General features: G+C 68.3%; 40 protein-coding genes and 1 pseudogene. 25 read left to right on the top strand and 16 right to left on the bottom strand.

Annotation, left to right across the window (positions count from 1 at the left end):
- The 5 genes and pseudogenes from H5J31_RS29465 to H5J31_RS29485 form a co-directional block, all read left to right on the top strand.
- A pseudogene (locus H5J31_RS29465) lies at nt 1–1,360 on the top strand (serine/threonine protein kinase); the annotation flags it as partial.
- Nucleotides 1,357–3,636, top strand: a complete 2,280-nt coding sequence (locus tag H5J31_RS29470; RefSeq protein WP_328701645.1) for a serine/threonine-protein kinase — start codon at nt 1,357–1,359, stop codon at nt 3,634–3,636. The pseudogene H5J31_RS29465 and the gene H5J31_RS29470, both read left to right, overlap by 4 nt.
- A 366-nt stretch (nt 3,637–4,002) precedes the next feature.
- Nucleotides 4,003–4,653: a hypothetical protein gene (locus H5J31_RS29475; RefSeq protein ID WP_181775924.1), complete on the top strand. Its 651-nt coding sequence runs from the start codon at nt 4,003–4,005 to the stop codon at nt 4,651–4,653.
- Nucleotides 4,654–4,672: 19 nt separating this feature from the next.
- A complete protein-coding gene (locus H5J31_RS29480; protein ID WP_181775925.1) occupies nt 4,673–5,323 on the top strand; it encodes an SDR family oxidoreductase in 651 nt (216 codons plus the stop codon).
- A gap of 101 nt (nt 5,324–5,424) precedes the next feature.
- Complete coding sequence (locus H5J31_RS29485; protein ID WP_181775926.1) at nt 5,425–6,372, top strand: ribose-phosphate diphosphokinase; 948 nt, start codon at nt 5,425–5,427, stop codon at nt 6,370–6,372.
- Here the strand turns inward: H5J31_RS29485 and H5J31_RS29490 are convergent.
- Entirely contained in the window at nt 6,369–7,673 is a 1,305-nt protein-coding gene (locus H5J31_RS29490; RefSeq protein ID WP_181775927.1) for a D-arabinono-1,4-lactone oxidase, read from the bottom strand. The genes H5J31_RS29485 and H5J31_RS29490 overlap by 4 nt on opposite strands.
- 91 nt (nt 7,674–7,764) lie before the next feature.
- Between H5J31_RS29490 and H5J31_RS29495 the strand changes: the two genes are divergently transcribed.
- Complete coding sequence (locus tag H5J31_RS29495) at nt 7,765–8,949, top strand: amino acid deaminase/aldolase (protein ID WP_181775928.1); 1,185 nt, start codon at nt 7,765–7,767, stop codon at nt 8,947–8,949.
- Between the two features lie 374 nt (nt 8,950–9,323).
- On the opposite strand, the gene H5J31_RS29500 is transcribed toward H5J31_RS29495, so the two are convergent.
- Nucleotides 9,324–9,968: a TetR family transcriptional regulator gene (locus H5J31_RS29500; protein WP_181775929.1), complete on the bottom strand. Its 645-nt coding sequence runs from the start codon at nt 9,966–9,968 to the stop codon at nt 9,324–9,326.
- A gap of 125 nt (nt 9,969–10,093) precedes the next feature.
- Between H5J31_RS29500 and H5J31_RS29505 the strand changes: the two genes are divergently transcribed.
- Together H5J31_RS29505 and H5J31_RS29510 are read left to right on the top strand one after the other, a co-directional pair.
- Nucleotides 10,094–11,416, top strand: coding sequence for a GH1 family beta-glucosidase (locus tag H5J31_RS29505; RefSeq protein WP_181775930.1), 1,323 nt, complete (start codon nt 10,094–10,096; stop codon nt 11,414–11,416).
- Nucleotides 11,409–12,665 carry an MFS transporter gene (locus H5J31_RS29510; protein WP_181775931.1) on the top strand — a complete coding sequence of 419 codons (1,257 nt, stop codon included), beginning with the start codon at nt 11,409–11,411 and terminating at the stop codon, nt 12,663–12,665. The genes H5J31_RS29505 and H5J31_RS29510 overlap by 8 nt, the downstream gene beginning before the upstream one ends.
- Before the next feature lie 311 nt (nt 12,666–12,976).
- Here the strand turns inward: H5J31_RS29510 and H5J31_RS29515 are convergent, their stop codons facing one another.
- Together H5J31_RS29515 and H5J31_RS29520 are read right to left on the bottom strand one after the other, a co-directional pair.
- The gene (locus H5J31_RS29515; RefSeq protein WP_181775932.1) at nt 12,977–13,402 is read right to left on the bottom strand and encodes a hypothetical protein; all 426 of its coding nucleotides are present in this window, start codon (nt 13,400–13,402) and stop codon (nt 12,977–12,979) included.
- A gap of 13 nt (nt 13,403–13,415) precedes the next feature.
- Nucleotides 13,416–13,790: a hypothetical protein gene (locus H5J31_RS29520; RefSeq protein WP_181775933.1), complete on the bottom strand. Its 375-nt coding sequence runs from the start codon at nt 13,788–13,790 to the stop codon at nt 13,416–13,418.
- Nucleotides 13,791–14,108: 318 nt separating this feature from the next.
- On the opposite strand from H5J31_RS29520, the gene H5J31_RS29525 reads away from it, so the two are divergent.
- A complete protein-coding gene (locus H5J31_RS29525; RefSeq protein WP_181775934.1) occupies nt 14,109–15,509 on the top strand; it encodes a helix-turn-helix transcriptional regulator in 1,401 nt (466 codons plus the stop codon).
- Nucleotides 15,510–15,594: 85 nt separating this feature from the next.
- Nucleotides 15,595–16,422 (top strand): phosphotransferase family protein, encoded by an 828-nt coding sequence (locus H5J31_RS29530; RefSeq protein ID WP_268880908.1) that lies wholly within the window; start codon nt 15,595–15,597, stop codon nt 16,420–16,422.
- A 215-nt stretch (nt 16,423–16,637) separates the two neighbouring features.
- On the opposite strand, the gene H5J31_RS29535 is transcribed toward H5J31_RS29530, so the two are convergent.
- The 5 genes from H5J31_RS29535 to H5J31_RS29555 form a co-directional block, all read right to left on the bottom strand.
- A complete protein-coding gene (locus tag H5J31_RS29535; RefSeq protein ID WP_181775935.1) occupies nt 16,638–18,719 on the bottom strand; it encodes an ATP-binding protein in 2,082 nt (693 codons plus the stop codon).
- A gap of 357 nt (nt 18,720–19,076) precedes the next feature.
- Nucleotides 19,077–20,108 (bottom strand): copper resistance D family protein, encoded by a 1,032-nt coding sequence (locus H5J31_RS29540; RefSeq protein ID WP_181775936.1) that lies wholly within the window; start codon nt 20,106–20,108, stop codon nt 19,077–19,079.
- Entirely contained in the window at nt 20,105–20,668 is a 564-nt protein-coding gene (locus H5J31_RS29545; protein ID WP_181775937.1) for a copper resistance CopC family protein, read from the bottom strand. The genes H5J31_RS29540 and H5J31_RS29545 overlap by 4 nt, the downstream gene beginning before the upstream one ends.
- Complete coding sequence (locus tag H5J31_RS29550; protein ID WP_181775938.1) at nt 20,669–21,445, bottom strand: YcnI family copper-binding membrane protein; 777 nt, start codon at nt 21,443–21,445, stop codon at nt 20,669–20,671. It abuts the gene before it with no gap.
- A 71-nt stretch (nt 21,446–21,516) separates the two neighbouring features.
- Nucleotides 21,517–22,008, bottom strand: coding sequence for a hypothetical protein (locus H5J31_RS29555; RefSeq protein WP_181775961.1), 492 nt, complete (start codon nt 22,006–22,008; stop codon nt 21,517–21,519).
- Between the two features lie 303 nt (nt 22,009–22,311).
- On the opposite strand from H5J31_RS29555, the gene H5J31_RS29560 reads away from it, so the two are divergent.
- The 4 genes from H5J31_RS29560 to H5J31_RS29575 are packed head-to-tail and all read left to right on the top strand — an operon-like array spanning nt 22,312 to nt 25,879.
- Nucleotides 22,312–22,959 carry an ABC transporter permease gene (locus H5J31_RS29560; protein ID WP_181775962.1) on the top strand — a complete coding sequence of 216 codons (648 nt, stop codon included), beginning with the start codon at nt 22,312–22,314 and terminating at the stop codon, nt 22,957–22,959.
- Nucleotides 22,946–24,130, top strand: coding sequence for an ABC transporter ATP-binding protein (locus tag H5J31_RS29565; RefSeq protein WP_407925072.1), 1,185 nt, complete (start codon nt 22,946–22,948; stop codon nt 24,128–24,130). Before H5J31_RS29560 ends, H5J31_RS29565 begins: the two co-directional genes overlap by 14 nt.
- Nucleotides 24,127–24,903 carry an ABC transporter permease gene (locus H5J31_RS29570; RefSeq protein ID WP_181775940.1) on the top strand — a complete coding sequence of 259 codons (777 nt, stop codon included), beginning with the start codon at nt 24,127–24,129 and terminating at the stop codon, nt 24,901–24,903. The genes H5J31_RS29565 and H5J31_RS29570 overlap by 4 nt, the downstream gene beginning before the upstream one ends.
- Nucleotide 24,904: 1 nt before the next feature.
- Entirely contained in the window at nt 24,905–25,879 is a 975-nt protein-coding gene (locus H5J31_RS29575; protein WP_181775941.1) for a glycine betaine ABC transporter substrate-binding protein, read from the top strand.
- Between the two features lie 117 nt (nt 25,880–25,996).
- On the opposite strand, the gene H5J31_RS29580 is transcribed toward H5J31_RS29575, so the two are convergent.
- Nucleotides 25,997–26,461 carry a DUF6474 family protein gene (locus H5J31_RS29580; RefSeq protein ID WP_181775942.1) on the bottom strand — a complete coding sequence of 155 codons (465 nt, stop codon included), beginning with the start codon at nt 26,459–26,461 and terminating at the stop codon, nt 25,997–25,999.
- A gap of 90 nt (nt 26,462–26,551) precedes the next feature.
- Here H5J31_RS29580 and H5J31_RS29585 point away from each other — a divergent pair, with 90 nt between their 5' ends.
- The 3 genes from H5J31_RS29585 to H5J31_RS29595 all read left to right on the top strand — a co-directional run bounded on the left by H5J31_RS29585 (nt 26,552) and on the right by H5J31_RS29595 (nt 29,717).
- Entirely contained in the window at nt 26,552–28,198 is a 1,647-nt protein-coding gene (locus H5J31_RS29585; RefSeq protein WP_181775943.1) for a TM0106 family RecB-like putative nuclease, read from the top strand.
- Between the two features lie 81 nt (nt 28,199–28,279).
- The gene (locus tag H5J31_RS29590; protein WP_181775944.1) at nt 28,280–28,924 is read left to right on the top strand and encodes a PadR family transcriptional regulator; all 645 of its coding nucleotides are present in this window, start codon (nt 28,280–28,282) and stop codon (nt 28,922–28,924) included.
- 118 nt (nt 28,925–29,042) lie between these two features.
- The gene (locus H5J31_RS29595) at nt 29,043–29,717 is read left to right on the top strand and encodes a class I SAM-dependent methyltransferase (protein WP_181775945.1); all 675 of its coding nucleotides are present in this window, start codon (nt 29,043–29,045) and stop codon (nt 29,715–29,717) included.
- Nucleotides 29,718–29,785: 68 nt separating this feature from the next.
- Here the strand turns inward: H5J31_RS29595 and H5J31_RS29600 are convergent, their stop codons facing one another.
- Complete coding sequence (locus tag H5J31_RS29600) at nt 29,786–30,544, bottom strand: SDR family NAD(P)-dependent oxidoreductase (RefSeq protein ID WP_181775946.1); 759 nt, start codon at nt 30,542–30,544, stop codon at nt 29,786–29,788.
- A gap of 160 nt (nt 30,545–30,704) precedes the next feature.
- Here H5J31_RS29600 and H5J31_RS29605 point away from each other — a divergent pair, with 160 nt between their 5' ends.
- Nucleotides 30,705–32,015, top strand: a complete 1,311-nt coding sequence (locus H5J31_RS29605) for a UDP-glucose dehydrogenase family protein (protein WP_181775947.1) — start codon at nt 30,705–30,707, stop codon at nt 32,013–32,015.
- A 10-nt stretch (nt 32,016–32,025) separates the two neighbouring features.
- On the opposite strand, the gene H5J31_RS29610 is transcribed toward H5J31_RS29605, so the two are convergent.
- Complete coding sequence (locus H5J31_RS29610) at nt 32,026–32,604, bottom strand: TetR/AcrR family transcriptional regulator (protein ID WP_181775948.1); 579 nt, start codon at nt 32,602–32,604, stop codon at nt 32,026–32,028.
- 114 nt (nt 32,605–32,718) lie between these two features.
- On the opposite strand from H5J31_RS29610, the gene H5J31_RS29615 reads away from it, so the two are divergent.
- The 3 genes from H5J31_RS29615 to H5J31_RS29625 are packed head-to-tail and all read left to right on the top strand — an operon-like array spanning nt 32,719 to nt 36,128.
- Complete coding sequence (locus tag H5J31_RS29615; RefSeq protein WP_181775949.1) at nt 32,719–33,912, top strand: FAD-dependent monooxygenase; 1,194 nt, start codon at nt 32,719–32,721, stop codon at nt 33,910–33,912.
- A 9-nt stretch (nt 33,913–33,921) separates the two neighbouring features.
- Nucleotides 33,922–34,332, top strand: a complete 411-nt coding sequence (locus H5J31_RS29620) for a hypothetical protein (RefSeq protein ID WP_181775950.1) — start codon at nt 33,922–33,924, stop codon at nt 34,330–34,332.
- A 32-nt stretch (nt 34,333–34,364) separates the two neighbouring features.
- Nucleotides 34,365–36,128, top strand: a complete 1,764-nt coding sequence (locus H5J31_RS29625; protein ID WP_181775951.1) for a gamma-glutamyltransferase family protein — start codon at nt 34,365–34,367, stop codon at nt 36,126–36,128.
- 212 nt (nt 36,129–36,340) lie between these two features.
- On the opposite strand, the gene H5J31_RS29630 is transcribed toward H5J31_RS29625, so the two are convergent.
- From H5J31_RS29630 to H5J31_RS29640, 3 genes are read right to left on the bottom strand one after another with little or no spacing between them, the layout of a single operon-like run.
- A complete protein-coding gene (locus H5J31_RS29630; RefSeq protein WP_181775952.1) occupies nt 36,341–37,249 on the bottom strand; it encodes a VOC family protein in 909 nt (302 codons plus the stop codon).
- Nucleotides 37,242–37,760 (bottom strand): RNA polymerase sigma factor, encoded by a 519-nt coding sequence (locus H5J31_RS29635; protein ID WP_181775953.1) that lies wholly within the window; start codon nt 37,758–37,760, stop codon nt 37,242–37,244. Before H5J31_RS29635 ends, H5J31_RS29630 begins: the two co-directional genes overlap by 8 nt.
- A 53-nt stretch (nt 37,761–37,813) precedes the next feature.
- Entirely contained in the window at nt 37,814–39,244 is a 1,431-nt protein-coding gene (locus H5J31_RS29640) for an MFS transporter (protein ID WP_181775954.1), read from the bottom strand.
- Nucleotides 39,245–39,352: 108 nt separating this feature from the next.
- Between H5J31_RS29640 and H5J31_RS29645 the strand changes: the two genes are divergently transcribed.
- The 4 genes from H5J31_RS29645 (at nt 39,353) to H5J31_RS29660 (ending at nt 42,952) form a co-directional block, all read left to right on the top strand.
- On the top strand, nt 39,353–40,186 hold the full coding sequence (locus H5J31_RS29645) for a helix-turn-helix transcriptional regulator (RefSeq protein ID WP_181775955.1): 834 nt from the start codon (nt 39,353–39,355) through the stop codon (nt 40,184–40,186).
- A gap of 63 nt (nt 40,187–40,249) precedes the next feature.
- Nucleotides 40,250–41,104: a hypothetical protein gene (locus H5J31_RS29650; protein WP_181775956.1), complete on the top strand. Its 855-nt coding sequence runs from the start codon at nt 40,250–40,252 to the stop codon at nt 41,102–41,104.
- Nucleotides 41,105–41,162: 58 nt separating this feature from the next.
- A complete protein-coding gene (locus tag H5J31_RS29655) occupies nt 41,163–42,287 on the top strand; it encodes a sensor histidine kinase (protein WP_181775957.1) in 1,125 nt (374 codons plus the stop codon).
- Nucleotides 42,284–42,952 (top strand): response regulator, encoded by a 669-nt coding sequence (locus tag H5J31_RS29660; protein WP_181775958.1) that lies wholly within the window; start codon nt 42,284–42,286, stop codon nt 42,950–42,952. Before H5J31_RS29655 ends, H5J31_RS29660 begins: the two co-directional genes overlap by 4 nt.
- A 372-nt stretch (nt 42,953–43,324) precedes the next feature.
- On the opposite strand, the gene H5J31_RS29665 is transcribed toward H5J31_RS29660, so the two are convergent.
- On the bottom strand, nt 43,325–43,938 hold a 614-nt coding region (locus H5J31_RS29665), incomplete at its 5' end, for a glycosyltransferase family A protein (protein WP_181775959.1).

Genomic DNA, 43,938 nt, shown 5'->3' on the forward strand with positions numbered 1-43,938 from the left:
TAGTGAGCTCATGCCGAACCTCGACTTCTACGCCGTTGACGACGATTGGACCACCGGCGGCGGGATCGCGCTGGGGCTCAAGATCACCGCCGCGGCGGCGGCCGTCACCGCGGCCGCCGTCGGCACGGTCGTGGTGGTCAACTCGAACAGCGACGAGGCGCCACCGCAGACGACGACGGTGGCCGCGATGCAGGTCGACCTCCTCACCCGCACCGAGAAGTTCGATGGCTACGACTACGACGGCAAGTACGTCCGGATCAGCGGGCTCAAGGACAAGGCCGCGGAGGAACGGGCCAACAAGGCCCTCATGGCGCCCATCGACGCCTGGCTGGAGAACTTCTGGCCCGACAGCCATCCACGCACCCGCGAACCCGACGGCGACATCCCGCATATGAAGACCGAGGCCGAGATCCTGCGCAAGGACGACAAGCTCGTGTCGGTCGTCTACAAACGCTCGGTCGACACCGTGCAGTTCGGCAACCACGGCGGCTTCAGCATCCGCCCGGTAGTCATCGATCTGACGACCGGCGAGCAGGTCTCCACCGCGCACCTGTTCGACAACGTCGACGGCACGGCCGCGCGGATGCGGATGGTGGAAGACCGGATCCTGGAGGCGGCGAAGCCGGGCGACTGCCTTACAGGGGCGCGGAACGACGTCGAACACCTTCCGGCGACCGCGATGTCGGCGCGCTACACCTTCGACTACGACTCCATCGTGCAGGCGGCGCCCACGGCGAACGGGATGCGGTTCTTCGTCTACGGCTCCGCGCTCGGCTACCCCCGAGTCTGCGATCCGACGGAGGTCACCGTCGCGTACGACCGGCTGTCCGGCCTGATGAGCCCCACGACCAAGGGCCTGCTCGGCCTCGCCTCCGGAGGCACGCAGGGGCAACGGACCAAAGAGGACGACGTCGGCGCGTTCACCATCACCACACCGGAGAAATGGTCGCTGCTGACCAACGCGTACAGCGAGCGCTACCTGGTGACGGCCGACCAGTGCGCGAGCGGCGGGGCCCAGCCGGCCCAGTGCGCAAGCGTCGTCTTCAGCGACAACTCGCGAGTGGACCCGAGCACTCCGGCGTACGAACCGGGCAAGCCGTACAACCGGTCGACCGGTCCGCGTCCGTGTCATTCCATCGGGATGGCAACCGAAACGCAGGGCTCGCCCGTCTTGCAGGTGAAGGAGCTTCGGCCGATCGGGACGAAGAAGGCCGCCTACGAGGAATGGCGGCTGACGTGTTCGGGCGGCGGGACGGTCACTCAGCGGGTGTGGTTCCTGCCGAAAACGCAGCTCGTGATCGTCGACGAATGGAACACTCCGGGTCTCGACAAGATTCTGGAAGAGGCGCGCTGGCCGTGAGCACCGGGGAACTGAACGACGAGTGGAGACTTTCCGGCTTCACCGAGCTGGAACAGCTGGGGGCGGGCACCTTCGGCCGGGTGGTCCTGGCACGCCAGGAGAACACCGGCCACGTCGTCGCGATCAAGTACCTCTTCTCCCGGTTCGCCGCGGATCCGGCGCAGCTGGCCGCGTTCCGGCAGGAGGCGCTGGCACTGCACCGGGTTTCGAGTCCGCACGTCGTCCGGCTGTACGAGTTCTTCGAGACGCCGCAGGGCGCGGCGATCGTGATGGAGGCGATCAACGGCGTCTCGCTGCGCTCCGTTCTCCAGGCCCAAGGCGTCCTCGAACCCGAAGCGGCTCTCGCGGTGTTGAAGGGCTCGCTGCTCGGGCTGGCCGCGGCGCACGCCGCCCACGTCGTCCATCGCGACTACAAACCGGGCAACGTCCTGGTCGCCGACACCGGTGAGAGCAAGCTGGTCGACTTCGGCACGGCCGTGCTGGCCGGTGAGCGGGGCCCGACCGTCGGCACCCCGGCGTACATGGCGCCCGAGCAGTGGGCGGGCGGACAGTCCACTCCGGCCACCGACGTCTACGCCGCGACCTGCGTGTTCTTCCAATGCGTCGCCGGGCACCGGCCGTATCAGGCCGAAGACACCGAAGTGCTCCGCACACTGCACGAACACGCGCCCATCCCGTTCGGCGAAGCGCCCGATCCGGTGCACGAGATCGTCGCGCTCGGGATGGCGAAGGACCCGTCGAAACGACCGGCCGACGCGCTGACCTTCGTCGGCGAACTGGAGCGCGTCGCCCGTGCGGGTTACGGCGAGGACTGGGAGCGCAAGGGCTGGTCCCGGCTCGCGAAGGCGACGGGTCTGCTCGCCGCGATGACGCCGCTCGCCCTGCTCGGCGCCGGGACGGCCGCCGCTCCCGGTGTCGCCGCCGCCGGAACGGGCGCGGTGGCCGCGTCGACCGGCGGCATCGCGGCCGGCCTGAAGATCGCCATCGGGGTCGCCGCGGCGACGGCCGCCGTGGTCGGTTCCGTCGTGATCTTCTCCGAACCGAGCACTCCGCCGCAGGCACCGCCGACGACGACGCAGCAGGCCGTCGCGCTCAAGGTCGCCATGAAGACCCGGACCGGAGCCGTCCCCGGCACGAATCTCCAGTTCCGCGGGCAGTACCCGGAGGTGACCGGCGGACCGGATCAGGCCTGGTCGAAACGGGTCAACGACGCGCTGATGGCGCCGATCGACGCCTGGAACCGCGAGACCGGGCCGGGCGCCGCGAAGCTCGAACCCGAACGCGGCCCGTATGTCCTCAACACCGTGGTCGACGTGCGGATGCAGAACGAGCGCTACCTCTCGGTCCGCTACGAACACGGCCTCGACAACGCTCCACATTCGACTTGGAACATGGGCCGTTCCGTCGTGCTGATCGACCTCGTCGGCGGTCACCCGGTCGCGCCCGCGGATCTCTTCCGTCCCGGGAAGTTCTCGGACGAGGGAATGCTGGAGCTCAGCGATCGTCTCTGGCCCGATCACAACCAGGGCTGCGCGCTCACGACCTGGACCCCGATCAAGGCCGCCGACCTCGCCGGACCCGGAGAACTGAAGGTTTTCCCCAGCTTCACGCCCGCCGAGGTCGAGCTCACGATCAACTTCAACCGGCTCGGTTTCGAGACCGCCTGCGGCGTCCAGACCATGAAACTGCCGTACGACAAGATGTCCGACCTGCTCAAGCCCGAACTCGTCGCGGGCCTGACCGGCGGCAAGACCGTCAAGGGATCGGCGTCCAGCGCTCCGCCGCCGCAGGGCTACACCGACGTCTCGGCGGGCGCGCTCACCCTGCATCTGCCGCCGGGCTGGACGGCGGTGTCGCAGGGGCTGGAGAAGGTGATCGTCGACTCGAGCTGCCCCGACCCCAAGAAGTACTTCAACTGCAAGTACTTCCTCCTGACGGACAACACCGAGCAGTCGGCCGAACAACCGCCCTACCGGCCGGGCGGTTTCTATCGCCGCAGCGCCGGAGGCCGTGCCTGCAACGCCGCCGGGCGTAAGGACCTGCGCCAAGAGGGTGACGCGAGGCAGACGACTTCCGCCACCGCGCCGGTCGGCACCGCCACGGCGACCTATGAGGAGTGGACGATCCAGTGTGTTCCTCGTGGACAGACCGGTGGCGTGGGCGACGCGCAGGTGACCCAGCGGATCTGGTTCCTTGCGGACAGGCAGATCGTCGTGATGGACGAGTGGCGCACCCCGGGCGTCGAAGATCTCCTCCGGAATGCGACGGTCGGATGACCTTGACCTGCGGGAAGTCCCCCATGAACGTCCACAGTGGAATGGATATTCACTGGGCTGAATGGAGCAATGCCCTACTTCCGTTGCCGCGCCGGTGTTCGGTGGCGGCCAGTTCGTACCCGTGACCGTTCGGAGACGCCCGGTAACACCACTTACCTCGCTCTCACTCGGTTGGCGGCACGGTCGGACTGAAGTCCGATGACCGCCTACCGACCGGTCACCGATGACAAGGTGCCGCCGATCGCAGCCACTCCCGTTGTCCGGCGCCCCCGCCTCCCGGCCCTGTTAGACAGGTCATGTGCCGCTTCCACCGAGGTGGCACGGGATGAAGAGCCTTAGGGAAACCAGGTTCGAAGGAGGCGGAACGTGGCGGCTACACCGAACATGGAGAGCTCGACGGTCGCCGGTGGCGCGAAGCGCAGCCGGTCACTGCCGAGCCGGGTGGTGCCGCCGATCGAACTGCCCGCGAGCGTCGAGGAGCTTTCACGCAAGGCCGCCGCCCTGCTCGGCTGGAACGGCATCGTGTTGCCGGAGACCACCGTGCTCGGCCGCAAGATCTGCGTGGTCGCCCGGCTCCGTACCGACGTGCACGCGGAGCGCATCGCGATGGGCATGGGTCCCGTCGTCGATCGCGCCACCGTCGACACCTGGACATGGCCAGAGCTGGCCGCGACCGCACCCGCGCCGGCCACCGAGATCATCGGTGTCCTCGCGGTCGCCCGGCACTGGCGCACCGCGATGGCCTCCGCGGTCCCGTTCGCACGTTACGGCGAGGCCGCGATGGTGCTCCCATCGCCAGCCGTACTGACCGAAGACTATGTCGGCAACTGCCTGCCGCGGGCCCGTGCCTACGGCCTCGGCATCGTCTCCGCCGACCCCAACGCGGTGACCGACCTCGACCTCGAAGGTCACAACGAGCGCATGATCCTGGACGAGGACCCGGTTTCGCGCCTGGTCAACGAGATCGTCTACGACCAGCTGCTGCGCACCACCGAGGCCCCTGCCGAAGTCGAGTAGACGCATTACTGTCGGGTCCATGCGAGTAGTCATTGCGGGTGGACACGGTCAGATCGCGCTGAAGCTGGAGAAACTCCTCGCCGAGCGCGGTGATCAGGCGGTGGGGATCGTGCGCAATCCCGATCACGTCGCCGATCTCGAAGCGATCGGTGCCGAAGCCGTCGTCCTCGACCTCGAAAAGTCCGATGTGGACGCCGTGGCCAAGGTGCTCGAAGGCGCCGACGCCGCCATCTTCTCGGCGGGCGCCGGCCCCGGCAGCGGCACGGATCGCAAAGACACTGTGGACAGAGCGGCCGCGGAACTCTTCGCGGCCGCCTCCGAGCAGGCGGGTGTCCGGCGGCATATCCAGGTCGGCTCCATGGGTGCCGACAAATGGGAGACCGCGGACGTATCGCCCGATTTCCGGATCTACCTCAAAGCCAAGAAAGCGGCGGAGGACGATCTGCGCGCCCGCGATCTCGAATGGACGATCCTGCGGCCGGGTCAGCTCACCAACGACGAAGGCACCGGCTCGATCCGGATCGAGGAAGCGACCGGACGCGGGCCGATCCCGCGCCAGGACGTCGCCGCGACGCTGGTCGCGCTGCTCGACAACCCGTCGACGGCGGGCCGCGTCCTCGAAGCGATCTCGGGTGATACTGCTATCTCTCAGGCCGTTTCCGCGCTCTGACACCCAGGGCTCTGGGCTCTGTCGGATGAAGCCTCGGCGGAAAAAAGTACCTCGACTAGTGTGTGGACGTAATCCGTCTTTTAAGTGAACGGAGTAGGTCCTTGCGCGAGGACATCGCGGTTTTCAGCGGTAGCGCACATCCCGGGCTCGCCGAAGAGATTTGCACCCATCTCGGTGTCCCGCTGCATCCCGTGCGGGTGCAGCGGTTCGCCAACGACTGCCTCGAAGTCCAGCTTCAGGCAAACTGCCGCGAACGTGACGTCTTCCTGATCCAGCCGCTGGTGCGGCCGGTGCAGGAGAACCTCGTCGAACTGCTGCTGATGCTGGACGCCGCGCGCGGTGCGTCGGCGAAGCGGATCACCGTCGTCATGCCTCACTACTCTTACGCCCGTTCGGACAAGAAGGACGCGCCGCGCATTTCGATCGGCGGCCGTCTCGTCGCCGACCTGATGGCGACCGCCGGCGCGGACCGAGTCCTCGCGATGACCCTGCACTCGCCGCAGGTGCACGGGTTCTTCAGCGTTCCGGTCGACCACCTGCACGCCTTGCAGGAACTGGCGAAACACTTCCGCCAGTACGACCTCTCCCGGACCACCGTGGTGTCGCCGGATCTCGGCAACGCCAAGGAGGCCGCGCATTTCGCCCGGCTGCTCGGCGTCCAGGTCGCGGCCGGCGCGAAGCAGCGCTTCGCCGACGACAGGGTCGAGATCAGTTCGGTGATCGGTGAGATCACCGGCCGCGACGTGATCGTCCTCGACGACGAGATCGCCAAGGGCAGCACGGTGATCGAATTGCTCGACAAGCTGCGGGAACTGAAGCCGCGTTCGATCCGTGTCGCGTGTACGCACGGCCTCTTCTCCAGCGGCGCGCTCGATCGGATCGGCAGCCAGCCGGACGTGCTGGAGGTCGTCTGCACGAACACGGTGCCGATCGCGCCGGAGGAGCAGAGCCCGAAGCTGCGGGTCCTGTCGATCGCGCCCGCGTTGGCGGAGGCGATGCGGCGCATCCACAACGGGGAGTCGGTCAGCGCACTCTTCGAGACCGCCTAGACGGTTCCGAGGACCCGGTCGAGGTACGTGTTCGCGAAGACCCCGGCCGGGTCCACCTCCTTGCGCACCCGCTGGAAGTCGTCGAAGCGCGGGTAGCACGAGCGGAGGGCCGCGGCGTCGAGGTCGTGCATCTTGCCCCAATGCGGACGGCCGCCGACCTCGCGGACGATCGCCGCGAAACTCGCGAAGTACTCGCGGTACGGCATGCCGAGGAACTGGTGGATCGCGATGTAGGCGGAGTCGCGGCCGTTCGCGGTCGAGAGCCAGATGTCGTCCGCGGCGGCGACGCGCACCTCCACCGGGAACGCGACCGGGTTCTCCAGCTTCGGCACCAGCGCGCGAAGCTCGGCGAAGACGTCGAGGAGTGCTTCGCGGGGGATCGCGAACTCCGACTCGACGAACCGCACACCGCGATGGGTCACGAAGACGCGATGCGAGGTGTCGCTGTACTCGCGGGCGGAGAGGATGTTCGACGCGAACCTGCCGAGCGGCTGGACGAGTTTCGGCATCGCGCGGCCGAGACGGCAGAGGCCGCCGAACGCGATGTTCTCCGTGATCTCGTAGTCGACGAATTCCTTCACCCTGCCGAGCGGTTTGCGCTCGGTGCCCGCCGGGAGCCGGTTGTTGCGCTTGACCAGCGCGTTCTTGCCGTAAGGGAACCAGTAGAACTCGAAGTGATCGTTCTCGTCGGCGAACTGGTCGAAGCCTTCGAGGACCTGTTCGAGCGGTTCCGGCCGCTCCTGCGCGGAAAGCAGGAAGGACGGTTCACACTGGAGAGTGACCGTGCTGATGACGCCGAGTGCGCCGAGACCGACCCTCGCGGCGGCGAACAGGTCGGGGCGTTCGTCGGTCGAACAGGTGACCACGGTGCCGTCGGCGAGGACGAGTTCGAGTGCGGCGATCTGCGTGGCGATGCCGCCGAGCCGCGCGCCGGTGCCGTGGGTGCCGGTCGAGATCGCGCCCGCGACGGTCTGCGCGTCGATGTCGCCGAGGTTGGTCATCGCCAGCCCGAGCGCGTCGAGTTCGGCGTTGAGCTGTTTGAGCGTGGTGCCCGAACGAACGGTGACCAGGCCTTTCGCGACGTCCGCCGACGCGATGCCGGTCCAGCCGGTGAGGTCCATGGCGTCGGAGTCGGCCGCGGCGATGGCCGTGAACGAGTGGCCGCTGCCCCAGGGGCGCAGACGACGTCCGTCCGCGACGGACCGGCCGATCGCGTCGGCGATCCCGTCCGTGTCGCGCGGCCGATGTACGCGCAGCGGCGACGCCGTCGCGGTCCCGGCCCAGTTGCTCCACCGTGTCATGCGCCCACCTGTCAGGTGTGAGTATGTGAGTGCCGAAACAGTAAGTGAATAGTATTCGCGTTTCAAGCCCTTCTGTCGTACCTTAGTTCGGGTGACCAGTGCGACGGTGTACGACTTGGCGACGAAGGACCTGGATCCTCCGTTCGCGGTTGTCGACTTGGATGCGTTCGACGCCAACGGCGCCGACCTGCTGCGGCGGGCCGCCGGCAAGCCGATCCGCGTGGTCAGCAAGTCGGTGCGCTGCCGCTACCTGCTGGAACGGGTGCTCGCGCGGCCCGGTTTCGAAGGCCTCATGTGCTACTCGCTCGCCGAAGCGGTCTGGCACGCGGAGCAGGGGACGACCGACGACATCGTGGTCGCGTACCCGACCGCCGATCACGGCGCGCTGCGACGACTGGCCGCGAACGACCGGGCGCGGGCGGCGATTTCGATCATGGTCGACTCACCCGAACACCTCGATCTGGTCGACGCCGCGCTCGGCCAGGATCACCCCGAGATCCGCGTCTGCCTCGAACTCGATGCCTCGTGGCGGCCGCTGCCCGGTATCCACGTCGGCACTCGGCGCTCGCCGGTGTTCAGTCCCCGCCAGGCCGCCGATCTGGCGCGAACCATCCTGTCCCGCAAGGGTTTCCGGCTCGTCGGGATGATGGCGTACGAGGGCCAGATCGCCGGGCTCGGCGACGCGGCGGGCAACGGTGTCAAGAACGCCGTCATCGGCTGGATGCAGCGGAAGTCCATTGTGGAAATCGCGAAGCGTCGTGCCGCCGCCGTTCGCGCGGTGCGAAAACTGGCGGACCTCGAGTTCGTCAACGGCGGCGGCAGCGGCAGCGTCGAATCGACCGGTGCCGAGGAAGCCGTCACCGAGATCGCGGCGGGCTCCGGCCTGATCGGGCCGACCCTCTTCGACGGCTACGCGCACTTCTCGCCGCGTCCGGCCGCGTTCTTCGCGCTCCCCGTCGTCCGGCGTCCCGCGCCGAAGGTCGCGACGCTCTTCTCCGGCGGCTACATCGCTTCAGGCCCCGCGGAATCTTCGCGCCTCCCGACGCCTTACCTGCCCGAAGGTCTCTCGCTACTCGGGTTCGAAGGCGCCGGCGAAGTCCAAACGCCCGTAACCGGCGAAGCGGCCCGCCACCTGAGACTCGGCGACCGCGTCTGGCTCCGGCACGCGAAAGCCGGCGAACTCGCCGAACGCTTCACGCACTACCACGTCGTCATCGGCGACCGCGTCGACCGGACCGTCCCCACCTACCGAGGCGAGTCCCAAAACTTCGGCTGACCCGCGCGACCCCACCCCCCACCCGTCCCTGGGGGGCGGCCCCGCACCAGCGTATCGGGAGGGGGTGTCGGGAACGGGGTATCGGAGGGGTGAGCGGGGAGGTTGTCCACAACTGTGAGTGGGTGTGGACAACTTTTGTGGACAAGTGGATAAAGCCAGGTCAGGGCGCATCTGAGCGTGGCTGATGGGGGCTGTGTGACTGGTGAGGTGTCTAGTCCGGTCGCCGATGGGCACGAATGGCGTAGGGGGATCCATCGGTGACGGGAAGGCCACCTTCGGGACGATCAACGTCCGGAAGGTGGCCTTTGTGGCATGGGGGACAAGGCCTCAGTGCAGGAAGGCCCGCTTCCTGTACTGAGGCGCAAGGAAGAACCTCAGGCCTCGCCGAACTTGCTCGCCAAGTAGCCCTTCACCACGGACTTCGCCTCCGCCACGATCCGCTCGTCCCCGCGCGGATCCCGCCGGAAGGCCAGCTTCAGCAACGCGTCGGCCGTCTCGTTCGCGATCGTCAGCGCGAACCGGATGTCGTCCAGCGGCGAAGAGATCCGCGCCGAAAGGATGTCGGTGAGCGCGTCGACGATGACGGCGTTGTTGTCGCGCGTCTCGTCGAGGAGCTGCCGGTCCACGACGTCACCGAAGTGGACCTTCGAGAACCCGGGGACCTGACGGTGCATGTCGAGGTAGATGTCGAGGATCGAGTCGACGACGTCCCACCAGTGCTCGGGTGCGAGTTCGTTCAAGGTCGCGGACACCGAGCTGACGAACCGTTCGAGGTTCCGCTGCGTCAGTGCCTGCACCACGGCCCGCTTGTCCGGGAAGAACTGGTACAGCGACCCGACCGCCACCCCGGCGCGCTTCGCGATCAACGTGGTGGTCAGGGCTTCGTAACCGAGTTCGTCGATCAGCTGGGCGCTGGCGTCGAGCATCTGCTCCACCCGCTTGGCGCTGCGCTGCTGGACGGGCTGCCGCCGGAGCGGAGTCGTCTCCGTCTGCGGTTTCGCGGCCTGGATGTCGGACACTCGGGCTCCTCCTTCGCTGATCTGCGACTTTATCGTGCCGACAGGGTTCCCCACGGTCGAGTGAAGGCATAGTATCTGAGAACTTTTCATGTTCGGCCCTGTCTCCGAGGAAAGGTGCGCCGCCGGTGGAGAATCCGATCTTCCCGTCCGAATTCCTGTGGGGTGTCTCGACCTCCGCCTTCCAGATCGAGGGGGCGACCGGAGAGGGCGGCCGGGGACAGTCCATTTGGGACACGTTCACCGAAACGGAGGGAAAGATCGCGCGGGCGGAGGACGCCAAGGTAGCGGCCGATCACTTCCACCGCTACCCGGAGGACATCGCGCTGATGGCCGATCTCGGCGTCGGTGCCTACCGGATGTCCTTCGCCTGGCCCAGGATCCAGCCCGACGGTGACGGGAAGCCCAACGCCGAAGGGCTCGCCTTCTACGACGAGCTCATCGACGAGGTCTGCGCCGCCGGGATAGCGCCGGCCGGGACGCTCTTCCACTGGGACCTCCCGCAGGCTCTCGAAGACAAAGGCGGCTGGCTCTCCCGTGATACCGCCGAGAGGTTCGCGGAGTATGCCGCCATCGTGGGCGAGCGGTTCTCCGATCGGGTGAAAATGTGGATTCCGCTCAACGAGCCCATGGTCATGTCGATCTTCGGGTACGCGATCGGCGAGTACGCCCCGGGCAAGACGCTCCTGCTCGACGCCCTTCCCACCGCGCACTACCAGAATCTGGCCCACGGTCTCGCGGTCCAAGCGCTGCGCGCGGCCGGCGCCCGCAGTGTCGGCACCGCCAACAACCACTCGCCGATCTGGCCCGCCTCCGATTCGCCGGAGGACAAGGCCGCGGGCGAATGGATCGACGCCCTCATCAATCGCACTTACGCGGATCCGGTGCTACTGGGCCGATATCCCGAACAAGTCATCGACCATCTCCCTGCCGGATTCGCCGAAGATCTGCCCACCATCGCGCAGCCGCTCGACTTCTACGGCGTCAATTACTACGAGCCACAAGGCGTCGCGGCGCCCGGCGAAGGCAATCCCCTTCCCTTCGAGCTTCGCGCGATCGAGGGATTTCCGATGACCACCAACGATTCGCCGATCGTCCCGCACGGGCTGCGTGATCTCCTCGTCGGTTTCCAGGAGCGCTACCGCGAGCACCTCCCGCCCGTCTACATCACCGAAAACGGCTGCAGCTTCGAGGACGTCGTCGCCGAAGACGGGCACGTCCACGATCAGGAACGCGTCGACTTCCTCGAAAGTCACCTCACCGCGGTGCGGCAGGCGATGGACGCCGGCGTCGACGTCCGCGGGTACTTCGTCTGGTCGCTGATGGACAACTTCGAATGGTCGAAGGGCTACCAGCCGAGGTTCGGCCTGGTGCACATCGACTACGAGACGCAGAAGCGGACGCCGAAGGATTCCTACGGCTGGTACCGGAAACTGGTTCGCCATGAGTGAGGTCAGGGCACTGCCGGAGGCGCTCGCCGAGCCGGTCGCCAAGGTTCGCGCGGGCTGGATGAGCCTGCTGTTCTTCGCGAACATCGCACTGTGGCTCGGGGTCTACGCGCCCATCCAGGTCCTCCTGCCGAAGCAGGCCGAAATCCTGGACGCCGCCAACAAGGAAGCGGTGTTCAGCCTGGTCACCGGGATCGGCGCGCTCGTCGCGCTGATCGCCAACCCGGCCGTCGGCCTGCTTTCGGACCGGACGTGTTCCGCGCGCGGACGTCGTCATCCGTGGACGGCGGTGGGCGCCGTCGTCGCCGCGTCCGGGCTGCTCGTGCTCGCTTTCGCGCCGAACATCGCGGTCATGGTGCTCGGCTGGTGCCTGGTCCAGGCCGGTCTGAACGGCATGCTCGCGATGCTGGTCTCGGCGATCGCGGACCGGGTGCCGGTGCCCCAGCGCGCGCAGGTCGGCGGGCTGGTCGGGATCGCCCAGATGCTCGGAACCGTGCTCGGCGCGGTGGTGGTCGTGGTGATGCTCGACCTCGCCGGACTTCCCCTGGGTTACGCGGTCTGCGCGGTCATCGTGCTGGCGGGTGCGGCGGCTTTCGTGCTGCGCACACCGGACGCGCGTCTGCCGGTCGAGTACCGGCCGTCGGTCCGGACCCGGGACGTGCTGGCGAATCTGTGGATCTCGCCGCGACGGCACCCGGATTTCGCCTGGGCGTGGGGCTGTCACTTCATGATCAACCTCGGCAACGCCTTCGGGACGCTGTATCTGCTGTTCTTCCTCAAGGACGCCGTGCACTACGAGGACCCGGACACCGGGTTGCTGATCATGATGGGGCTCTACGGGGCCGCGCTCATCGTCGGCGCGCTCATCGCCGGTCACTTCTCCGACAGGTCCGGACGGCGTAAGCCGTACGTCCTCTCGGCGGCCGCGGTGATGGCGGTCGCGGCGCTGCTGCTCGTCGTCTGGCAGAACTGGACGGCCGCGCTCGCGGCCTCTCCGTTGCTGGGCGTCGGTTTCGGTGCGTACATGGCCGTCGCGCTGGCGATGCTCACGCAGGTGCTGCCCGCCGCTCAGGACCGGGCGAAGGACCTCGGCGTCATCAACATCGCGAACTCGCTGCCGCAGGTGGTCGCGCCGATGCTGACCGCACCGATCCTGGCGTACTTGGGCGGTTATCCGAGCCTCTTCGCGGCTTCGGCGCTGTCCACCGTCCTCGCCGCGGTGCTGGTCACGCGGGTGAAGGGCGTCAGCTGAGGAGGTTGGAGACCGCGGACCGGTGCCGGTCGGGGGAGGGGAGTGCAACGGCACCGGCCCGCGGGGTTCGGGGGATGACAACGCGGATCCGAACGGATCTCGCGTTGCGTTTGTGATCATCAACCTAGCGACCGATTACTACGTTCGCTAGGTGTTCTGCCGAAAATTTTCGATTAATCGCGGTGGGGACCGGAGTGATTACCGAGAGCGGCTCGTGACGTTCGGGGGTACGCGCGAACCGCTTCCCGGCGTAGGCGGGTTACGACGTCGTTCCGAGGGGGCGCTCGGAGCTTCGTCCACCCGCCGGCTTACTAGGCGTGGACGCCGCCGATGGCGGGACGGCGCGGGTTGACCAGCGCGTGCCTGCCGGTGGTCTCGGCGGGGCTCACCCCGCGGGTCTGACCAGGGACGCGGCGACGGCTTTCCCGCCGGTGGTCCTGGGTGGCCGCGGTCTGCTGGGGCGCGAGACCGCCGGCGACGAGGTGCTCGTGCGCGACCTGCCAGACCGAGCAGGGGGCCTTGCACTTGTGCCAGCGGGTCGAGCAGGTGGGGCAATCCCCGCGCTCGTCGGGCTCGTGCGCCTGGAGCATGGCGCGCCAGCCCTCGGTCAGCCGGGGGAGTTCCGAGCGGGCGACCGAGACGAGCGACTGCGCGTCGGCCCTGGTCGCGAGATCGGAGAGCATGTCGAGGCGTTCCCAAACCGCGTTGCGGAGGACTTGCCCTAGGACCTGATCCACGGAGAACTCACCGTTACCTTTCCGCCATCTTGGCGGCTTCGTTGAGCGCGGCCCTGAGCTGTCCGAGCTGGCCGGACGTCAGGCGCGCGGTCTCTCCGGGCGGCGAGACGAGAACCACCTGGTTGTCTTCGACGAACACGGTGACGGCGCGCTCGCGGCTGATGAGATCGCCGCACTGCACACGCCAGATCAACTGTCCGCCTTCATAACGGCGCACACTCGCGGTACGGGGGTCGACCGGGGCGGAAGGGGAGACCGGACGGTTGGCACCGGGGGCGACGGCGACCGCCTGCTGACCGGCGGGGCCTGCCGGACGCAGGTGGCGCGTGGCCATACCGGCCCGTCCCGCGGTGATGGAGCCTGTTGCGATCGAGTCCACGAACTCCACTGGCTCTTCTCCGCTCTCTCGTTCCACGTCGTCTTCGTGACCGCGTTTCCGCACCTGTAGGGGGTTCGGAGACTTGGTAGCTCTCTGTGATCGTGGCCGGTGGCCGGTCGGTCACGGAGATCTGACAACTACAGTGATGTGAAACCGAGTGCGATAGAAGGTCGAACCGCCGTCATAGCGGTGACCGGACGAGGTTTCACGGTAAGCGGTCAAACGACTTCTGCCGGGCCGATCACGACGGGCATTCCGGTGTTTCACACGGTTGAATAGGTGTGCCTACGCTGTTTCTCGACCCCAACGGAACTGTGAGGGGGCGCAATGGACGCCAGTATCGGTGGCGGCGCTGTCGCCGGCTCGGACTCGAGCCGCCAGAGTCACCCCGTGCCGCCGGATGCCTGGGAGCAGCCGGAGATGCGAGCCGCACTGGCCACACGGGAGATCTCCGCCGTGTACCGCCTATTGCGCAAGCACGGTGTTTCGCAGCGCCAGATCGCCGCGATGACCGGCCAGTCGCAGTCCGAGGTGTCCGAGATCCTCAAAGGTCGCCAGGTGATGGCGTACGACGTGCTCACCCGCATCGCTGACGGCCTTGGTGTCCCACGGGGATACATGGGTCTCGCCTATGACGAGGCGACAGCGATCAAGGTCGTCGGCGCTGCCGACGGCCAGCAGGCGGAGGAGGACGAGTCCGTGAAGCGACGGAGGTTCCTCGCGCACGCCGCCCAGGTCACGATGGGTGCGGCGGTGTTCGGTCCGGAATCGGGTACGTGGTCGGCGGGGCCGGCGAAGACGCCCGCTCCCGGGCGGATCGGCATGACCGACGTCCGCCAGGTCGAGGCCGCCACCAGAGCCCTGCGGTCCCTCGACTACCAGTACGGCGGCGGTTTCTGCCGGGACGCCGTGGTCGCGCAGCTGTCCTGGGGACAGCAGATGCTCGAATCCAACGGCACCGAGATGGTCAAGAACCGGCTGTTCGTCGCGCTGGCCGACCTGCACAGCCTGGCGGGCTGGACGTCGTTCGACACCGGCCTCATGGACTCCGCCCGCGGTCATTTCGCGAACGCCCTCGACCTGGCCAAACAGGGGGACAACCACCCGCTCGTGGCCAACGTCCTCTACCGGATGGGCCGCGTCTACCTGCACCAGGACGCCCCGAACGACGCGCTGAAACTGTTCCAGCTCGGCCAGATCGCCGCCCAGGAATCGGGCTCCGAACTGGCGGTCGCCGTGCTCTGCGCCAACGAGGCGTGGGCCTACGCGATGATGGGCAACGAGGAGCAGGCCGTGAAGCTGCTCGGCCGGAGCAAGGACGAGTTCGCCCGCGCCGACATCGCCGCCGCCGAATCCTGGGTCAAGTTCTTCACCGAGACCGACGTCTACGCCATGATCGGCACCGTGCACACGGTGCTCGCGTCGAAGAACGCCGAGCACACCAAGTACGCGATCCCGGCGCTGACCAAGGCCGTCGAGTCCTACGACGACGACATGGCCCGCAGCAAGACGTTCATGCTCAGCGCGCTGGCGACGAATCACCTGCTCGAAGGCGATCTCGATCATGGCGCCAAGGTGGGTTCCAAGGCCGTCGACTGCGCCGAGGGCATCAAGTCGGAGCGGGTGAAGGACCGCATGCGGCCGCTTCAGGTCGAGGCGGAGCGCCGCCGGAACAACGCCGACGCCCGTGACCTCGCCGAACGCCTCAACGCCTTCTACGCCGCCTGAGCCGACCGGGTCCGGGGCGCCCGGGCCGGACGGCCGGTTCACGCCGGACAAGCTGCATGACGCCCTCGGGCGTACTTGCGCGCTGCTGGGGGTGGATCCGGCAGGCGCCCGGCTGCTGAGGTTCACCAACAACGCCGTCTACGAGCTGGCGAGCGCGCCGTTCGTCGTCCGGATCGTCGGCTCCACCCTGCTGCGGCATCGCGTCGGCACGGTCGTGCGGGTCGCGCGGCATTTCGAACGGCACGACGTGCCGGCGATCCGGCTCCTTCCCGGCTTCGAGCAGCCCCTGCGGGTCGGCGATCATCTCGTCACGGTCTGGTGGAAAGTGCCGCCGACCGGCCGGAAGGCGAAGTCCGCGGACCTCGCCGCGCTCCTGCGCCGCGTCCACTCCCTCCCGCCGCCCGACGGGCTCGCCGAATGGGCGCCGTTCGCCGCGGTCCGCGCCCGGGTTTCGGACGCGGAGGAGCTGTCCCAGGGCGACCGGCGGTTCCTGCTGGAGCGCTGCGCCGAGGTCGAGGAAGGGCTCGCGGCGCTGGACTTCCCGCTCCCCAGGGGCCTGGTCCACGGCGACGCGCACACCGGGAATGTGATCCCCGGGCCCGACGGGCCGGTGCTGTGCGATTTCGATTCGTCCTGTGTCGGGCCGCCGGAATGGGACCTCACGCCGCTCGCCGTCGGCCGTGAACGGTTCGGTGATCCACCGGCCCGCTATCGCGTCTTCGCCGAGCGGTACGGATTCGACGTCACCACGTGGTCCGGCTTCTCGGTACTGCGCGCTATCCGTGAACTGAAGCTCACCACGAGTGTTCTCCCGATTCTCCGGAGTCACCCCAGCGTGCGTGATGAGCTGCGAAAACGGTTGGATGATCTCCGGAACGGGCATACCGGCGCCCGCTGGAACCGGTATCGGTGAGTCACCCGGGAACGGTAACTTGCACGTGCATTCGCCGACGCCGAATGACCGTTCGTCGCTTGCCCGAAATCACCGATCAAACGGTGACGAATTCGGCTGGGCTAATCACTTCTATTGGATCAATGCTCCCCCAAATGTGCAACTTGCAGCTACGCTCAGTTATTTAGCGCGCTGAGTTCACCTGGGGGTTGTTCACCGATCGGTGTCTTCGAAGATCAGAGACGGGCCAAGCGAGCACGCAGTGCGTCCGCCTCCGGGCGACCGAGGCCGACGAAGATGGGCAACGCCTGGTCGTAGTACCGCCGGGCCTCCTCGGTTTCGCCTTCCGCCTCGGCGATCTCACCGAAGGCGTGGAGCGTCCTGGCGACCTCGAACCGCGATCCGGCGGACTCCATGGTGGCGCGCGCCGGTTCGAGTTCGGCCCGTGCGGCCGCGAGGTCCCCGGTGACGGTGAGGGCGCGGCCGAGTTCGATCCGCGCCCGGGCCACGTTGTAGTCGTCGCCTTCGAGGATGTCGCGAGCGCCGGCGAGGTCGCGGATCCCGGCTTCGGGCTGCCCGGCCCGGACGCGGGTGGCGCCCAGGTTGATCAGCGCGAGCCCGACGTCGTGCGAGCGCTGCTGCCGTTCGCTGAGCCGGTGGTCCTCCTCGAACCACTTCACCGCGTCATCGAGCCTGCCCTGTTGCAGGGCGACCAGGCCGAGACCTTCCACCGAGCGGATCTCGACGACGTGGTCGTCGCCGGACTGGGCGGCTTCGCGGCCCGCCTGGTAGTGCCCGACGGCTTCGTCGTAGCGGCCGGTACCGCGGCTCGCGGCGCCGCTGCGGTTGTGCATCAGCGCCAGCGCGGACGAGTTGCCCCACGCCCGCGCGCAGCGCACACCGAGCTCGCTGACCCGCAGGAAGTCGGGATAGTGCTTGCGCAGCAGGAAAAGCGGCCACATCGCGGCGGCGAGCTGCCAGCCGAGTTCGGGCAGCTCCCCGTCCGCGGCCGTCTCGACGGCGGCGATGAGGTTCTCGCGTTCCAGCTCCAGCCAGTCGAGCGCCTCGTCGGAGGAGCCGAAGGTGACCGGCGCCGACGGCCGGTACTCGTAGCGGTACGGGATCGCGTCCTGATCGGGCGTGGTCAGGACGGCGGTCGCCGACGCCGCGGCCAGGTACCACTCGAGCATCCGGCGGACGGCGATGTCGCGGTCGTACTCGTTACCCGCCGTCTTCTCCTTGGCGTGCAGGCGCGCGAGGTCGTGGAACGTGTACCGGTCGTCGCCGCGGTCGATCAACAGTCCGACGTCGACGAGCTGGTCCAAGAGGTCGTCGGCGACCTCGGGACGGACGGCGATCGACGCCGCCGCGACGCCGACGCCGAAGTCGGGGCCGGGGTGCAGGCCGAGCGCCGCGTACAGGGCGGCCGCGTCCGACGGGAGCTCGTCATACGACAGGTTGAAGCTGGCTTCCACCGATTGAGCCTCTTTCGTCGACAGCGTGGCCAGTCGACGATATTCCTTCCGCAGCTCCGTGGCGATCTTCTCCAGCGACATCTTCGGCCGGGCGGCCAGTTTGGAACTGATCGTGGTGAGCGCGATCGGCAGACCGCCGCACAGCTCGGTGATCTTCCCCGCGTGTTCGGCTTCGGCGCCGACCCGGTCGGTGCCCACGGCGCGGCGCAGCAGTTCGGCACTGTGCGCGGAACCGAAGGGGTTCAGTTCGACCAGCTTCGCGCGGTGTTCGGTCTGGAGCCTGCCGAGACGGCGCCTCGACGTCACGATCACGAGGCTGTCCGCGCAGGCGGGCAGCAGTGGCAGCACCTGCTCGGTCGAACCCGCGTTGTCGAGCAGCAGGAGCAGTGGCCGGTCGGCGGTCGTCGTCCGGTAGAGGGCGGCGAGTTCCTCGACGTCCGCGGGCAGCCCCGCCGGCGGGACACCCAGCGCGCGCAGGAACCGGCCGAGCGCCTCGCTCGCGGTGAGCGGGCCGTTGGTGCTGAACCCGCCCAGATCCGCCCAGAGGTGTCCGTCGGGGAACCGGTCGCCGAGACGATGTCCCCACGCCGTCGCCAGCGCCGTCTTCCCGATCCCGCCCTGACCGCTGATCAGTTGCACCGTCGGGCTGCCACCGCCGTCTTCTTCTTGGGACAGCAGCTTTTCGAGCAGACCCAGCTCGGCCGTGCGGTTGGTGAAATGCGCGGGGGCGTTCGGCAGCTGACGCGGTCCCGAACTCACCTGCCGGGTGAGTTTGCCCGCCGACCGCTGGCGCGGTACCTCCGGTGCGCGGACTTCACCTTCACCCGGGATCGGGCTGCCCATCGATCATCCCCTCTGTGGGTTACCCCAGCGACGCGTAGAGCATCGCGGGCATGATCCGGAGAGGACAGCGAAACCGGCCAAATGCGGCCGGATGGAGCAAAGCCGGTAACAGCTTTACGTCGTGGGGCAAGGCAAAGATCCTGTAGCACTTACGCTCTAGTTGGGTTACCCGCTAGCACCGCTCAGCGGTCGCGAAAGGCCTCGCGGTCAGTGTCCCCAATGTCGCATTAGAGACGCTCAGTGTCTCTAATGCGACATTGGGGACACTGGTCGTGGGCCACTCCCGCCCGCCCGCCCGCGAAGACGCCATGTTCACGATGTTGAGGGTTGTGAAAGTGCCCTTCGCAACACCGAGGCCTAGGACGTCGGGACGACCGGGGCACGCGTGAGGACGACCGCGAAACCGAACGCCAGCCCCATGACGGTCAGTTCCAGCGTCGCCCAGGCGGCCAGCGCCGTGCGGTTGTGCCGGACGATCTGGGGCATCAGCTTCCACCGCGTGTACGCGCCGAGTCCCGCGATCACCCCGGTGCACAACAGTTTCAGCAGCACCAATTGTCCGTAAGGCGTGGTGAACACGCCTTCCCAGAACCCGAGCGACGGGTTGAGCGAGATCTCGATCAGTCCGTTGAACAACCCGGTCGCCGCACCGAGGATCAGGCACAGGGTCGCCAGTTTGGAGAACCGCGGCAGCGCGTGCGCCAGCAGCGTCCGGTTCCCGACGAGCAGCACCGCCATCGCGCCGAGCCCGCCGGTCCAGGCGACGGCGCTCATCACGTGCAGTTCCATCGAGATCATCGTGTAGTCGTGGTAGTTCCAGTTCGACGCGTGCCCGGTGACCGGCAACGGAAGCAGCGCGAACAGCCCGAGTCCCACGCGGACCTCGGCGGGCACCTTTTCCCCGTGCTTCAACGCGAGCACGCCGAGTCCCGCGTGCAGCAGCGCCAGTACCGCGACGATCAGCAGCGCCTTCCCGGCGCCGACGTCGGCGATGTAGCCGCCGACGTCCGAAATGGACAGTGTGCTGGATCCGGGCCGGTACTCGGCGGTCTGCAGGATCAGCGCGACGAGCGCGGTCGTCGCCCACACCAGCGCCGCCGCGACACTCGCGGGCCGCGCGATGCGCATGATCGGCTCGGAAAGCTTCGGCCGGTCGTAGCCGACCAGCACCGAAAGCAGCGCGAGCCCGATCGTCGCGACCGCGGAGATGTCCAGCAGTACCCGCACGATCGGGATGGAGACCGAGACCGCCTCGCTGACCTGCGCCACTCCGGGCACCGGCGCGGTGGCCGTCAGCGCGACGCCGATCAGCGCGCCGACGATCGCGGCCGTCACCACACAGAACAGGACGGCGACGCGGGCGCGCGAGGTGGTCTCGGCCTGTGTCATGACCCGCTCTTCTCCTTGTCACCGGCGCCGGTGCGCAGGGCGACGGTCAGTCCGACGGCGAGCAGTACGACGGCGCCCGCGATCCACACCCAGATCGGTACCCCGGACGAGCTTTCTCCGCCGGTCGCCGGAGTGGTCGTCGCTTCGCCGCCGCCGCTCCTGGCCGCGTCGACGGACGCCGGTGTCCCGGTGCCCGCGGCGGTGAGGGTGAACGGCACCTCACCGGTGACGGCGTGGCCGTCGGCCGAAAGGATCCGGTAGCCGATCTTGTACTCGCCCGCCGGGCCGAGTGGCCGCAGCGGCACTGACACGACGCTGTCCCGGACCTCGACCTGGCCTTCGGCCCACTGTCCGCCGCCCGGTCCGATGACCGCGATCTGGTTGACGTTCGCGGCCTGGACGTACTGGTCGAACGTGAGCGTGATCTTCGCGGGCCCGGCGGCGACCGAAGCGCCCTTCGCCGGGTCGGACGAGATCAGCACGTTGTGCGCCAGCGCAGGGGTGGCGGTGGCGAGCCACGCCACCCCTGCGACTGCCAGCGCGATGAGCGCTTTCCGCATTTATTCGGTTCCCTCGGTGTTGCTGTTCTTGCTGGAAGCGGCGGCCGTCGCGCGACGGGCGCGCAGGGTGGCACCGGCGCCGACGCCGAGACCGAGCGCGCCGACGACCAGCCCGGCGCCGCCGAGCCAGCGGGCGGTGTTGTCGGACGACGAAGAAGCCTCGTGCGAGTCTTCGGCCTTCGCGTCGCCGCCGTGCGCGCCGCCGTGTCCGTCCGCGGACTTCTCGGCGAGCTTCACGCTCGGCGCGGGGTGCTCCGGCTCCTCACCGTTGGCCGGGGTCGGCTGGTTCCACTCGACGACCTTGCCGTTCTCATACGTCTGGGTGGCCGGGAACTCCACCGCGTCGAGGTTCGTCGGGAACGCGCCGGCGCTGATCTGGAACTCCTGGAACTCGGTCGAACCGGCGGCGATCTTGGTGCCGGGCTGCGCGGTCCACGAGACCTTGGTGACGGCTTCGGTGATCTGCGTGCCGGACGGCGTGGTCACCGGGCTGGGCAGCTTGGACTTGACCACTTCGGCGGTCCAGCCGGGGATCGGCTTGGTGCGCACGGACCCGAAGGCGTACTCGGGCTTGATGGTGATCTCGACCTTGACCGTGCCGGCGTCCTTCTCCTCGTTGGGGACACGGAAGAAGATCGAGCCGTAGCCGCCCTTCGACGGCTGGGGGCCGTAGACGTTGGCGGTGACGTGGGCCGAAGCGACCCCGGCCGACAGCAGACCGGTGATACCGACGGTGGCGGCCAGGAAACCGGCGCGCTTGAAGACGTGCTTGGACACGAAAACTCCTGAACATGAGTGAAAAGGCGGGTTCGGGGACCTCGCCGGAGTAAGGGGGGATGAGCTGCGGTTCAGGAGAACAGTGGCGGGCCGCGCCTGCCGTGGACCCGGCGCAGGTCGACCCCGACCAGGTGACCGGGGCCCGACGGCCGGGCGAGTACCGGCGACGGCGTCGCCGCCGGCACCGGGAGCGCGTTGAGGATGAACGGGACCAGCGCGCGCAGGCAGGCGAGGACCCCGAGCAGCAGTCCGTCGGCCTTGGCCAGCAGCAACGCGGTGACCAGCGTGGCGACGACGTGCGCCGCGGTCATCGCCAGTCCACCGGAGACGGGGGCGGGTTCGTCGTGCATCAACTCGTGGCTGCTCAGTGAGCTGAGCACGAGGTGCATCACGACCTGGCCCGCGCCGAGATCGACGATCGTGGCGAGCGGGCCGCGGGCCTTGGCGGCGAGCGCGGCGGCGTTCCAGCCGATGAGCACGGTGAGCAACAACGTCATCGCCGTATCGGGTACCTCGCCGTCCCCGATCACGTGAGCGGTCACGGCGAGCGCCGCCGAGCTCACGCCGAGCAAGCCGCCACGCACGGCGCGTAACGCGCTCCGGTGATGACGTGGCTTGCTCACGGGGTGAAGGGTATGCGACGTCCGGCCGAGCGGTCGATGTCCTCCCGGCTGTTGAGCAGTGAGAAAGACGCTGGCCGGACGGCGCGTGCGGTTGCCCATCTAGGCCATATGGGGAAGGTTTACAGGATAAAAGGCGGTAAACAGGGGTTTGGCCGCGTGTGGTTTGGGTAGTCAGGCTCCCGATACAGCTACTCCGAATGGGTGAGGACTCTCACTCAGAGGCGGCGGGAGAACCAGCACGCGATGAACCTCTTCGAGTACATCTCGGATCGGTGGGACAGACTCGCCCTCCAGGGGCTCCTCCATGTCAGCGCGGTCGTGCAGTGCACGATCCTGGCCGCCGTGCTCGGCGTGCTGATCGGTGTCGCGGTCTACCGCAGCCCGGTCGGGTCGGCGGTGGCCACGGCGCTGGCGAGCACGATCCTCACCGTTCCCTCCTTCGCCCTCCTGGGTCTCCTCATCCCCGTGCTCGGCCTCGGCGCGAACACCACGGTCGTCGCGCTGGTGCTCTACGCGCTGCTGCCGATCGTCCGGAACACCATCGTCGGGCTGAGCGGAGTCGATCCGGCGGTCAGTGACGCGGCACGCGGGATCGGCATGAGCCGGGTCGGCGTGCTGACCAGGGTGGAGCTGCGGCTCGCCTGGCCCGCGATCCTCGCCGGCATGCGGGTCGCGACGCAGATGCTGATGGGCATCGCGGTCATCGCGGCCTACGCGAAGGGCCCGGGCCTCGGCTCCGAGGTCTTCTCCGGGCTCACCAACGCGGGGAGCACGAACTCCCTCAACCAGGCACTCACCGGGACGCTCGGGGTGGTCGTCCTCGCGCTGGTCCTCGACGCCGTTTACGTCCTGATCAACCGTTTGACCGTCTCTAGGGGTGTCCGTGGCTGAGTCTCCTGAAAACGTATCCGGCGTCGAAATCGAGCTGGAGAACGTCAGCAAGCGCTACCCCGGGACCCGCGAGCCGGCCGTCGACGAGTTCTCGATGGTGGTGCCCGCGGGCAAGATCGTGGTGTTCGTCGGCCCGTCCGGCTGCGGCAAGACCACCACCATGCGGATGATCAACCGGCTGATCGAGCCGACGTCCGGCCGGATCACCATCGGTGGCGACGACGCGCTGAAGCTCGATGTCGACACCCTGCGCCGTCGCATCGGCTACGCGATCCAGCAGGCCGGTCTCTTCCCGCACTTCACCGTCGCGCAGAACATCGCGGTGGTGCCCGGTCTGCTCGGCTGGGACAAGAAGAAGGTCAACGACCGGGTCGAGGAGATGATGGACCTGGTCGGGCTGGACCCGGCCGACTTCCGCGACCGCTTCCCGCGTCAGCTCTCCGGTGGACAGCAGCAGCGTGTCGGCGTCGCGCGGGCGCTCGCGGCGGACCCGCCCGTACTGCTGATGGACGAACCGTTCGGCGCGGTCGACCCGATCACCCGGGGCAACCTGCAGGACGAACTGCTGCGGCTGCAGACCGAACTGAAGAAGACGATCGTCTTCGTCACCCACGACTTCGACGAGGCCGTGAAGCTCGGCGACAAGATCGCGGTGCTCGGCAACCAGTCGAAGATCCTCCAGTACGACACCCCGGACGCGATCCTCGCGAACCCGGCCGACGACACGGTCGCCGGTTTCGTCGGCGCCGGTGCCTCGCTGAAGCAGCTGACGCTGCTGCGGGTCCGCGACGTCGAACTGAAGCAGGACGCGCTCACGGCGGCGGTGAGCGAATCGCCGTCGGACGTCCGCGAGAAGCTGACGCAGCAGCGCAAGCATTTCGTGCTGGTCCTCGACCAGCGTCGTCGTCCGATGCGGTGGGTCCACGTCCGCGAGCTGACCGCGGCGACGTCGCTGGCCACCGCGGGCAAACCGCTGCGTGACTCGGTCAGCCTCCAGTCGACACTGCAGGACGCGCTCGAAGCGATGCTCGCCGAGGGCGGCAGCGTCCCGGTGACCGGCGCCCGCGGCGAGTACGCCGGGACGATCGAGCTCGACACCGTCATCTCGACGATCCAGCAACTGCGCGAGGAGCACTCGGACGACAACCCGGCGGAAGGTGTGACCGCATGACGGCCGTCGATACCGGGTTCTCCACCGAGTCCTCGTCCAGAGGCGCCGAACGGGTCCGGCTGTTCGCCCAGCCCGCGGTGGTGCTGCTGATCGTCGCCGCGGTGCTCATCTGGGTGTTCGCCAGCGATCTGACCGCGACGGAGAAGGAAACCCTCAACGCCACCGGCTTGCTGGAGGCCCTGCGCGACCACCTGGCGATGACCGTCGTGGTCACCGCGATCGTGGTCGCCGTCGCCGTACCGCTCGGCGTACTCGTGACGCGGCCGTACGCGAAGTGGGCGGCACCGGTGTTCCTGGCGGTCGCGAACATCGGCCAGGCCGCGCCCGCGCTCGGTGTGCTGGTGCTGTGGTTCATCGTCACCGGCGCGACCGGCGGGCTGTGGGTCGCGGCGCTGCCGCTGGCGTTCTACTCGCTGCTCCCGGTGCTGCGGAACACGATGGTCGGCCTGCAACAGGTCGACCCCGCGCTCATCGACGCCGGCCGCGGCATCGGCATGTCGGCTTCCGGCGTGCTGTGGCGGGTCGAGTTCCCGCTGGCCGTCCCGCTGATCCTGGCCGGCCTGCGGACCTCGCTGGTCCTGGCCGTCGGCACGGCGACGTTCGGCATGTTCGTCAACGCCGGTGGTTTCGGCCTGCTCATCGACACCGGCTACAAGCTCAACCTGACGAAGGTGCTGGTCACCGGTTCGGTGCTCGCCGTCGCGCTGGCACTGCTGGTGGACTGGCTGGGCGCGGTGGCGGAACAGTTCTTCGGACCGAAGGGACTGCGCTGACATGCGATCGAAAGCACGTCGTTCAAAGGCACTGTTCGGCGCGGTCCTGCTCTGCGGCACGCTTTCCGCGTGCGGACTCGAGGTCAACACCGCGCTGCCGTACAAGATCGAACCCGGTTCCATCCAGCCCATCGAGGCGCTCAAGGGTGTCGAGGTGACGGTGGGGTCCAAGGACTTCACCGAGAACATCATCCTGGGCTACATGGCCGAAATGGCGCTTTCCGCGGCGGGCGCGGACGTCGTCGACCTGACCGACATCAAGGGCTCGAACTCGTCGCGGCAGGCGCTGCTCGCCGGCCAGACCGACGTCACCTGGGAGTACACCGGCACCGGCTGGATCAACTACCAGGGCAACGAACTCCCCGTCCCCGGCGGGGAACAGGCCCAGTACGAAGCCACGAAGGCGGCCGACGAGGCGAAGTACGGCGTCACCTGGCTGAACTACTCGCCGCTCAACGACCAGTACGGCTTCGCGGTCACCGAGGCCTACGGAGCCCAGAACAACTTGAAGACGACGTCGGATCTGGCGGCGTTCCTCAAGCAGAAGCCCGACCAAGGCGTGTTCTGCCTGGAGACCGAGTTCACCAGCCGTCAGGACGGCTTCCCAGCCGCCGTCCGCGCCTACGGCTTCCAGAACCCGGTGATCAAGAACTTCGGCATCGGCACGATCTACTCGGCCGTCGCCGGCGGGACCTGCCCGATCGGCGAGATCTTCACCACCGACGGCCGGATCGCCGGACTCGACCTCCGAGTCCTCGAAGACGACAAAAAGGCGTTCCCGCAGTACAACGCCGTCCCGACGCTGCGCACGGACTTCCTGAAGCAGCACCCGGAACTGCGTGGACCGCTCGAAGCCGTCGCCGCGGCCCTCGACAACGAGCAGATGATCGAACTGTGCAAGCAGGTCGACGTCGACGGCCGAGACCAAGGTGAAGTCGCCTACGAGTGGATGAAGAAGAAGGGCTTTATCTCTTAGCCCACTCTCGAACCCCTCGCGCGTGCAATGAACGGCCCGTTACTTGCAAAATTTGCAAGTAACGGGCCGTTCATTGCACCGAAGCACTCGAAGCAGCGAAGCAGCCGAAGCGCCGCGTCAGATCCCCAGGCGGTGCAGGAGCTTTCCCTCAAGCTGGTCCAGCTCCCCGGCCACGGCCCGGTGCGCAGCCTTCCGCCGCGCGGCAGGCATCCGCTCCGAAGCGCGGACGGTCGCCGAAAGCTGCTCCAGCGTCCCTTGAGTGTCCTTCGCGAAGGACACGTCGGCTTCTGTCGCCTTCGCGGACTTCCGCAGTTCCGTGAGTCCCTGCGTCAGCCCGGCGATCCGCGCGTGCAGCGCGGCACCGCGTCCGCTGAACTCGCCGAGCTGGTCGACCGCGACGCCGAGCTTCTTCGCCTGATAACGGTCGTATAGCTCTCGCGCGGCACCCGCCGCTCGAACGGCGTACGGCGCGATCACCGGCAGTACTGCCGGACCGAGCACTTTGGCCACCGCGACGGCGTTCTTCGCCTTCTTCGGGGTGATCCTGCCTTCGGCCTCGACGGCTTTGGCCTTGCGCGCCATGGCACCTCCCACGCTGTGTCACAGTCGAACTTACTGGTCCCCGAAGTGGCGGGCATGTCGGCTTGCCGGTCGCCTTCTAGAGTGTTGTCTGTGAGTAACGAGGTGCTACTGGATGCGGGAGCGGTGAGCCGCTGCCGGCGTCGCGTGCACCTCGAACACGATCCGGCGGTGCGCGAGGTTCCGCTCGCCCCGCCCGACCCCGCCGCGCAGCAGCGGATAGCCGACGCCTCGGCGCATCGCGAGGCCATTGTGCAGCGGCTCATGGACGCGACGGGGCCGGACGCGAGCTGGGTCAAGATCCCTCGCGACATCTCGGCCGCCGAGCGCGTGCAGCTCACCGAAGAGGCCTTCGCCGCCGAAGCGCGCTACATCTGGGGCGCGCTGCTCCCGGTGGATCGCGCCGGTCACCGTCGCGGTGGTTCCGAACTCCTGGTCCGCACGGCCGACGGCTATGTGCCGGTGCTGGTCGTGCGGCACCGCATCACCGATCGTGGCGCGGGCGCGCCGACCACGGTGATGACCGACCTCGACCCGGCGAACCGGTTGCCGGATCCGGCACGAAAGGTCCGCTCGCAGCCTCGGGACCAGATGCGGCTCGCGCACCTCTACCGGATGCTCGAAGCGCTCGGAAGGCACGAAGGGCACCGCGCCATCGGCGGCGTCATCGGCCTCGACGCGGACGTCGTCGTCTGGCACGACCTGTCCGCGGGTACCTGGCCGGGCGGCCGTAGCGCGCTGACGGAGTACCAGAGTCGCTTCGCCGACAGGCTCGCCATCGCGAGTGCGGCGGCCGAAGGCGAAGAACCGCTTGCCGAACCTTCGCGCGTCCTCGAATGCCGTCGGTGCCCTTGGTGGCCGACGTGCGAGGTCGTGCTCACCGAGACCCGTGACGTCAGCCTGGTCGTCCGCGGTGAGGACGCGATGGAACTGCGCCGTGCCGGGGTGTCCACTGTGGACAAGCTGGCCGCGCTCGATCCGGCCGACGAGCCGCCGCCGATGAACTGGACCGGCGGCACCTTCTCCGACGCGATCATCCTCGCGCGCGCCTGGCTCGCCGATCTCACGATGGTGCGCAAGGTCGACCGCATCGAGGTCTCGCGCGGCGACGTCGAGGTCGACGTCGACATGGAGAGCTTCGGCGATTCCGGCGCGTACCTGTGGGGTTCGCTGCTGACCGGCGCCGACATCGGGGTGGAGCAGGGCTACCGGGCCTTCGCGACCTGGGAGCCGTTGCCGACGGCGGACGAGGCGCGGTCGTTCGCGGAGTTCTGGGCGTGGTTCACCGACGTCCGCGAACGCACCCTCGCGGCCGGTCTGACCTTCCGGGCCTACTGCTACAACGCGCTCGCCGAGAACCGCTGGCTCTTCGGCTCCGCCGACCGGTTCGGCGAATACCCCGGTGTCCCCACGAAGGCCGAGATCGCGTCCTTTGTGGACTCCGACGAATGGATCGACCTCTTCCGCAGCGTCACCGACCAGTTCCTGTGCTCGCACGGCAAGGGACTCAAGGTGATCGCCCCGGTCGCCGGTTTCGCCTGGCGCGATCCGGAGGCCGGCGGTGAGGCGTCGATGAGCTGGTACCGCGACGCCGTCGGCATGGACGGCGGTATCCCCGACGACATCCAGCGCGAACGCCTCCTGCGCTACAACGAGGACGACGTCCTGGCCACCCACGCGCTGCGGAACTGGATGACGGACCACGCGCAGACGTCGGTGCCGTACATGAACGACCTCTGATCTCTCACGAACTAAGACACTTGCGATCACTCGTGCTTTTGCGGATACTCGTAGACGAGTACTCGTCAGCGAGGAGATCCGGTGAAACGACGGAAGGTCGGCAATCTGCTGGCGCTGGCCATCCTGTCCACGCTGGTCGAGCGCTCGATGCACCCGTACGAAATGGCGTCGATCCTGAAGGAGCGCGGCAAGGATCGCGACATGGGGATCAAATGGGGCTCGTTCTACACCGTCGTCCGCAACCTGGGGAAACACGGTTTCATCGAGGCCGTCGAGAGCAACCGCGACGGCGCGCGTCCTGAGCGCACGGTCTACCGGATCACCGATTCCGGCCGTGCCGAATTGCTCGACTGGCTGCGCGAACTCCTCGCTGAACTCGCGCCGGAGGAGCCGAAGTTCGTGGCCGGGTTGTCGGTGATGGCGTGGCTCGGGCCGGACGAGGTGATCGCCCTGCTCCGCACCCGGCTGGCGGCGTTGGACGAGGACGTCGAGCGAGGCCGTGACGAACTCGAGCGACTGGTCAAGGAGATCCCGCGGCTGATGCTGCTCGAAGTCGAGTACCACCTGGCGATCCGCGCGGCGGAAGCCGAATGGGTCCGCTCGATTCTCGGGGAACTGACTTCCGGTTCGATGCCGGGTCTCGCCGCGTGGCGGACCTACCACGAGACCGGAGAGCTACCGGCCGAAGTGGCCGAGTTGGCCGAAAGGGGGAGTACCCGCAGTTGAAAGAACCCCGGCGAGGTGTTGCAGCACCCCGCCGGGGCGACGATCCCGCAACCGGAACCCGGCCACGAGAAGGCATCTTGAGAATAGCCGGGCTCCGGGTAATCAACCTGGAGAGACCATGTCGGACATCAAGGACAGAAAACGGTTCAAGATCATGCCGGAGATGGGCGGCGCGCTGGCGCGGAACTACGCCCGGCAGCGCGGTACCGAACCGCAGCTCGAACTCTGGCGGAAACAGGCCCGCGAACTCGCCGCGAGCCTGCCGGACGACACGAAGATCCTCGAGGTCGCCTTCGGCCCCGGCTACTTCGCCGTCGAACTCGCGCGGCTCGGCTGCTCCGTCACCGGCCTCGACGTCGCGCCGACGTTCGTCGAGATCGCGAGCGACTACGCACGGGCTCAAGGCGTCGACGTCGAGTTCCGCGAAGGAGACGTCGCGGGGATGCCGTTCGACGACGAGTCGTTCGATTTCGTCGTCTGCCAGGCCGCGTTCAAGAACTTCGTGTGGCCGGTCAAGGCGCTCGACGAGATGTATCGCGTGCTCCGGCCCGGCGGCACGGCCGTCGTGCAGGACATGAACCGCGACGCGACCGACGGCGAGATCGTGCGCGAGGTCGAGAGCATGAAGCTCGGCAAGCTGGCCGCGCTCGGCGTCCGTCAGACACTCGGCCATCTCCGGCGCCGCGCCTACACGCCGGTGCAGTTCGGCGGTCTGGTCGCCGAAACCGCGTTCCGTACCGCGGAGATCGCCACCGAAGGCATCAGCCTGGACGTTCGCCTCACCCGTCCGTAAAGGTCATGAAAGGGTCTTTCCTGACGAAATCCGTCAGTAAAGACCCTTTCATGACACCGGGGAACAGGTCAGCGAGGAGCCATCCGCAGCGAGCCGTCCATCCGGACGACCTCGCCGTTCAGGTAGTCGTGGTCGATCAGCGAAAGGGCGAGCTGCGCGTACTCGTCCGGCCGCGCGAGCCGCTTCGGGAACGGAACGCCTTCGGCCAGCGAAGCGCGGAACTCGTCGCTCACCGTCGCCAGCATCGGGGTGTCGACGATGCCCGGCGCGATGGTCAGCACGCGGATCCCGTGCGACGCGAGGTCGCGCGCGGCCGGCAGGGTCATGCCGACGATGCCGCCCTTGGACGACGAGTACGCCACCTGCCCGATCTGGCCGTCGTAGGCGGCGATCGACGCGGTGTTGATGATGACGCCGCGCGCGTTGTCGGCCAGCGGCTCGGTCTTGGCGATGGCCTCGGAGGCGATCGTCAGCACGTTGAAGGAGCCGATCAGGTTGATCTGGACGACCTTCGCGAACAGGGCGAGGTCGTGCGGGCCCTTCTTCGAAAGGATCCGCGCGGACGGTCCGATCCCGGCGCAGTTCACCACGGTCCGCAGCGGCACCCCGGATTCGGCGGCGGTCGCGACGGCGGCGCGCACCTGCTCCGGATCGGTCACATCGGCCTCGACGTAGGTGATGCCCTCGACCTGCTCGGCGGTGGCGATGGCACCGGCGAGGTCCAGCGCGAAGACCCGCGCGCCCTTCGCCGCGAGCGCCTTCGCGGTCGCACCGCCGAGCCCGGACGCGCCACCCGTGACGAGCGCCGCGGTGTCGGTGATCTGCATGTTCTCCCTTTCGTCGACAACCGGCTCTAGGTTAACGCTCGTTCGCATCCGTGCGGCTGGTGTGTTGGCTCACGTCGGTGCGAAGCATGTCGTGAGGAGTATTCGGGCCTGAAGCGTTCCGTTCGCTTCCAGGTCAACTCCGGCTGTCACCTTCAGCATCATGAGCGCTGCTCGGATCGTGGTGGTGGGGACCGGATACGTCGGATTGACCACGGGGGCCTGCCTGGCCGGCCTGGGGCATCGAGTCACTTGCGTCGATGTCGACCAGGCGAAGGTCGCAAGGCTCTCCGCCGGACGCGTGGACATCCTGGAACCGGGTTTGTCCGAGCTGGTGTCGAGGGGGCTGACCAGCGGAAGACTCGAATTCGTGGTCGGAGCGCGCGACGCGGTTCGCGACGCGGAGGCCGTTTTCCTTTGTGTGCCAACGCCGATGGGGGCGGGCGGGTCGGCGGATCTGCGGGCCGTCGAAGCCGTGACGACCGAGATCGGTGACGTCATCCCGCCGGGTTGCGCGCTGATCACGAAGTCGACCGTCCCGGTGGGGACGTCGAAGCGCATCCAGGCGATGCTCGGCCGCACGGACGTGCCGGTCGTGTCGAACCCCGAGTTCCTGCGCGAGGGCACCGCCGTCGAGGACTTCCTGGGCCCGGACCGGATCGTCGTCGGTTCCGACGACGTCGCGGCCGCCCGCTGGGTCGGCGATCTCTACGCCGATCTCGCCGCCCCGGTCGTCGTCGCCGACGCGGCCAGCGCGGAACTCGTGAAGTACGCGGCGAACTGCTTCCTCGCGATGAAACTGTCCTATGTGAACTCGATCGCCGAACTGTGCGAACGACTCGGCGCGGACATCGACCTCGTCACCGAAGGCATGGGCTACGACCGGCGCATCGGCCGCTCGTTCCTCAAACCCGGCCCCGGCTGGGGAGGCTCGTGCCTACCGAAGGACACCAGCGCGCTGGTCAAGGTCGCGGAGTCCGTGCAGTACGACTTCACCCTGCTGACCTCGGCGATCGAAGAGAACATCGCGCAGCGGGACCGGATCGTCGCGAAGATCGCCGGCGCCGTCGGCGGCACGCTGGCCGGTTCGCGGATCGGCGTCCTCGGCCTGGCGTTCAAGGCGGGCACGAACGATCTGCGCGACTCGCCGGCCCTCGCGGTCGCCTCGGTGCTGGGCGCGCTCGGCGCGGACCTGACCGCCTACGACCCGGCCGTCGGCGGTGAGATCCCCGGCATGACCGTGGTCGACGACCCGTACCAGGTCGCGAAGGCCGCCGACGCCGTCGTCGTGCTGACGGAATGGGACGAGTTCAAACGGCTCGACTGGCACTACATGGCCGAGCAGATGGACGGCGACTCCGTCGTCGACACCCGCAATCTCCTCGACCCGCAACGGATCCTGGACGCCGGCCTGTCCTGGCAGGGCGTCGGGCGGCCGCGTGCGGCGCTGCGGCGGAAGGTCGCCGTCTCCTGACCCACCTGCCTCATCGCACCCGGGAGACGAGCGTCATCAGCCCGTCCACGACCTCCTCGGCCGTCGGAGCGTTCTCCGGGTCGAGCATGTGCTGCAGCATGATTCCCGAGTTCAGTGCCGTGGCCACCGCGCCGATGCGGCGCTCGTCGGCCTCGGTGAGCGTGTCCTCGGCGATCCCCAGAATGCCCGCCGCCATTCCCCGGCGTCCCTCACGCTGGGCCGCGGCAAGCTGTTTCCGCAGCTCAGGGTGATGCTCGGATTGTACGAACGCCTCGATCGAGGCGATCCACAGCTGACGGTTCCGCCCGTAGGAGTCGATCATCGCCCGCCAGGACGCCCGGTACTGCTCGTCGGCCGGGGCGTCGGGGTCGACGGCGCGCCGCATCTCCTGCTGGACCTCCACGCCCCAGTCGTCCATCGCCTGGGAGAACGCCGTCAGCAGCAGGGCTTCGCGCGACCCGAAGTGGTAGCCGATCGCCGCGTGACTGACCCCGGCCGCCGTCGCGATGTCCCGCACGGTGGTGCGTGACCAGCCCTTTTCCTTGAGGCACTGGATGGCGCCGTTCATCAGGTCCTCGCGATTGCCCATGGCCGGGATCCTAGACCATGTGGTTTATCCATTTGGTTTAACCAAGCGGCTTGACCAAGCGTGCAAATCTGCCGTACGGTCGTTCCCATCACCACGAACCCACTGGGAGCAGCCATGACGACCACAGTTCTGATCTCCGGCGCCGGCATCGCGGGGCCGGCTCTCGCCTACTGGCTGCGGGAGCGCGGCTTCGCGCCGACCGTCGTCGAGCGCGCCCCGGCCCTGCGCGAAGGCGGCAGCGCGGTCGACTTCCGCGGCGAGCAGATGACCCTGCTGAAGCGCATGGGGATCCTCGACGACATCCGCGCGAAGGAGACCGCGATGGGCGCGCAGATCGTCGTCGACGCGCGCGGCAAGAAGGTCGCCTCGATGCCGTCGGTCTTCTTCAGTGGCGAAGTCGAAATCGAGCGCGGAGACCTGACGCGCATCCTCTACGAGCACTCGAAGGACGGCACCGAGTACGTCTTCGGCGACTGGATCACCGGCCTGGACGAGGATCCGGACGGCGTCACCGTCACCTTCGCCCACGGCGAGCCGCGGAGATTCGACCTCGTCGTCGGCGCGGACGGACTCCACTCGGGCGTGCGGCGGCTGACCTTCGGCGACGAAGAGCTGTTCCGGACCGACCTCGGCTTCCACACCGCGGGCTTCACCGTGCCCAACCACCTGGGCCTGGACCATCTGGGCCTGATCTGCAGCATCCCCGGCCGGACGGTGATGGCCGCCAGTGGTCGCGATGGTGCGGTCCTCAACATCGGTCTTCTCTTCGCGTCGGACTCACTGGATGTGCCTCGGCGTGATGTCGCGGCGCAGAAGAAGGTCGTCGTAGAGCGCTTCGCCGACTTCGGCTGGGAAACCGCGAAGTTGCTCGAAGGACTCAAGGACGCCGACGACCTGTACTTCGATTCGCTCAGCCAGATCCACCTGGACAAGTGGTCCCAGGGGCGGGTCGTACTGCTCGGCGACGCGGCTTGGTGCGCCGGTCCCGGCGGTTCGGGAACCGGGCTCGCGATGATGGGCGCGTACGTGCTGGCGGGAGAACTCGCTGCCGCACAGGGAGATCACGAAGTCGCTTTCGCGCGCTACGAGGAGAAATTGCGCGGCCCGGTCAAGACTTCGCAGAAGCAGGCGGCCGGGATCGGCACGTTCCTCGTGCCGAAGAAGCAGTTCATGATCGGCTACCGCAACTTCCTGTACCGGGTGCTGGGTTCGCGGCCGATGACCAAGGTGTTCACGTGGCTGACTTCGCGCGCGGCCAACGCGGCGACGCTCGAAAACTATGACGCTCCGGTCGCTATCCGGAGCTAGTTTCGGTGGGTGAGGGATCTGAAGGAGTTCCGCAAGGCCTGTTACGAGGCGGCTCGGCGAACGCGCGGACAGGTCACCGGGTTCGTTTCGTACGAGGCGGGACAGAACTTCGACCAGGGCGAGATCGCCTATCGCCATCGAACAGCCTCGGTGATGTGGACGCAGTCGTGGATCGAGGGCGACCGGCGGGAGATCCTCGGCATCGCTGAATCACCCGTCGGCTGGGGATCGATGACCTTCGTCGACGAGCCGGGACTGCTGGCCGTGCTGGGCGAGCTTCTTCCTGGATTCCGGCTGTACACCCGGTCCGAACTCGAGACGCCGATCGACCTCTCGGCGCCGCCCTGGGTGGACGACTACGACGCCAAATATTGGCGGCCGGAGCACCTGGGTGACTACCTCTTCAACTACTGGGACTGAAAAAGTAGTTAGCAAAGCGTAGTATCGGCCGGGTGTTCACGACCAGGCCGGAACTGGCCGGCACCCACGGCATGGTGGCATCGACGCACTGGCTGGCCTCGGCCACCGGGATGGCGGTGCTGGAAGACGGCGGCAACGCCTTCGACGCGGCGGTAGCGGCCGGGTTCGTCCTGCAGATCGCCGAGCCGCATCTGTGCGGCCCGGCGGGGCAGGTCCCCGGCATCTTCGTCACCGCGAAGGACCGGACGCCGCGAGTGCTCGCAGGTCAAGGCGTCTCACCCGCGGCCGCGACTCCGGAGCACTTCGCGGACCTCGGGCTCGACCTGATCCCCGGCAGCGGTCTGCTCCCCGCGACCGTCCCGGGAGCGTGGGACGGCTGGCTGCTGCTCCTGCGGGATCACGGCACGAAGTCGCTCCGCGACGTGCTCGGCTACGCGATTTCCTATGCGCGCAACGGGATTCCGCTGGTCAGCCGGGTCGGCGACACGATCCGCGCGGTGCGGGACCTGTTCACCGAGCATTGGCCGACATCCGCGGCGCTGTGGCTTCCGGACGGCAAGCCGGCCGAGGGCCTGCACTGCAACCCGGCGCTCGCGGACACCTGGGAGCGACTGGTCGCCGAGGCCGAGTCGGTCAGCGGGCGTGAAGCGCAGATCGACGCCGGACGTCGCGCGTGGTCGCAGGGTTTCGTCGCCGAAGCGATCGAGGCGTTCGGCCGTAAGGCGTTCCGCGACGATTCCGGCCGTGACCACGCCGGGCTCCTCACCGGCGACGACATCGCGAGCTGGGAAGCGACGTACGAAGACGCGCTGCAGGTCGACTTCGGCGACTGGGGCCTGGTGAAGATGGGCGCCTGGACCCAGGGGCCCGCGCTACTGCAGCAGGCGCGGTTGCTGGACGGCCTGCGCGACGAACTGTCCTATGTGGACGGAATTCCGACGGAACGCACGGTGCACTTGGCCGCCGAAGCGGCGAAACTCGCGTTCGCCGATCGCGAGGCCTGGTACGGGGATTCTCCCGATGTGCCGATCGAATTGCTGATCTCCCGCGAGTACGCGGATGCTCGTCGCGCCCTGATCACGGAGGAGGCGTCCGCCGAACTTCGGCCGGGTGGTCCCTCTCCGCGGCTGCCGGCGATCCTCGAGAAGCTCCGCGGCCTCGAATCCGGTTCCGGCGCGACGGGGGAGCCGACGGTCGGGCCGCTGGGCGAGACGCGGGGTGACACCGTGCACATCGACGTCGTCGACGCGGCCGGGAACATGATCTCCGTGACGCCGTCGGGTGGCTGGCTGCAGTCGAGTCCGACGATTCCCGAACTCGGCTTCTGCCTCGACTCGCGCGGGCAGATGTTCTGGCTGGAACAGGGTCTGCCGAATTCGCTGGCGCCGCGGAAACGGCCGCGGATCACGCTTTCGCCTTCGATGGGGCTGCGTGACGGCGAGCCGGTGCTGGCGTTCGGCACGCCCGGAGGCGACCAGCAGGACCAGTGGCAGCTGTGTTTCTGGCTGGCGCACACGCTCGGCGGGCTGAACCTGCAGGAGTCGATCGATTCCCCCGCCTGGCACACGACCGCGTTCCCGAGTTCGTTCTATCCGCGCTCGTGGACGCCGCGGGAACTCGTCGTCGAGTCGCGTCTCGGTCAGTCCACAATGGACACTCTGGCCGCACGCGGCCACGCGGTCGTCGACGCCGGACCTTGGTCGCTGGGGCGGCTTTCGGCCGTCTCGCGCTCCGGTGGAGTCCTGCGGGCCGCCGCCAACGCACGTGGAATGCAGGGCTACGCCGCCGGCCGCTGACCTGCCTGCTGATGCCGACCTGCCGTGAAGGCCTCCTTCCCTACCCTCAAGGTAGTGAAGGAGGCCCTCACGGCACGGACCCCCAGCCCTGGTTGTCCACAACCATCCCCACCTGTGGACAACTCGGCTCAGTCCCGCTTCCCTTCCCCCATAAGCGATAGACTGGCTTCGGGGTCGCCCCCCTGGGAGCGGTGGGGGCTGGGGTGGTGACCTTAAGAGCGCGGCTGTTCCCAGAGCCAGAATTCGATGCCCTGGTCGTCCACGCATTCGGCGCTCAGACCGTAGGGCTGCTGTTCGGGTTCGTCGGCCTGGCCACCATGAGCCCGGACGCGGTCGAGGGCGGCGGCGAGGTCGTCGACGGCGTACATCACCTTCCAGCCCACTTGCCGTCCCGGGCCGCCCCAGAGTCCGCCTTGCAGGCCGGAACCTTCGATACCCCAACCGTCTTCGACGCGGCCCGGCGAGAACTGCCAGCCGAGGACGGCGCCGTAGAAGGCCTTCGCGGTTTCGCCGTCCGGGACCTGGAAGGTGAAGTAGCCCGCTTCGCCATGCCGGACCGGCTTCGACCCCGAAGCACCCGAAGCACCTGAGGTACCCGAAGCGGCGGCCTGAGCGACGAGCCACCGCTGGCCGTACGGGTCCTTGATCGCCCCACTGAGCCCGTGGCCGGTGTCCGAGACCGGGCGTTCCAGTTCACCGCCCAGTTCCACAGCTCGGCGAGCGGACGCTTGCACGTCCGCCACCTCGACCCGGATCAGCGGTCCACCCGCGGCGGCCACGACATTGCCCAGTTCGGGGAACTCCTCCGCGAGCATCAGCACGCTGTCCCCGATGGCCAGTTCCGCGTGCCCGACCCGGCCGTCCTCCATCACGATCGGTTCGGCCCGCCGCCGCGCCCCGAACACCTCGACGTAGAAGTCGAGGGCGGCGCGCGCGTCGGTGACCACGAGGTACGGGGTCAGCGCGCGCACTTCGGCGGTCGCGGCGGGTGTTTCGGTGGTCGTCATATCGGCTCCGTTCAGGACGGCGCGACGCAGGTTGTCGCGCAGTTCGGCGGCGAAGAGCGGGTCGGGATCGACCGGCTGCGAGGGCGCGCGAAGCGCATCGAACGGATCAGGCATCGCGACCCTCCTTCTCCTGGTAAGCACGCCGGAACGCGGCACGGGCCCGCACGAGCAACGCCTCCGTGGCGTGCAGAGTGCGATCCAGCTGGGCGGCGACCTCCGGTACCGGTAGGCCGTCGACATAGCGAAGCGTCAATGCGGCCTGATGATGCGCTCCGAGCGAAGCGAGCACTTCGCGTGCCAAGAGGGCGTCGAGCCGCTCATCCCACGGATCGGTGTACTCCTCCTCGTGGACGAGCCGCAGCCCACGTTCCTCACGTTCCTTACGCCGCCAGTGATCGGCGAGCTTGTGCCGGGCGACGCCGATCAGCCACCCGGTGCTCACTGGAGGCGCGGTCTCCTTGCGACAGGCCCTCACCGCGCCGAGGAACGTCTCCGACGTCAGCTCCTCGGCGAGGGTGCGATCACCGCACCGGGACAGCAGGTACCCGTAGACCTCCGGCAACGCCGTGTCGTACAGCGACAACAGCGCGAAGGCCGGGTCCCGATGCACCCGAGGTTCCGTCACAGTCCCATCGTCGCTCGGGGAGTCACTTCTCCGACGGGTGAAACCGAACTTTCTCAGATCCGCGGATCCGGCAGCCGCCGCGCAACCGTGATCACACCGATCGTCAGCACCGCCTGAATCCCGATGACCAGCACGAACGCGCCCTTCATCCCGAGCGGGCCGGCGCCGACCGAAGCGAACAACGTCCCCAGCGTCGCGACGCCCAGCGCCATCGCGGCCTGCTGAGACGTCGTCAGCATCCCGCTGCCGACCCCGGCGATCTCCGGCGGCACCTTGGACAGCACGATCCGGAACACCGTCGTCATGGCCAGCCCCTGCCCGAACCCGCACAGCAGCATCCCCGGCGCGAAATCGAGCACGCCCAGGCGCGGCCAGCCCACCAGCACCGTGCCGATCAACACCAGCAGCCCGAGCAGCTGGACCGAAAGACCGGCGGCCACGACCCGCTGCCCGAATCGCGTCACCAGACGGCTGCTGACCAGGCACATCGCGAAGAACGCGAGCGAAAGCGGCGCCGTCACGAGCCCGGAGCCCAGCGGGCCGAGGTGCAGGCCGTCCTGCAAGGTCACCGCGAACACGAACATGAACGCGCTGAAGCCGATGAAGAACGGCACCCCGACCAGCAGCCCTTGCCGCACGCTCGGCATCCGCATCACCGACGGGGGCAGGAGCGGGATGCCGCCGTGGCGTTCCATCCGGCGTTCGACGCGGACGAACCCGGCCGCGGCGAACGGGAACACCACGAGCAGCGCGACCGTCCACAGTGGCCAGTCCAGCACGGGGCCCTCCGCCAGCGGGAGCAGGAGCGACACCAGCGCGGTCGCCAGCAGCACCGTGCCCCAGCGATCGATGCCGATCGGGTTCGACGAGCGGCTCTCCGGGATCAGCCGCCGCGCGATCACCAGGCCCGCGATCCCGACCGGCACGTTGACCAGGAAGATCGGCCGCCAGCCGGTGCCCCAGAGATCGGCGGCGACCAGCGCCCCGCCGAGGAACTGGCCGAGCACCATGGAAAGCCCGGCGGTCGCGCCATACAGCCCCAGCGCCTTGGACCTGCGCTCGCCCGTCGTGGTCGCCTGGATGATCGAAAGCACCTGCGGCAGCATCAGCGCGGCGGCCGCCCCCTGTGCGGCCCGAGCCAGTACCAGCGTCAGCGCCGTCGGCGCGATCCCGCAGAGCAGGGACGTCACGGTGAACGAGGCCAGGCCGATCAGGAACAGTTTGCGACGGCCGAAGGCGTCGCCGAGACGGCCGCCGACGACCAGCAGCACCGCGTAGGCGATCCCATAGGCCGCGACCACCAGCTCCAAGGTCGCCGAAGACGTGCGGAGATCGGTGCCGATCGCCGGCAGGGCGATGTTGACGATGAAGAAGTCGATGAGGGGAAGTGCCGCCCCCAGCAGCACGGTGACCAGGCCCGCCGAGGTCAGGGCCGGTCCGGCGGCGACGCGGGTGGGCGTCGCCGGAACTTGCGTCGAAGTCATGGGTACTACGATCGAACGATTCCCACCCTGGTACCAGGAGCGTGGTTATCCTGGTATCGCCACTACCTGGTAACCGGGTCGAAGCTTTGCGAACCTGATGAGGTGACCATGACCGTCGCATCGCGAGCGGCCGACGTGCGCCGGCACGAACTGGCCGCGTTCCTGCGCAGCCGCCGCGAGCGCATCACCCCGGACCAGGTCGGCCTGCCGATCAGCGGCAGGCGCCGGACACCGGGGTTGCGTCGCGAGGAGGTCGCGCAGCTGGCCGGGGTCGGGGTCACCTGGTACACGTGGCTCGAACAGGGCCGGGACATCAACGCGTCCGAGCAGGTACTCGACGCGATCTCCCGCACGCTGCGGCTCGACCCGCACGAGCACCTGCACCTGTTCACCCTCGCGGGCGCGCCGGAGCCGCCGCTGGAGAAGGACTGCAAGCTCCTCAGCCAGAACGTCTACCGGATGATGGACAAACTGGAGCCGTTCCCCGTCTGCGTGCGCAACGCGCGGTGCGACATCCTCGCCTACAACCGGGCCTACAACTGGCTGATGGGTGACGTCGACTCCGTCCCGTTCGAGGATCGCAACACCCTCGTCCAATGCCTGACCAACCCCGAATGGCGGCGCAGGCTGCCCGACTGGGAGGTCAACCTGCCCCGCGTGGTCGCCGGATTCCGGGCGGCGATGGCCGAACACCTCGCCGAACCGGCGTGGAAGAACCTGGTCAAGCGGCTGCGGCAGGAGTCCGAACTCTTCGAACGGATGTGGAAGGAGCACGACGTCTCCACCGAACGGATCGTGCTCAAGCGCTACCTGCATCCGGACGTCGGCCTGCTGCGGTTCGAATTCTCGTACCTGTACCTCGGGCGGCGTTCCGAGATCTCGCTGGCGACGCTCACCCCGGCCGACGAGGAAACCGCCGCGAAACTGCCCGGCTCCTTCTGAGGAGGGAGGCGGACCAGGCCCGCGAGGGAGTCTTTCCGCGGCGTGGGCGCCGACGCTGAGAGCATGACCGCAGCAGTCTCCGCCCCCAAGATCTCCAGCGCCCGCCTGATCATCTGCTACGCCGCGATCCTGGGCACGCTCCCGTACCTGACACTCAAGGCTTCCTGGGTCACCGGCGGCGGCCTCGGCCTCCGCGACCCGTCCTTTGTGGACTCCGACCTGATGCTCTTCGCGAATCTGCTCACCGGCGGGATGGACGTCGTCGCGGTGGTGCTCGCACTCGCCTTCACCTACTCCTGGGGTCGCCGGATCCCCGCGCCACTCCTGCTGTTCCCGATCTGGATCGGCACCGGACTGCTCGCGCCGATCGTGCTGAACCTCCCGGTGATCGTCGCCGACCTGACCCAGCCGCACCTGACCGGAATGCCGCTGGAGAACTGGGTCTGGGCCGTCGTCTACGGCGGATTCGGCTGGCAGGGCGTCATGCTGCTGACCGCGTTCGTGCTCTACGCCCGTGATCGCTGGTGGTTCGTCGTCACCGGCACCGTCCGGCCGGGAACGATCGGTACCGCGGGCAGGCTCGGCATCGCCGCCGCCCTCGGCGCCGCGGCCGCCCACCTGACCTGGGCGTTCGGCTCCGGCGGGATGTCGGCCCGGGGTCAGGACGTCGTCGTCGCGCTGCTCAGCGTGCTCGCCGCGGCGGCGCTGGCGACCGTGTCGCGGGGCAGGTTCTGGCCTCGGCTGGTGCTGGTGTGGACCGGCGCCGGGGCGATGGCGGGCTCGGGCGCGTGGGGACTGTTCGGCGAGCTCACCATGAGCTCGCACGGGCTGGGGCGTGCGCTCGTGGTGGCGGTGCAGGTGATCGGCGGTGTGCTGATGATGATCTCGGTCCTCCGTCGGCTACCGCACACGGCGTAGCCGAGAAGCCGCTTTTCAACGGACGCAGTACGCCTTCGCTCCGGGTAGCTTTCGTCGTGTGCTGCTGAAAGACAGGTATCCGTGGAGCCCCTGGGTGGGTCGCGTACTGCGCGTGGTGTTGCCGCTGGGGTTCGTCCTCGGGGCCACGAGCAGCGCGGCCCGCTGGCAGCCGGGCGCGCAGGCGCTGACCCCGCTCGGGTACCTGTGGCTGATCGTCACCGCGCTGTCGTTGCTGGTGGTGCACCGGTTCCCCATGCCGATCTTCCTGCTCACATCCGCGCTGACGCTGGGTTACTACGCGTCGGGCAATCCGGGCGGGCCGGCGATCGTGCTGCCGACGATCGCGTTGTTCGTGCTCACGAAGATCCGCGGGCCGCTGGTCGCCGGGATCACCGGCGGGTCGCTTCTCCTGGTCGCCGGCATCGCGTTGTTCGTCCGGCACGGGTTCGGTGCCTTCGACGCCCGGGTCGGGCTCGGCGTCGTCTGGGTGGTCGCGGTCGTCGGGATCGGGACGGCGGTGCGCAACGGGATGGCCGCCGCGCGGGCCCGGCGCGAGCAGGCCGACGAGCACCGGCATCGGATGGCCGAGCAGGAACGGCTCACCATCGCCCGCGAGGTGCACGACGTCGTCGCGCACAGCCTGGCGATGATCAACGTCCAGGCCGGGGTCGCCGCGCACGTCGCCGATCGACGTCCTGAGCAGGCGAAAGAGGCGTTGCTGAACATCAAGGAGGCGAGTGCTTCGGCGCTGAAGGACCTCCGCGCGACGCTGGCCGTGCTGCGTTCCGGCGAGGACAAGGCGCCCGCGCCGAGCCTCGCCCAGGCCGACGAGTTGTTCGAGCACGCCCGCGCCGCCGGGCTTGAGGTCCGTGTCGACGGCGAACCGGGCGAGCTGCCCGCCCCCGTCGACGGCGCCGCGTACCGGATCCTGCAGGAATCGCTGACGAACGTGGTCCGCCACGCGAACCAGGCACGCGGGGTCGACGTCCGGTTCGAGCGGAAAACCGGTGCGCTGACGCTGCTCGTCCGCGACGATGGCCGTGGCGCCGTCGAACCCGCACCCGGCCACGGCCTGCGCGGGATGTCCGAGCGGGCGGCCGCGCTGGGCGGTGCGCTCACGACGTCCGTTGTGGACGGAGGATTCCAGGTTCGCGTGGACCTGCCGATCGAGGGGGAACGATGACGATCCGGGTGGTCCTCGCCGACGACCAGGCGCTGGTGCGCGCCGGTTTCCGGGTGCTGCTGGAGACCGAAGACGGTTTCGAGGTCTGCGCCGAGGCCGGTGACGGCGAGCAGGCCGTCGCGGCCGCTGTCGAGCACAAGCCGGACATCGTGGTGATGGACATCCGGATGCCCGGCGTCGACGGGCTCGAAGCGACCCGGCGGATCACCGCGAACCCCGAGCTGACCGGGGTGAAAGTCCTGGTCCTGACCACATTCGATGTCGACGAGTACGTCTACGAGGCGTTGCGAGCGGGCGCCAGCGGGTTCCTGTTGAAGGACACCGATCCGGTGGAGCTGCTGCGCGCGTTGAAGGTGGTCGCCGCGGGTGAGGCGCTGCTCGCGCCGACCGTGACCCGGCGGCTGATCGCGGAATTCGTCGAACGCCCGGAGAACCGCCGCATCGACGTGAGCGCCGTCCGCGAGATCACCGACCGCGAACGCGAGGTACTCGGCCTGGTCGCCGGCGGGATGTCGAACGACGAGATCGCCGCGCACCTGGTGATTTCGACGGCCACCGCGCGTACGCACGTCAGCCGCATCATGACCAAGATCGGGGCTCGGGACCGCGCGCAGCTGGTGGTGCTCGCCTACGAGTCCGGCCTGGTCAGCCCCAGGCGTGGCTAGCGGATCAGCGGCGTGAGGTGAACGGGACCCTCGCCTGAGAGGCCCGTTCACCTCACTCGTGCGCCGCGGGAGCGGACTGCGTCAGGTCGGTCCGACGAGGTCAGCCGCGCTTCAGCTGAAGCGCGAGCCGTATGACGAATACGACGGCCAGCGCGGCGACCAGGGCGATTTCCCAGGCCATGGCTGCTCCTCCTCGTCCGGCATCCGAACGCTCCGATGCTCTGCCTATAGGGCGCATCACGGGGGGAGGACGTTCACCGACACGGCCTAACTCACTCGAACGGGCGAAGATCACGCCTACCCCCGGTGCTATGAACGGCCCGTTACTTGCAAATTTTGCAAGTAACGGGCCGTTCATAGCACTTACGGGAGTTACAGAGCGCTCGTCACCGCAGCCCACACCCGGTGCGGGTCGAGGTCCATCGGCCGCGAGTCGGGATCCGGCCGCAGCCGTCGCAGCAGCACCTGCTGAACCAGCGCGGTCGGCCGCTCGGCGGAAGCCACGCGCCGCCAGAACAGGTGATCCTCCAGGCCCTCGAAGAGCACCTCGGAGTTCCACCCGCCGAATTCGTCGACCAGCGATCGCCGCACCAGATAGCCGCTGCCCAGGTACGGCAGCTTCCGCAGCCGCCGCTCCTCCGGCGGCAGCGCGCCGACCAGGCCGTCCACCGGATCCGCGACCGGGCAGTGCACGACGTCGGCACCTTCCGAAGAGGCCAGCAGCCGCTCCAGCAGGAACTCCGACGCGCGCATGCCGCCGTCGAGTACCAGCAGCCAGGACGCCGTCGAGCGTTCCAGCAGCGAGTTCCGCGTGAGGCCGCGACCGAGCGGGGTGTCGTGCAGCAGGACGTCGTACGGGCGCGGCCGCGGCCACGGGTGCACGCCGTCCTCGCCGACGAGCACCTTCCGCGGCAGCACGGTGCCCGTGAGCAGGTCGTTCGCCAGATCGTCCGGGTCGACCTCGCCGGCCCGCCGCACGATCAGCA

This window comes from Amycolatopsis pittospori (genome assembly GCF_013870525.1).
Taxonomy (GTDB): domain Bacteria; phylum Actinomycetota; class Actinomycetes; order Mycobacteriales; family Pseudonocardiaceae; genus Amycolatopsis; species Amycolatopsis pittospori.

What these genes read in the sequence shown, in the direction of transcription:
- H5J31_RS29480 (WP_181775925.1), top strand. Translation starts at nt 4,673, where the DNA reads ATGCGAGTAGTCATTGCGGGTGGACACGGTCAGATCGCGCTGAAGCTG.
- H5J31_RS29490 (WP_181775927.1), bottom strand. Translation starts at nt 7,673, where the DNA reads ATGACACGGTGGAGCAACTGGGCCGGGACCGCGACGGCGTCGCCGCTG.
- H5J31_RS29510 (WP_181775931.1), top strand. Translation starts at nt 11,409, where the DNA reads ATGAGTGAGGTCAGGGCACTGCCGGAGGCGCTCGCCGAGCCGGTCGCC.
- H5J31_RS29525 (WP_181775934.1), top strand. Translation starts at nt 14,109, where the DNA reads ATGGACGCCAGTATCGGTGGCGGCGCTGTCGCCGGCTCGGACTCGAGC.
- H5J31_RS29535 (WP_181775935.1), bottom strand. Translation starts at nt 18,719, where the DNA reads ATGGGCAGCCCGATCCCGGGTGAAGGTGAAGTCCGCGCACCGGAGGTA.
- H5J31_RS29540 (WP_181775936.1), bottom strand. Translation starts at nt 20,108, where the DNA reads ATGACACAGGCCGAGACCACCTCGCGCGCCCGCGTCGCCGTCCTGTTC.
- H5J31_RS29545 (WP_181775937.1), bottom strand. Translation starts at nt 20,668, where the DNA reads ATGCGGAAAGCGCTCATCGCGCTGGCAGTCGCAGGGGTGGCGTGGCTC.
- H5J31_RS29560 (WP_181775962.1), top strand. Translation starts at nt 22,312, where the DNA reads ATGAACCTCTTCGAGTACATCTCGGATCGGTGGGACAGACTCGCCCTC.
- H5J31_RS29570 (WP_181775940.1), top strand. Translation starts at nt 24,127, where the DNA reads ATGACGGCCGTCGATACCGGGTTCTCCACCGAGTCCTCGTCCAGAGGC.
- H5J31_RS29575 (WP_181775941.1), top strand. Translation starts at nt 24,905, where the DNA reads ATGCGATCGAAAGCACGTCGTTCAAAGGCACTGTTCGGCGCGGTCCTG.
- H5J31_RS29580 (WP_181775942.1), bottom strand. Translation starts at nt 26,461, where the DNA reads ATGGCGCGCAAGGCCAAAGCCGTCGAGGCCGAAGGCAGGATCACCCCG.
- H5J31_RS29595 (WP_181775945.1), top strand. Translation starts at nt 29,043, where the DNA reads ATGTCGGACATCAAGGACAGAAAACGGTTCAAGATCATGCCGGAGATG.
- H5J31_RS29600 (WP_181775946.1), bottom strand. Translation starts at nt 30,544, where the DNA reads ATGCAGATCACCGACACCGCGGCGCTCGTCACGGGTGGCGCGTCCGGG.
- H5J31_RS29605 (WP_181775947.1), top strand. Translation starts at nt 30,705, where the DNA reads ATGAGCGCTGCTCGGATCGTGGTGGTGGGGACCGGATACGTCGGATTG.
- H5J31_RS29610 (WP_181775948.1), bottom strand. Translation starts at nt 32,604, where the DNA reads ATGGGCAATCGCGAGGACCTGATGAACGGCGCCATCCAGTGCCTCAAG.
- H5J31_RS29615 (WP_181775949.1), top strand. Translation starts at nt 32,719, where the DNA reads ATGACGACCACAGTTCTGATCTCCGGCGCCGGCATCGCGGGGCCGGCT.
- H5J31_RS29630 (WP_181775952.1), bottom strand. Translation starts at nt 37,249, where the DNA reads ATGCCTGATCCGTTCGATGCGCTTCGCGCGCCCTCGCAGCCGGTCGAT.
- H5J31_RS29640 (WP_181775954.1), bottom strand. Translation starts at nt 39,244, where the DNA reads ATGACTTCGACGCAAGTTCCGGCGACGCCCACCCGCGTCGCCGCCGGA.
- H5J31_RS29645 (WP_181775955.1), top strand. Translation starts at nt 39,353, where the DNA reads ATGACCGTCGCATCGCGAGCGGCCGACGTGCGCCGGCACGAACTGGCC.
- H5J31_RS29650 (WP_181775956.1), top strand. Translation starts at nt 40,250, where the DNA reads ATGACCGCAGCAGTCTCCGCCCCCAAGATCTCCAGCGCCCGCCTGATC.
- H5J31_RS29660 (WP_181775958.1), top strand. Translation starts at nt 42,284, where the DNA reads ATGACGATCCGGGTGGTCCTCGCCGACGACCAGGCGCTGGTGCGCGCC.